The 44071-nt window shown below is 55.6% G+C and carries 20 protein-coding genes; all 20 read right to left on the reverse strand.

Annotated features, from left to right (window positions below):
- Positions 1-7063: amino acid adenylation domain-containing protein (locus LAO76_27345; GenBank protein ID MBZ5494659.1), on the reverse strand; the 7063-nt coding region annotated here is incomplete at its 3' end.
- A gap of 97 nt (positions 7064-7160) precedes the next feature.
- Positions 7161-8228 carry an LLM class flavin-dependent oxidoreductase gene (locus LAO76_27350; protein MBZ5494660.1) on the reverse strand — a complete coding sequence of 356 codons (1068 nt, stop codon included), beginning with the start codon at positions 8226-8228 and terminating at the stop codon, positions 7161-7163.
- A 27-nt stretch (positions 8229-8255) separates the two neighbouring features.
- A complete protein-coding gene (locus LAO76_27355; protein ID MBZ5494661.1) occupies positions 8256-9188 on the reverse strand; it encodes a hypothetical protein in 933 nt (310 codons plus the stop codon).
- A 311-nt stretch (positions 9189-9499) separates the two neighbouring features.
- A complete protein-coding gene (locus tag LAO76_27360) occupies positions 9500-10435 on the reverse strand; it encodes a hypothetical protein (protein MBZ5494662.1) in 936 nt (311 codons plus the stop codon).
- A 545-nt stretch (positions 10436-10980) separates the two neighbouring features.
- A complete protein-coding gene (locus LAO76_27365; protein MBZ5494663.1) occupies positions 10981-11130 on the reverse strand; it encodes a hypothetical protein in 150 nt (49 codons plus the stop codon).
- Between the two features lie 533 nt (positions 11131-11663).
- Positions 11664-15911 (reverse strand): hypothetical protein, encoded by a 4248-nt coding sequence (locus tag LAO76_27370; protein MBZ5494664.1) that lies wholly within the window; start codon positions 15909-15911, stop codon positions 11664-11666.
- Positions 15895-22410 (reverse strand): hypothetical protein, encoded by a 6516-nt coding sequence (locus LAO76_27375; GenBank protein MBZ5494665.1) that lies wholly within the window; start codon positions 22408-22410, stop codon positions 15895-15897. Before LAO76_27375 ends, LAO76_27370 begins: the two co-directional genes overlap by 17 nt.
- Positions 22411-22484: 74 nt before the next feature.
- The gene (locus LAO76_27380) at positions 22485-22856 is read right to left on the reverse strand and encodes a hypothetical protein (GenBank protein ID MBZ5494666.1); all 372 of its coding nucleotides are present in this window, start codon (positions 22854-22856) and stop codon (positions 22485-22487) included.
- A gap of 41 nt (positions 22857-22897) precedes the next feature.
- Entirely contained in the window at positions 22898-30745 is a 7848-nt protein-coding gene (locus LAO76_27385; protein MBZ5494667.1) for a toxin, read from the reverse strand.
- A 693-nt stretch (positions 30746-31438) separates the two neighbouring features.
- Complete coding sequence (locus LAO76_27390; protein ID MBZ5494668.1) at positions 31439-32476, reverse strand: hypothetical protein; 1038 nt, start codon at positions 32474-32476, stop codon at positions 31439-31441.
- 395 nt (positions 32477-32871) lie between these two features.
- Positions 32872-34317, reverse strand: a complete 1446-nt coding sequence (locus tag LAO76_27395) for a ThiF family adenylyltransferase (GenBank protein ID MBZ5494669.1) — start codon at positions 34315-34317, stop codon at positions 32872-32874.
- 78 nt (positions 34318-34395) lie between these two features.
- Complete coding sequence (locus tag LAO76_27400; protein MBZ5494670.1) at positions 34396-34836, reverse strand: hypothetical protein; 441 nt, start codon at positions 34834-34836, stop codon at positions 34396-34398.
- On the reverse strand, positions 34833-35291 hold the full coding sequence (locus tag LAO76_27405) for a hypothetical protein (GenBank protein MBZ5494671.1): 459 nt from the start codon (positions 35289-35291) through the stop codon (positions 34833-34835). The genes LAO76_27400 and LAO76_27405 overlap by 4 nt, the downstream gene beginning before the upstream one ends.
- Positions 35288-35617, reverse strand: a complete 330-nt coding sequence (locus LAO76_27410) for a hypothetical protein (GenBank protein ID MBZ5494672.1) — start codon at positions 35615-35617, stop codon at positions 35288-35290. The genes LAO76_27405 and LAO76_27410 overlap by 4 nt, the downstream gene beginning before the upstream one ends.
- Before the next feature lie 132 nt (positions 35618-35749).
- Positions 35750-38497 carry an ATP-dependent helicase gene (locus LAO76_27415; protein MBZ5494673.1) on the reverse strand — a complete coding sequence of 916 codons (2748 nt, stop codon included), beginning with the start codon at positions 38495-38497 and terminating at the stop codon, positions 35750-35752.
- A gap of 24 nt (positions 38498-38521) precedes the next feature.
- Positions 38522-39361, reverse strand: a complete 840-nt coding sequence (locus LAO76_27420; GenBank protein ID MBZ5494674.1) for an aspartyl/asparaginyl beta-hydroxylase domain-containing protein — start codon at positions 39359-39361, stop codon at positions 38522-38524.
- A 314-nt stretch (positions 39362-39675) separates the two neighbouring features.
- On the reverse strand, positions 39676-39846 hold the full coding sequence (locus tag LAO76_27425) for a site-specific DNA-methyltransferase (protein ID MBZ5494675.1): 171 nt from the start codon (positions 39844-39846) through the stop codon (positions 39676-39678).
- A gap of 526 nt (positions 39847-40372) precedes the next feature.
- Entirely contained in the window at positions 40373-41287 is a 915-nt protein-coding gene (locus tag LAO76_27430; GenBank protein ID MBZ5494676.1) for a tetratricopeptide repeat protein, read from the reverse strand.
- A 106-nt stretch (positions 41288-41393) separates the two neighbouring features.
- Positions 41394-42224, reverse strand: coding sequence for a hypothetical protein (locus tag LAO76_27435; protein ID MBZ5494677.1), 831 nt, complete (start codon positions 42222-42224; stop codon positions 41394-41396).
- Between the two features lie 1275 nt (positions 42225-43499).
- Complete coding sequence (locus LAO76_27440) at positions 43500-43763, reverse strand: hypothetical protein (GenBank protein ID MBZ5494678.1); 264 nt, start codon at positions 43761-43763, stop codon at positions 43500-43502.
- Positions 43764-44071: the final 308 nt, after the last annotated feature.

Raw genomic sequence — 44071 nt, forward strand, 5'->3', positions numbered from 1 at the left:
CGCCCAGTTCAATGCGGAAGCCACGTATCTTCACCTGATGATCGCGGCGTCCGATGAACTCCAGATTGCCGTCCTTGCGCCACCACGCCAGATCACCGGTGCGATACATGCGGGTTCCCGGCTCGCCATAAGGATCAGGCAGGAACCGCTCGGCAGTGAGGGCCGGTCGTTTCAGATAACCGCGAGCCAGTCCCACTCCTGCGATATAAAGTTCTCCCACAACTCCGACGGGTACCGGTTGCATTTCGCCATCAAGCACGTAAAGGCGGTAATTCGGCAATGCGGAACCAATAGATACTGCTCCGTCCAAAGAAGTTGCGGTGATTTCACAGGCGGTGGCGTCAATACAAACTTCCGTGGGGCCGTAGAAATTGAAGATTTTGCGCGCTACACGGCTCGACCACAGTTCGTTCGCGAGAGGCACCGGCAGGATATCGCCGCCAATAATCAAGGTGTCCAGACGCAAAGTCCAACTGCTGTGCCGAACCAGATGCCCGGCTAGACCGGGTGTGACATCGAGTACGGAAGGCTTGTGCTCGCGGGCGTAGACGCTGAACCGTTCTGCATCATCCCGGACAGCATCAGGAATGATGATGGATATTCCCCCGGCGCAGAGTGGACAGAATATCTGTTCAAATAACGGATCAAAGATGGTGGAGGTGATCGCCGCATAGCGCGTTGTGCGGGTAAGGCCGAAATAGCTGATGAGCGTGGAGACCTTATTTACAATCGCCGAGTGCTGCACCAGCACGCCCTTGGGAGTGCCCGTGGAGCCGGACGTATAAATGACATACGCCGGATTTTCCCCCGACAAAGATTTTCGACGATCTGCATTTCCCGGATTGCCTGTTAAAAAATGTGCCAGAACGTCCCGCGCTTCCTGCTTGTCAAGAACGAGTTGAGGCAGGTCATCAGCAAGCCGCGAAGCCAGCCCAGACACAGTCAACATGCACGCTGGTTGAGCATCTTCCAGCATGAAGGCCAGCCGCTGTGCAGGATAGCTCGTATCCAACGGCAGGCAGGCTGCTCCGGATTTCAATATGCCGAGCAGCGCAACCATCAACTCTAATGACCGTGGAATGGCCACTGCGACCAGATCTTCCGGCCCAATCCCTTCAGCAATCAACCAGTGAGCGAGACGGTTCGCCTGCTGGTTCAACTCTTCATAATTGAGTTCTTTTCCATCATCAATCACCGCTGTTGCGCGGGGTGTTCTTCTCGCCTGCTCTTCGAATAGTTCCGGCAATGTCGCTCCGGGTACATCGCGCTCAGTCGGGTTAAATTCTTCCAGAATGTGCCGCAGCTCTTTCTCATCGAGCAACTGGGTTTGCCCGATGTGCCGGCTCGGATCGTCCACCGTGGCTTCGAGCACGCGCAGGAAGTGGTGTGCCATCTGTTCCATACGCCAGCGGTCGAACAGATCATGGTTATAGACCCAGTAAATCTCGATGGCCCCTGCGTGCTCCACCGCATATACTTCCAGATCCACAATGACCTGCGGATAATCCCCCCGGACTACCTCAATTTCCAGACCCTTCAATTGATAGACTTCCCAAGGCATGTTCTGGAGCGAAAACATTACCTGGAAAACCGGGGATGTCTGCAGGCTGCGGCGAGGCGCAAGTTCCTCCACCAGCCGCTCGAATGGCACGTCCTGATGCTGGTAGGCTTCCAAGGCCATACGGTGCACTTCGCCCAGTAAATTGCGGAAACTCTTCTCTCCCTGCGTTCCCATCCGCAAGACCAGCGTGTTTACAAAAAATCCGATCAACTCTTCCAACTGCGGGTCCTGCCGGTTCGCAATCGGCGAGGCCACCACAATATCCTGCTGTCCGCTGTAACGCGACAACAGTACCCCAAAGGCAGCCAGCATCGTCATATACAGGGTCGCCTGATGGCTCTGGCTAAACCGCTTCAACTTCCCTGCCGCTTCGGCGTTGAGTCTCACGTGACAGAGTTCACCCTCGAAAGTTTGCAATGCTGGTCGCGGCCTGTCAGTGCATAGCTCCAGGCGCTCGGGAATGCCCGCTAACTGCTGCTTCCAATATGCCAATTCCCCTGTAAGCCAGTCGCCTTGCAACCACTCCCGCTGCCACAACGTGAAATCCGCATATTGCAATCTCAACGGCTTGAGCGGATTTTCCTTTCCCTGCCGGTAGGCGTCGTAAATTTCCGCCAACTCTCTATTGAAAATGCCTTCCGACCAACCGTCCGAAGCAATGTGATGAACGGTCCGCAGTAATATGTGTTCCTGCTCCCCCAGTCTCAGCAGCCTGACCCGCAGGAATGGCCCTTGTGACAGATCAAACGGACGGGCCCCTTCCTGCTTCAGAATCTCGATGACCTGCCTTGACTGTGCCTGCTTATCGAGACCACGCAAGTCATCTTTCGGCATGCTGATGAGAATTTGCGGCGCAATGACCTGTTCAGGCCTGCCATCCATTTCCTTGAAATGCGTCCGCATGCTCTCATGCCGCTCAACAATGGTATTAATCGCCCGTTCCAGCGTCACCGGATCCAACTCTCCACTTATCCGCAGGCGTACCGGGATCGTATATTCCGTGCTTGATCCTTTTAGCTTGTCTATGAACCACAGTCGCTGTTGCCCGTAGGACAAGGGCAAATGTTCCGGCCGAAGCTTTTGTTCCAATGCCACCCGGCTGCTTCGTGCTCCCGACAGTTTTGCCGCCAGCTTCGCAACGCTTGGCGCCTCAAATACGGTACTAACCTGGATGTCGGCCCCCAGCAATGCCCGAATCCGGCTAATCAGGCGAGTGGCCATCAGGGAATGTCCACCTAATGCAAAGAAGTCATCGTCAACTCCCACTCGGTCCATTCCCAGGAGTTGCGCGAAAATTTCGCACAAGATCTCTTCTTCAGGCGTTCGTGGTGCGCGATAGACCGCGGTGCGCAGATTGAAATCAGGGGTCGGCAATTTTTGCCGGTCCAGTTTTCCATTCGGCTTCAATGGCAGGCGAGGCAGGACGACAATGGCCGGCGGCACCATGTAATCGGGAAGCTTTTGTCCCAGATAAGTTTTCAACTCCTGGACCAGTTCTGCGTCTCCCATATTTTTCGCGGGGGTATTGGCAAACCGTTCGTAGTCCGCTGCCGACAACTGATCGGCCCTCGACACTCTGCGCCAGCGCGGATTGAATACCGCATCGTAAATGCCGTCACTTCCAAATCGCTGCCAGCGAATCTCCACGCCAAGTTTGCGCGCCAGCGCCATGACTGCATCAGGATCTTCACCTGTCGCGTGCTGCACCGCGATTTGCAACTCCCCGGCGCGCATCTCCGCTGGGGAATTTGCCAGCAACTCTACGGCCCTTACCGCCTTTGCGGCGCGCGCGTCCGGAATGCCGCGAACCCCGATTGAATTGGGAGGAGTTTCATGCAATCTTTTCTCAAGTTCTGTTTTCCAGCTTCCATCCTGTGTCCAGGAGATCTGCTGTCCGGGATCAATTATTTCCTCCTTGTCTCCTGCTCGAATCACCACGTCATAGCGGAAGCGGCTTAATTCGTTGTCATAGCATCCGGCTTTCAGCGAGCATGTGACCCGGCCCACATCTTCCCAGTTCCGGCCTATCTCTTCAAACAGGCGAGGCGCAACCAGTAATTCCTCCTCATCGCGCATGGCTTGCGCAATCCGGCGCCGCAGCTCAGCCACTGTCATTTCAGCGCCGGCTTTATGCAGATGAACCGACGCATGATAGGCCTCCATCAATGGCAGGCTGCGCACATCGCCGATAAAGATATGACCGCCGCTGCGGGTGACGCGCACCGCCTCACGCAACACGCCGATGAGGTAATGAACTTCCGGAAAGTACTGCACTACGGAATTCACGATCACCAGATCAACGCTTCCATCGGCAAGAAAACTCAAATCGTGGGCGAGCCCATGCCTCAGTTCCACCTGGCGCAAATCAGGCCGCGTGGATAAGGAGGAAGCCAATTGCTTCAGCACGATCGGCGAGAAGTCCACACCGATATAGCTGACGCAGTCTGCCGCAAGCCTGGTCAGCAGAAGCCCTGTTCCGCATCCAACCTCAACTACCCTCTTCGCTCCGAGTGATTTGATTCGGGCCACTGTCTCCTGCACCCAGATTTCCATCTCGTCAGGCGCAATTGGCTGCCCGGTGTAGCTATTCATCCAGCCCACAAAGTTGAACGCCCCTGATGTTTCCTGAGACCGCTCGTAAATGGAGTCATAGAGCTCTTGCCACTGCGATATCTGTGACTTTCGCGCTTCATCCTGCTCGTCAGCAGTCTCCGCGCGAGTGACATATCCCACCAGGCCCTTTTGTGTGCCATCATCGCGGACAATTACGGCAGCATCACGCACGCGCGGATGCTCCAGCAATGTTGCCTGAATTTCACCGAGTTCAATGCGGAATCCCCTGACCTTCACCTGGTCGTCAGAACGCCCAAGAAATTCCAGCGTTCCGTCATAATTCCAGCGGGCCAGATCACCAGTCCGGTACATCCGGCTTCCCGACTCTCCCCACGGATTAGCAACAAATCGCTCAGCCGTCAGACGCGGACGATTCACGTAACCACGTCCCACTCCACGTCCGCCAATGTAAAGATCACCAACTACGCCAATCGGCACCGGCCGCAAGAAACTGTCCAGCAGGTAAATCTGCGTATTCAGGATGGGCCTGCCGATGGTTTCCGGGCCGCCCGGTTCCCGAAACGCAAAGGTCGAATAAGTAGTCGTTTCGGAAGGGCCGTATGCGTCAACGACGCGCGCATTCGTCTCCCTGTAGATGCTGTCTACAAGCGCACTTGATAACGGTTCACCGGCCAAACTCACCACCCGCACCGATGGCGGAATGGCGCCAGTCCTTAGAAGTTCCGTTGCTGCTGATGGAACTGTATTAAGCAGAGTCGGCTGGTGTGTTCGCGATGCGTTCGCAACATCCAACGCATTTTGGGCCAGGACCACTTTGCCTCCCCGGCAAAGTGGAAGGAAGATTTCAAATACTGATAAATCGAAGCTGATGGAAGTAGATGCCAGGACCTCTGCCCGGTCTTCGGGCCCGAATACGCTCTCGGCCCAGAACAGGAAAGCCGTCGTATTGCGGTGCTCAAGGGCCACGCCTTTAGGCTTGCCTGTTGAGCCAGAGGTATAAATCAGATATGCGGCATTTCGCGAGTCGGGGAGTTGCAGTGGAGTGGTAGATTCGATTCCGGCGCGTAAAGCACAATCAGATTCCAAGGTAATGAGGCTTGAGTTGCGGCCAGCCAGGACTGATGCCAGATTGCGTTCACAAAACAAAAACCTTGGCGAAACATCTGCAATCATGAATAACAGCCGCTCGGCTGGATAGGCTGGGTCCAGCGGCAAATAAACGCCTCCCGCCTTTAAAATCCCAAGCAGGGCGATGATCATCTCTAGGGAACGCGGCATTGCCAGACCGACTATGTCCTCCGGCTGTAAACCCTGCTCCTTTAAATAATGTGCCAGTTGATTGGACCTGGCATCCAGTTCCAGATAGGTCAGCTCGCATCGATTGTGCGCAACAGCAATGGCGCCCGGATTTATGGCCGCCTGCTGCTGGAACAATTCAACCAGCGTGGTCTCCGGCACATCTTTTTTTGTATCGTTCAATCCGTGAAGGATATGCTGCTGTTCTTCCTGGCTGAGGACATCAATGTTGCGAAGCGGCTTTTCCGGCTGGGCTATAACCGCATTGAGCACCATAAGGTAATGCTTTGCCATTTGCTCAGTGCGCCAGGGTTCAAAGACGTCCCGGTTGTAGAGCCACCGCACATTCAATCCCGCGCCAGTTTCCCAAATGTGGACTTCAAGGTCCCAGCGTGCCTGGGCCGCATCGCCGATCATCGGTTCCAGTGCGAGAGATGACTCTCCTGCTTCCAGGCCAAATGGCATGCTCTGCAATGCCAGCACCACCTGAAACAGCGGGGTATAGTCAATGCTTCTTTGCGGAGAGATCTCCTCCACAAGCCGGTCCACGGGAACGTCCTTGTGCTGGTAGGCATCCCAGGTCGTCTGCGTCACTTCATTCAGCAGCTCGCGGAAACTCGCTTGCGGAGAGATGCGTACTCGCATCACAAGCGTGTTTACGAAGATGCCAATCAGCTGCTCTAACTGCGGGTCCTGACGGTTCGCGATTGGCGATCCCACCACAATGTCATCCTGGCCGCTGTATCGGGAGAGCAGCAGTGCGAAAGCCGACAGCAGGCTCATATACAACGTCGCCTGGTTCTCACGGCTGAGTTGCTTTAAGGCTGCCATCTGGTCCGCCGGCAGGAGGGCCTCCTGTACTTCGGCCCGGAACGTCTCTACGTGGTGTGGATGGTCCACCGGCAGCTCGAGCCGTTCCGGTATACCCTCCAATTGCTTTTTCCAATATTTGAATCCCTTATTCAGCCGCCCGCTCTCTACCCAATTCCTCTGCCACAATGTGAAATCGGCATACTGGATGGCCAGTGGTTCCAGCGGATTACCGCGTCCCTGCCGGTAAGCGTCATAGATTGTCAGCAACTCTCGATGAAATACTCCCCACGACCAGCCATCGGTTGTAATGTGGTGCATGGTCTCCACGAAGACATGCTCCGTTTCATTCAGCTTCAGCAGCCTGACCCGCAGTAGTGGGCCACGTGATAAATCGAACGGTTCAGCGCCTTCATCTTTCAGCGCCTGCAATACTCGGGCTGCCTGTGTCTGCTCGTCGAGCCAGCTCAAGTCCTCAACCGGCATGGAGATTCGCAAACCCGGCTCAATGACCTGCACTGGCTCGCCATCAATCTCTTCAAAACGAGTCCGCAGGCTCTCATGGCGTTCCACTATGGTATTGATTGCTCGCTCGAGGGATACCCGGTCCAACGCTCCTTTTATCTTTAATCCAAACAGCAGGTTGTATTCGCTGCTTGTCCCTTTCAGCTTGTTGATGAACCACAAGCTTTGCTGGGCATAGGACAGAGGCAACCGTGCAGGCCGGGCCTTCGGCTCAATGGCCGCTTTCATTCGTGGAGCTGCAGCAGGTTGGCTCTGGGTTGTTCTTTCCAGACGATCCGGGTTTTCAAAGATTTCCATCCATTTCCTTCCAGGAGATCAGCGTGTAAGCAGGTGCAGTGACTGCTACCAGTCCGGTGAGCAATTTTTATTTGAGCGATAGCGCCAGGATGTTGAATCAGGCGAAGTGGGGCATGACTTTTTCAGCGAAAGTCTTAATGGATTCCATGACCAACTCATGCGGGGTGGTGCCGGTTTGCATCACGAGCATCAATTCATCCACACCGGCATCTACGAACCGTTGGACCGATTCACGCGCTGCCTGCGGGTCTCCAATCACGGAAGAAAGTTGTGACTGGGGCGCATTGCGGACGCGCGCAAAATCGCGGACATAATCATCCGGCAGGAAGTCCTTGGTTATAGGAAGAGCGCCGACCGGTCTTTCTCCCCGGTAATAATGGAGTAACGCTTCGGTAAAGTAGGTTGACCCGCGCAGGCCATGGCGGCACGCCTCAAAATCATCGTTTAAGACCAGGCACGCTGCAGTACACGCGAAATGATTGGTCACAGTAGACCCAATGGGCGTGCTGACGGCAATGGCCTCCCGATATTCAGAAATACAACTGGCCAGGGCATCGCTCCGGTAAGTGCCGAGATTCAGCGCACCAATTCCCATCTTGCCGACCGAACGCGCGTCTTCCGGCTTGGAGCACGCCGCGAAGATCGGAGGATGCGGCTTTTGCAGCGGAGTGGGCACAATGTGTGTGGGCGGGATGTTGAAGAACCGGCCTTTATAACTGAACGGCTCAGGGTTCCACATTTTGGGAATGATCTCAAGCGCTTCCTGCCACTCGTCGCGCAAGGTGGTCTTGTCCACCTCAAAAGCTTCCTGCTCTACTCTTGATCCTGACCGTGCTGTTCCCCAGTTGACGCGCCCGTTGGACAAAATATCCAGGGTCGCTATGCGCTCGGCAATCCGAATCGGGTGGTTATAACGGTACGGGAGCAGCGTGCAACCGTGGCCAAGCCGGATTCTGCTTGTCTGCGCTGCAACGAACGAAAGAAAAACCTCCGGCGCTGATGAGTGCGAGTATTCATACAATCCGTGATGCTCAACTTCCCATATACAGTGATAGCCGAGTTCGTCAGCGAGCCGGGCCTGTTCTACGCAATCGCGAAACAGCCTTGCTTCCTTTTCAGGAGTCGAATCCGCTGTCTGCATTTCAAAAAAGAGTGAAAATTTCATGCTTTTGAAAGTTCCAGTTCAGGCAAGTTAAAACTTTGGGACTGAGTCTATGAACTCCCGCTCCTCGGTCGTAAGCTGTACGGCCGAGGCCATCATCAGATGCGGGTGGTCTTGGGAACTCAGGGTCATTTTGAAGTGCGGCATCGCGAGAGTTTCTCGTCGTGGAGACAGGCCGAGTGTTTTGGCCAACCGGTCAAAGCAGGGCGGATGAATGAAGACATGACATCGCCTCATCTCTTCTGTGTCCGGACCGCCTTGCACTCGCGGACCGCTTTCAGCTATGCCCGATACTGAGCGAAACCAGCATGCGTTCACCGTGCTCCAGGGTGTGAACATTTTCAGGCAACGGGTTGCAAGGTCAACGCAGTCTCGCTGGTCTTCATAGGGTTCAAAGCGCAATTCCTGATTATCTGACCGGGTGATTGTGATGAATTTGCCGAAGCGCTCAGCCACTTTCCGCATGAGCTGCTGCTTTACTCTCCGGTACTTCTCAGCGCCTGCATATTCTTCCGTGAGCAGCTCATAAGCCTGCTGAACTTCCGGCGTGCTATAACGATGCAAAATCCGGTGCAACCCAACGGCAACATAGAAGGACGACATATTCACAGTCATCTGCACTAAAAACTTGATATACCGCACTCCCATCGCCCGCTCGTCAGGAGTGCCTTCCTGTTCCTGCTGAATTTCATACCTTTCTGATTCGAGGTAAATAAGCCATTGGAGCGCATCCTGTTCATCGCGGGTCATGCGCCGGATCTTCTGTTTCAAAGGCTTGTTGCGCCAATAAGCTCTTTTCCTCTCCCTGGCCTGTTCAGCCGCCAGCCTTTTCTTGGCCGTGGCAACAATCTCAATCGCCGCAGCACGGTCCTGCACGATGAAATAAGCCAGTTGAAATGCCCGTTCCAGCAGATCAGGACATCCTGCAGTTTCCCATCCCTTATGTTGTTGAAGCTGCCCCATTCTCCATCCTCGGTCTTGCAGAACGGCTTTTGTGATTCAGCTACATCGGATTTCTCCCGTGGTTTCTTGAGCAGACCTGTATCAGCATTCATGCGAGCAGGCTCCGCGATCATCGCGACTTCATCGCTCATAAACAGAAAAAAATGGGAGTGCGATTATTATCGGGGTCCCACGGAGAAAAAGTGGCGTTTTTGTCCGTCCGATTCGATTTTGAATCAGACCTGTAGTGGCAGACAGATGTTAACAGGAGTACTGTTATCCGGCAGTTCGATGAACCGAATGATCTCATCATCAAGGCCGCTCACCCCAGCTTACGCAAATGATGCGGCAATTTTCCGCGTGCCCGAACCAGGGGACCAGTTACTGGCGCTGTGGGCCCAGGTCATGTTGTTTTGAATTACAAGATCTCCGGGAGCTAACTTGCGGGTAATTTTGCATTTGAAAAGCTCTGTATAGCGCACGCCGGAATGCCAAATGCGCCGGTCGGCTTCCGGATCCAGTTGGCGGAGTTCAAGGCCTCCGGGCGGCTCCTTGAGTAAACCTGATTGCGCCAGCAGCCGCGCGTATTCCGGCACCGAATCAAGATCTGCGCCATCAATACTGTCCCAATATACGTTTACTTTGCGATTTAAAACGGCAGAGTATGCTGGCTCAGGTTTAGCCAAAACCTCAACGACAGTAAGGCCGGGGATTTTGGTCTCATGCTCCTGCAGAATCTGGTCATCATCCCGGAGCACGTCGTCCGGCAGATTGAGCTGGTACAGTCCTTTGGCCCGCAGAATCTCATGCCGCGCGAGTGGCTTGTTCCCCAGCTTTCCTCTCATCACTCTCTCACGCACACACCGCCACGCATGACTTGAGTCGTCAACATTCATCAGAATGGTTTCACCGCCATCGGTGGTGTTCTCATAGCAGTAAAAGGTCGCTAGCTGCATGCCCACAAAACTGCTGCCTTCGGAATGAGGAGTAATAAACTGGTAGTCAGTGCGCTTGTTGACGCTCATGAAGTACTTGCTGATATTGTGACGATGGCCATGAAATCCGGCCATGCCTGCCTGTAAACTCAACGCGTCACTGAGGCCGAGTTTTTCAGCTATCTGGTGCATGACATGGTCAGCCTGCTCCGCGCTTAAATTCTGCACCAGCACCACCAGGTCTTTTTTGAGAGATTCGACCGCAAGATCCATATCAACAGCACGATCACCGTGTTCGATAATGACTAACCTTGCAGTGTCCTCACGGATCATAGATTTACCTCCAATCCTGCTGCTGTCGGTCCCCGCCAAGGACCTCATTCACACAGGGATGATTGAACAGATGTATAAGGAAGGCTCGGAGAGCACATAACCGAAGACACGGCGCAGCCAAACTGCAACCAATTCTTCTTACCGCTGATTAATGCTGATCAACCACAGATCAACAGCAGGGAGATACAGGACAATAATTGATGTTGTCAGAGCTCACGGTTCAATGGGCAGGCTACCGCCCCGTCAGTCCCATTTCTGGTTCCAATTGAAGATGTCCTGATTGAATCCGCAACCCGGCGCAGTGCTGCGCTGAGCAGTCACGGTTTTTTGGTTATATACCTTTAAGAAAAGATCAGGCGTATCATTATCGGAATCTGAAAGCCGCTCAATCGCGTTTTAGTGAGGGCGAAATTGCGATCTCCGAGGCTCACGAAAGGGTTCACGCAGGATCAGCATGGTCATGGTGAAAGCGCCAACCGAGAAAGGTCATGCTTCCAATCATGCCCATCCAGCCCACCATGCGGACCACATGGGCGATGCGGATTTTAGATGGTGGTGGTCAGGATCGAACCGACGACCTCTTCTATGCCATGGAACGAAGAAAACGGCGATTTGGTGATGGCAAAGGACTTATAGCCGGCTTGGCGTGACAAAACCGGCGTAATCGGCGCTATTTGCGCCCAAATTGCGCCCAAAAACTAACCAGTGGGTTAAGGGCTGATCTGTGGGGAATCAGCCCCCTTTTTTTCGATGATCAATGCTGCAATTTTCGCCTTACGCAGTGAGCAGGTTCCTAGTAGAGGCAAATACAAGATGCGGGGCTTTCCACGCCCCAATTTGGGCGGGTTGCCCCGAAAATACGATTGGAATGATGGCGAAGAAGGGACTCGAGCCTCAGAGTTTCGGCAACTCGTTCGACCTCAACTGATTAGCGACTTCCATTGAGAGTGTGTAAAGCACGCAATGGACGCTGTTATCGCCCCTTTAATGTACCTAGATTTTTGGTCTGTCCGAATCTCTTCAGGACGACTGATTAAGAGCCAGCGATTGAATTGCAGATTTTTCTAGTTTCACCGTGCTAAATCAATGAACTTGCCCGCAACTTCGCGCGCACGGAAGCATTTATATCAAGTACTGAAAAGGCGCGCTTTGGCGCATACTGGCCCTGCACGGCCAGGAATGTGGCCGTGCAGGGCATGTTAGATGCAACGCGCCAAGTAGGCACAACTCAACTCGTGTACGTTTTCACTTTGGACGAGGGAGAATCGCGAGATGACGCCGCAGCACGAGGCGCTCTCGGGCCATCACACACGGGACGGAGTTCATAACGGCAGAAGAGGAACATGCTCCTTATCATGCCAACGCCGGCGAGGAACTCGAGGCGAATGCGGCCACCACGCTGCCGATGCAACGGCCCAACGCTAGCATCAAGTACTCCGTGATACAGTCCTGGCCAGTCACAACTAGCGGAGCAGGCAAATGTCAACTCCTCCAACTCGTCATCGTCTTCATCGTCGCAGCCCATGGTGAACTCCACTAGGTGGCAGGCCGGCTCGTCGCCCGTCGGGCACGGACATTCTCCCGGACTGAGGCAATTCCGGCCGTCTCCATCCACTGTTTCAAAAAACAATGCCAGTTTGGTAATCCACAAATCTTTGTTTCCTGGAACGAAAGGGAACATGTGCCGAAGGAGCTTCAGATCAATTTCTCGTTCGTTCTTACCTCGTTGACATGCCTCGCGGAACAACTCCCACGCATCCGGGAACTCATGACGCACGTCGAAATAGGCCCAGCCGTTTCCCGGCAAATGACATTGCGCGACTTCGCTAGCTTCATGTCGCAACAACTCTCCGCCTTCCCGAGCTGTATAGTTCAGGTGGAGGATCATGTCGCTCAACGTGTCCATGTCAAAGTAGTTGTTTTCTAGCGGAAGCTCGATCCGCCAGCGGCTTACCGCCCCTAGGAATTCAAACGGTAGATACCGCTCGTCGCGGAAGTTGAGTTCGAACATCCCAGAGTCATTCTGCCCACTCGAGGTTGCGATGGCTTCCTTGGCCGCATACTGTCGCACCATCCGCGGATCGTCGGCACAAGCCGCGTAGCCACCCTCCAGTTCTCTGTCTGCGCAGCGATGCTGTTTAGAAGGACAACAACAATGATGCGGAGGCGCACTCAAGCGCGGATCTTTCCGTGTGACACTGCTGATAAGTGTCAGGCGGCAATGCACTCCCGTGTATGGGCCGGTAACGCAGGGAATGGTGAGTGTCACGTTCTTGATACGGCGCATGTAATGGCCGGGGAAATCGAGGTCGAACATCCACTCTGGGAGTTCAATTTCGCAACAACCGGCAATTCGCAGGCGCAGGAACTCCATTGGGAAGTGCAGCCGGAGCGAAAAATGCTTAGTCAATTCGTACTCTCGAACATTTTCATCAAGATATGCTTTTTCCATCAGACGTAGGGCGACTTCCAGGCGCTTCCCCGCCATCAGCCCCTCTTGCAGGCTATTCCAGGCACACTCAGGAATGAATCGCCGAGCAGTATACCCGCGTTCAACATTGAAGGCCCTTTCCGCTTGTCGTGCGGCGTAAACCGTAAGATCATATGTCTTGTAGTAGAGTGCCGCTGTCTCCTTTTGGAGGAAAAGATATAAATCATGAGCGGTGAATTTATCCCGGAAGAAATCGTGGATTTCTTTGGATTGCTCCATCTGACGTTTGAAAGAATTTAACTCTAGCAACATCTGGTCGCGCTTCCTTTGTGCAGCCAGTATCTGCAATTCCATCTGCTCAATCTCAATGGTGAGAATCTGCGCCTGATGAGCCCACTCATCGGAACGGCGCTGCCAGCCTCCTTCCGTCAGTTGTAGGCCGGCAGTCGAGGTGGCTATTTCCGCCAATCCGTTCATGATGCGGGCGGCAGTGGCGAAAATCGACGCCAAGGGCGTCCCCACGGGGAGTTGTGTATAGAACAGAGGAGTCCCGCCAAACCCAGCGATTCCGGTGAACATGTTAGGTATGGCGCCGACGGCGGCGGCAATTCCTTCAGAGACGTCACCTGCTGCACGGAGTACCGTGGATGTAATAGTAAGATCCTGATACTGGATCTCATCGTTAATCAAGCCAGTCTGAATGAGACCGTTGTAATAGGCGAGATTTGCCTGGCTGACCGCCTTCGTCTTTTGCAACGCTTCGACCTGCCAGTCGGACTCCCGCCATTGATCTTTTCTTGACGCAAGCCCCAGTGTCAGCAGTTCGCGTTCGTGACCCGCGCGTACAGAGGCTAGGTACTCGGCATCGCCTTTTTCAAATGCAGCAAGGAGTTCACCTCCCAATTCCTTCAACCTTGCTGCAAAGTCTTGCGCCTTCTGTACGAGGAAGATAAAGCGGTAGGGGCTGTGCAAATAGCACCACTCGGCGTCTTCGGCGCAGGGCTCAACCGTACTGCGCCAACCTTCGCTCAGCGGGTCAATTCCAAAGTATGGCATTTCGCAATCGACGCGCCCGTTGGGCAACCGGCGCGAATTAAGGCACGCATGAATCAAACTCAAGCGATCTTTGAGAATATCGTAAAGATCAAGGAGCCGAGGATTCAGAGGGGCGAAGAACGGCTTGAAATCAGTCACCGTTTGTGGAGTCAGCGACTCCGGCAGCAGGACTGACCAGGGCTGCTGGCCCAGGATTAACGAGGCGGTATCAAAGATAAGACGCGCCCGCTGAAACGCTTCGGGTGAACTTCGGCGCATCGTCGCGTCGCCCCACTCCAGGAGTGTCTCCAGATAATGCAAGACGATGGAGCGAGTTCTTGCATCCGCGCAGGAAATATTCGTGCTATCACAGCACGCACCTTGCGCGGATCCATCCAGATCCTTCGGTACATTGATCTTCGGGGCGACCTCCACCAAGGTTGGAGCATTGTCTCCCTCGGCGGGGGGCGGCGATGAAGGACCTTTGTCGGGACAGTGAACCCAAGTGCAGTCCTGTCGAAGGGGATCAAAGACGAGCTGGTACCACTTCAGCGCAGCTTCAAAGCGGCAGTGCGTCCTCAATGCCGATCCGACCGCAAGGGCAGGGCTGAAGAGCGACAGCGGGAAGAGGTGCGTCCCGGGTCGGTCATAGACGAAATACGGGTACGCCGGCAGACCGCCCGGATAGGTAACGCCGGGGCTCGGTGGGGCTGTTATCAACGGAAGCACCGTGGCATAGTCTGTCGCGAGATCGTAACGGAAGCCGGGATCGGACGTGTCGAGGTAGCCCGGCTGGGGCGACGGGATTGCTGGATTGCTGACAGAGAAAGTCAGCGAATCCCCAACTCTTCCCTGAAAAGTAAGATCAGAGTCGGCGATGGCTGTCACCGCTACGCCCTTGGCGGATCTTCGGGGCTGCTGGAACTCACCATTATGCACGCGACACCACGCAAGCCGAACCATGGGCGCTGTCTGCCATTCCAGCAACTGCGGCAACTGGTTCGGATCCTGCCAGAAGGTCGACTGTTGCTGATTCGGATCGTAGTAATCGTCCTGATAGCCGTACTGATAATCATCTGGAGAGGTTGTCGGAAAACTCCCCGAAGGGGGCGTTGGTGGGTTAAAAAAGCTACCGTCGACTAGCCAAAAATAGTACTCGTCGACCAGGACGGGATGAGAGCATCCGCACTCATCGCAGCATTCTACGCAGCTTTTTTCCCCATGATGCTTCTTGTGAGGTTCGAAGCCCATGCCTGCAGGAGGTACTCCCGCGGCGGCGATGCGATAAAAGCGTGTTCCAAGGCGAATAGCAGCCTCCATCCAAAACGGAAGCTGGTTCGCGGCATTGCCCGTAGCTGCGCGGGGGTCTACATCCCGATCGTTGCTTGCGCTTGCCGCAACCGTTGCAAGCCAGGAGGGTCGGGCATCGCGCTCGGGAGTAGCCAGAAACTTCAAGCCTTCTCGCGCCGGCTCAAGCAATTGCATTCTGGTCGGTTGGCGTTTTTGCAGCGCCTCCAGGCCACTGTGAGCGGGCGGACGCTCATCCGGCCACCACTCGAGTCCTCCCGGCACTGCCACAGTCAGGGCGGAGCTACACAGTTCCGATTCCAGGAAGCGGAACGCTTCAACGCGACGGGCTTTCTCCAAATCGCTCCATTCGATCCAGTTCTCCTTATATAGATCACGGCGTTTGCAAGCTTGCCAGATATGGAATGTCGCAAATTGACGGTCCCACATCCGCGCGAAGGCGCAGTTCACGGACCATCCGGGCTCCAGTCCGAGACGTGCCCGTTGCACGAAGCTCTGGATTGCGCCGATGGCTTCCTCAATCCGGCTGGCTTTCTCGCACAGCCCCGCTTCCACGTCGAGCAACAGCAGATCACTCAGATCCCTGCCTGATCGGGCATTTGCAGGACTAGGCCAGGGTAGCGGTACCCTGTCCTGAGAGCAAAGATAGGCAATCAATGCGCACCTGGCATGCTCGCGCAAGCGGTCATTGAGTCGTTTCACGACCGTCGCAAACAAATTTCGTCAGGTTCTCGTTACCGCTCCGCGTTTCCCCGCTCACTGCCATACCGGGATCGTCAGAAGCCCACAGATAGGGCCTTGCATCGCGAAGATCGTTGACATGGAAGTGCCGCACCAGTCGTCTGACAAACTGGTTCGAATGCCACACTCGGACCGCCCAACGGTCGTCCTTCAAGTCATTACTCGTAACTTCGTAAAGTGGCACCGTTTGGTCGATAAAATAATGCAGCACGGCTTGGGCGTACCGAAAATCGACGTCCATGTGACGCAGTAAATGCCCTGCGTTGTCCGGCTGTTGCTCTGTCGCTTCCTCAAAAAGCAGCCAGAGAGGATGCTGGTGGGCTGACTTGGTTTGTTCCCTCATCTGGACGTAGTCGAACGATCGTTCCCACCAGTCGAACAGCGCCTGTTCTCTCTTGACTGTGGGTTGGACGCGCAGGTCCTGCACAGGAGCCGGAGGCTGGTAGTTGTCCCTCAGGGGGAGAAAATTGAAGTCGAAATTCGCCAGGTGTTTTGAGAACAGGGTTGGATCCCGGTAATAAGAAACCCCGGCGAACAAGTCTGCGTCGTCCAGCATATATCCAAGTTCGGACTGGCCGTAGTGGGGCGCTCGCTTGCCTGACAACTCAAACCCTATCGCGAATAGAAGTGCTTTGAAAGCTCTCTGGTAGGTCCGACGGATATCGCGCAGCGTGCTGGTAAATTGCTGTTGCAGGAAGTCTGCTGCCTTGCCGCTGAGGGTGTCGATGCCTTGCTGGAGTGTGTCGTCTTTGGTCTCGCGGAACAACTGATGCAACGGCAAAGCAATCCAGCGGTCATCGCTGTCCGGTCCGGTATACTTTATCTCGAAGCCGGTATGGAGAGGGCGCACGCCTTCCTCGTGAGTAAAGCGAGGTGCCGGCTCTGTGAACTCGACAGTGATATGGTAAGCCCCGCATTTGAGAGCAACTGCCAGTGTGTGCTGCGGTTCTTCTTCCTCCCAATGGTGCCTGAGCAGAACCCACGTTTTCTGGCCCCGCTTCAACGTAACCTTCCACTGCCGATGTTCAGCGGCTTCGAAATCGGGCTTTTCGCCTTCAGGGGTTGGAGCGCCAGCTCGGAACTCGTAGCGGCCCTCCTTGTCGACTAAGAGCACACCAGTCCAATGCACCGTAAAGCCTTGCGCCCCGCCGAGCGCGGTGCCGTGCTCGTCCTTCATGGCGAACCCATTCCGGGCCGTGATGAAACTAGCTTGCGCGGGAGTAAGAGTCAGATCCATAGTGGGAAGTACCGTGGGAACCGGGCAATTCTTGCGGTTTCTGTCATGTCCGAAAGCGCGCATTGGCCCGGGGACTTCGCGATAGCCAACTCCGCCCTGGATAGGCGTGAACTCGCCCAGTAGCCCGGTGCCTGTGAGTCCCAGCAGGGCGGCGAAGGCACCGCCGTTGGGCTGGGGTGTCCAGGTCACCTGCGGTACTTTGCCTGAATCGTCTTCCCAGGAACTGGCTGCACGGTTCTCGTCGGCAAACAGACGTTTCAGTATGAGCCACGCTGTTTCATTGGCATCTTCCCACTGCCGCTCGCTTTCATTTTGGGCATGGCACGCAAGGTGTTCAGCAATGATTCGGCAGCGCGCGTGGGCAAGGGCGAAATGACCTCGGAACCAAGTCCACCGTTCTTCTTCGTTCTTCTCCTGAATCAGCCGTTCGTCGGCGCTCCTGAAATCCGCAAAGAGAAAGGCAAACGGAACAAGATCCAGCCGGGGCAGGTAATACAGGTCCTGCACAGCTTGTTGCTCGGCAGGGGTTAGCTGTCGCATGCTGCTGAGCTTCTCGATGACAGCCTCATCTTGCAGTGGCAACTTTGTCCAGAGCTGCTGTGCTGAGGCATCGTAGCGGAAAGGGCCGTCCGCTGGTGTATTCCACATCAGCGGAGGGGTTCCCGCCAGATCGACGCGGTACTGCCGCTTCTTCGCATCAACCATCTGGCCATATGATTCGAGAATATGAGGAAAGAAGTGCTCCGCGAGCGAAGTCAGCGCGTCCGGGCTCCCAGCCGGCGGAGCGTAACCAAACTCACTGCGAAGCGAAGCTTCAATTCGGTGCCACGTCCATTCACGGGCTTCCTCTTCGGGAACACGGATGGAAAGGAGCTTCCGTCGCAGCGCCAGAAGTGAATGCTCATGCTCGTCATCGGGTAACCCAAGTGGTGAATCGAGCGCTTCATTTAATTCTTGCAGCGGGAAAGGATCGTCGCCGTCCAGATGTTCGTCTGCCGTGAAAAGGAAGACGATTTCGCCGACGCTAAAGTGTGATGCAGAGATCTTGGCCAGCACCTCTGCGAAGCGTAGCGTGTTCGCCGGGCGTGCGTGCCAGGTGTCACTGGGCCGATCAGGATCGAATCCCGCCAGCCTTGACAACGGATCGAGGTTCTCAGCAAGCAACTTGATGAATTCCGGCAGGCGGCGGGCGGCCTTGTGATGCAATTGTGCGTGGTGCTGAACCCTGGCCAGAAGGTGTTCCACGGCCCAATTCCATTTGGGTGCGGCCGGACCAACCCACAGTGCAAGCAGATGACTGCGTTCGGCGTCCGTTGCGCCGGCCTGCTGGTCCGTCCTGTCTGCCAGCGGCATAGTGAATTGGTCACGCAGGATCTGGAATGCTGCAAGCTGACGGATGAAATTCGGGTTGATACCGGTGTTTGTGAATAAGCCAAGGACTTCGCAGATGTCCCGCAACTCCGCAAAGCAATACCTTGCGCCGCACACTTCTTTCAGCTTGCGCCACACTCGAATGAAAATTGCCAAGCGTCGCAGCGCCTGTGGTGTGTCTTGTGGAGAAGCAAAAGTGATTTCGTACTCTCCCAGGCAACATGGCTCGCAATCAGGAAAAAATCCTTTTTCATCGCCGCTCACAAATTCTACGATTTGAGATCCCTGCAGCGCCCGCTGTAACTCCACGAATTCGCAGTACGTGAGGCATGTGCGCTTGAGGAACTCAGGCAGTTGAACCACCGTTTCCGTCCAGCCTTCATCATTCGCGCCAAAACCGTAGAGTGTAGCGGTAGCAACATCGCCTGGGTTGAAGAGCGCCGCGTATTCCTCCGGCGTGAGGCCAAGGTATTCAATCGCGATTTCAATGCGCACGGGATAGCGCCACAGATGGGCCTGGAACACTGGCGGCGCAAGAGACGAATCAAGCGCGAACTCAGTGATGTTCTTCCTGAATGTTCGCATATCTTCATGCCGGCACGTCCGCATGTGGGCCAGATAGGAACGCGCGAGATCCAGCGGTTGGGAATATGGCAGGCAACAGGAGGAGAAGTCTGACTTGAGCCTGTCATATGCGCCCGGCTGAGCCACCGGGGTCGCCGGCGATGAATGCTCAGGCAGTGTGGCAAGCAGCGATGCCGGTTTGTGACAGTGCTCATCTTTGTTGTGTTCTTCTGAACAGCAGTCGTCCTTGAGCTCGTCTGTGCAGTGGTTTTCCTTACAGAGGTCGTGACCTGCAACAGTGGTCGCACTCGTGTTATAGGCGACGGGAGCCGTGGAAGGCGTTTCCACGGCGAGGTTCTCCAAGCACTCATTGACGATGTCGATAAGAGGAATGGGTGTTTCCAGATTGGCGCAGGTAGCCTCAAGACCGCCAAGATTGCGCCGGCCGGCAATGGCTCCTCCCAGCGTGGTGTGTTCTTCGTCAGGCGACGCAAAAGGATCGTCGCAGGTGGAATTCTCTGAAGCCCGCAGCATGTCGCTCAAATAGGCCACCGGCCCAAGCGGCGAAAGGCAGGCAGGCGGAATACAGTTGGTGAGCGACCCGTCGGGATTTACCGGCTGAAAACCGTCTCCCGGCGGCGGGGGTGTGGGTTCCGGAGGAGCGATCTTTGCAGCAGAATCGTAGATGTCGCCGGCAAGGTCATACGCCACCGTGCCGGTGAGCGCCTGCTGGAAGTCCGCACTGGATAGTTCTGTTATGTCCTCGGCAGAAGTGAAGCCGCGCGCGTAAAGCGCTTCTGCGAGCGAGAACTCGAAATTCTTGGGATTTGTCGGCGGGAGCGGAACGGAGTTCAGTATCTGGTAGAGGCTGTCGATTGTCACCAGTGCGTCCACCAGCCAATCCTGCGCTTCTTGATCATCGGCAAACACCTGGGCCGCCGCGGCCGTCAGCTTGTCAACGTCGAAGCCGGACCCTAAGGTGTAGGCTCCGTAAAAGCCGAGGCATACTGAAAGCCAGTCGGTGGAGGGAGCTTGCAAAAGAGGCAGCGTGCGCGAAGTCCCGCTCAAAAAGTTTGGGGTGAAGGTAATGTTGGCGCCACTCGGAACGGTTCCGGCTAGCGGCTGACTCAATGTCACCGACGTAGCTGTTACCCCTGTGACGGTGGTACCCCCAGGAATTGTGCCCGAAGGAAGATTTGTTGCAGCTACTGACATCTTGGCCGCAATTCCTGCCGTTGATGTAAAGTGCAGGACATTGCCAAGTAAGGTCGCGGCGCTAGTCGCGACATTGATTGAACTAGGTGGGCCCGCCGCGACCACTGCAAAAAACTTCTGCGCATAACGAATGAATGCCGCTGTTCGCGCGGCGGTATTGCCCGGCTTGGTAAATGGCGGAAGCCAGGTCGGATTCTTCTGGAAAAACCCATTCCACTGCTCGTCGGTTACCGAAGCCAAAGTAGCTATTGTGGGAAGTGCAGCCAGAGGTGCAAGCAAGCCGGATACTATTTTGTCACCCAGAGATGCATTCACTGGGGCAGGAATGAAATAGCCTTTGGTCAGTGCGCAGAGCACCAGGTTAAGGAAGGCACTGGCATGCGCAGTGGCTGCGCCGGGCCAGAATTGGGCTGCGTCATCGTCCGGCTGATAGGTTTGACTGCTCGGCGGAGCGGGCGGCGCGGCCGATGGTGGGTAGGCCAGCCATGCTTGCACCAGTTGCCTGAGGTCGGCTGAAAATGCCGGCGTAAAGATGATACTTGCACCTTTCGGCACGTCGCCTGAAACAGGCTGGCTCATGGTGACAGAAGTTGTTGTGACCCCTAAGACAGTTGTATCGGCGGGGATATTTGCACCGGTTATGGACATGCCGGCGCTGACTCCAGTCGTCGAACTGAAAGGCAGCGTGCTTCCGGCAGGCGTATCCCCGCTGGTTTGAAGCGTAATTGTGTCCAGCGGCGCAAGCGGCGTTGTCGACCCAACTGGAACCCCCAGTGCAATGATCCGGCGCGCCGCTTGGGCCGCGTTGATGGATGGCGCAGCAGGCAGAGTCGCGAACTTTTCTGCATCGGAAACGGTCCGGGCATTGATGGCGGCGGTCAACTGCGCTAGTACGTGCTGCGGCTTGTCCCCGGAGGCCATTCGAAAACGCTGCGTCGGGGTAATTTGTGGCGGCATCGAGGCCCCGAGGGCATAAAAATACGCTGCGGGCACGCCAAAATTTACAGGCGGGTTAACGCCGCCAAACGCAGTGAGGATGATTTCTGTTGAACTCGTTGGAGTTGGGCCGGCCTGACTGGGATTCGCCGGAAAGTCCAGTATCGCTTGCCGTGCTTTCAGACACTGCTCCTCGCAAGCGACTGCGGCCGCAAGCGAATAAACGTAATTCGTCAAACGGTCGGCGGTGGCATCGGCAGTTGTGTAGTAGCTCTTGAGATTGGCCTCAAATTGCTGGCGGTCAGCTTCAAGTTGGTTAGGGGTGCTACCGGAAAGAAAGACTCCTTTATTCGGGGGATTTGTATACAAATCTTCGATGCGGTCGGGCGCTGCCGGTACCGGCTTCTGCTGTCCCCACACGATTTCATAGGCGATGTTACGGCATTGGTCCGGCGTTAGCTTTCCAATATCTGGAGTTCCTCCTGGGTCCAGGTTCAGTACGCCCTTCACGGCACTCAGGAGTGAATCGAATGGAGGTGGTGTACCATCACTCGGCAGCGAGACCGAGACCGCGTTGGCGCTTGCGGGAGGCGCAGGAAGTGACAGGTACAGGCTCGGTGGAAGCGCAGCCCAAAAATTGGGATTAGGGCTGGGCCCGGGCGCAAGCGCCACGTCGTAATAATCAGTGGTGACGGGAATAGATTGTGAACCTGCCCCGCTACCCCATTGGACCTCAAGCCGAAGATTTTCGAATGCGGTTGGCGCGGATACTTGAATGACTGCTGTGGCTACCGACTTGAGTTCAAAAAAGCTGGACTCCGTTATTGGCCCCAGACTCTGGCCCGGTACCTGGTCGTACTGTTGCACGATGCCGTTGGTAGTGCCGGCCGGGTACTTCGGAGGTTTGATCGTCGGACCAGGCGCGGGGAGAGTGAATAATACCGGACTGGTTGGACTGGGCGGAGTGGTCGGTGCTATGTAGGTGGCCGTTCCGACATTCTGGCCCGTAGTTGGGCTGTTGAACGATAAGTCAAAAGCCCTGATCCGCAGACCGCCCAGGGCAGTCAGGTAATTGGTGAAAGTGCCCGCATCCACTGCCGTCTCAGGAACAATCCGGATTACGATCAAGCTAGACATGGGGCCAGTCCTTTCCGTCAAAGATTTTCAGTGTTCACCGAACTGCGCTCTCACGGATAGCCGGGAACGTCACTTCATTTCCGGCGTTTCGTTCGGGGTTCATCATCGTCCGCGTCATGGGATTCTCTCTTGTCTCTTGGCCGCGTTATCCGGCCTCCGGACGGTTCCTCATCCTGCCCTTCCGGCAACACTGGAGGTACCGCAGGGCTTGTGGCAACGATCACACCGGCAATCTGGGAAAAGGGAATGAATACCGCCGATGCCGCGGAAGCGTAGGCCTTCTTGTGGTCGGGAAGGAGTCGCTTGGTCAATTCATCAGATTCCAGCCAAAGTCCGTGCAGTTCGGCGCCAACAAGTTTGTATGGCCGGCATTTTGCGTCCTCGAAGAGCACGGGGATCGAGACTAGGATTGTTTTCTCAAGATGTCGAGTCAGTTGTAGCGTCATGGTAACCTCCTGCAATCCATGTTCCTCCTCATAATCCGCAACTAATGTTTAAGCCAATTCCATGCTCGAGTCGCCAACTCGGCTGCCTTGTGCTCTGCGGCCTCTTGAATTGCGAGGGGCGTAGACACCACCGTGACAACGGCGCCGGCGACAAATGCAGTCGTTTCGCCTGCGCCAAGCCGTTTCGCGAATTCCTGTGCCTGAATCCCATGCTCAGAAGCGTAATCGCTGACATTCAGACTCTTTTCAATCCCTGTTCCAATAGCTACTCCGATACCGAACGCTGCCACAACAGGAGCCGCAACGCTGGCGGCCGCGGCTGCGCCTCCGCCACCGGCACTGAGGGCGACCCCCGCGGTAGCCGTTGCTCCTACGCTTGCCGTCGCGGTGCCCCCTGCCCCTAGGGCTGTTGAGGCCAGTGCGAATGTCTCGAGGCCACCGGCGACGGTGAAAGCAGTGTCGCTTACCGCCGCTGCGTAGTCTTTCTTGGCGAGGTCTTCGCCGAGAGCGTGCGCGGATAAAGCTGCTCCTACGGGCGCCAGGGCTTTGAGCGCTATGCCACCAATGCCGGGAAGCCCGGTTGTAACCTTTGGGGAGGCAACGGCTCCGGAGATCGGTTTTGCCAGACGAGACAGAGCGTTTTCCGCTGACTGAACGACAGTTCCCGGTGTGCCCGTAGGCAGAATAATTCTGGCTTGGGCAGCGCGCCCTGCGTAGCTGGCATCGTTTGCGATAAATCGCGCAGCATCTCTAGTTGCATTACGGGTGATCTGAGCAACCCTTGCAAAGCTAGACGTGGACTTTATCTGCTGAACCACGGTGGCTGTGGCCCGGTCTGCATCCTTAGCAAAGCGCCCTAATCCGCCAGTAATACGGCCCAATCCGCCGACCGTCACATTTCCGGCAAACTTTTCTAAGATCACCCCACGACGGAAATCAATCGCCATTCGGGCATTCCGGCTGAGGTCCCCCCACACAGTGGGATTCCAGATTGCACCCTCGGTTATGGCATGAGCTCCGGCGGACACAGAGTTCAACAACTGCCTGGCAAGTCCTCCTTTCGGATCGGGCTCCTCGGCCGATTCGCCCTTTGGATCGATCAGTTTGAGCGGATTGTTTGCGACATAATTGTAAGGACACAAACTCACATCGGTCCTGGCAGGGTCGCAGCCAGTCCACCGCCCCAACCAGGATATGTAGTATCGTGCCCCGTGATAGTTGAACCCAGTCTCTTCGTCGCGCTCTTTTCCTGTGTAGCGGTAGCGTTTCAGGCTTACCTCGGTGAGGGTGCGTCCGGCCTGATAGGACGTTCCTCCAAACGGGTAGTACTCTTCGTAAGAGATTACTTCCGCGTTTTCGTCCAGTTCTAAGCAGGCGGTGCCGAGGTGATTGTCGAACTGGTAACGCGTCGCGGTACTAGGCAAAGAAGTTAGTGATACTTTTATGTCGACAGTTTTGGTTTCAACCAAGGCGACACGCGTCTTGTCGTCCATGATGTGCAGCGATTCGCGGACCAGAGTCACATTGCCGGCAGCGTCGAATTCGCGGTAGACTTCAAAACCGCCGAGGTACAGCCGTTCCTTGATTGGGATTCCAACCGATGATTCGGTGGTTTTACGCATGCGGTGACCGGTGGCATCGTAGACGTAGTACGTCCGTTCGCCCTGGTGTTGAATGCCATCTTGATCCGAGTTATTCACGGCCTGTCGGCGCGTCATATGCAATTCATCTTTGAAGTTCCACTGCATGGCCTGCAACTGGGGCATGCTGGTCATGTTGCCGTGCAGGTCGGACGTGTAAGGTTCGTTTAGAGGCTGATTGCCGCTGATGGCGGTGCTCGTTAGACGGTTGCTTACTTTCCCTGATTCGAGCAAACTGCTTTCGTTATAGCTATAAGTGCGGATCCAGCCGGGTTTGGCAGGATTCGCACCTTGATGGATAATTTTCAGGAAGTTGCCGACGGCATCGTATTGATATTGCTCGGTGTAGGTCCCCACCCCGTTGCCGTCGCCAGGGCTCAGCAAGGTAACGCGAGGCACATCATTATAAGAAGTCGGCCACGGCGGCAAACGTCTGCTTCCGTTCAGTCCCAATTGCTCGCGGCCACTAGATCGGATTAGTTGGTAAATGGCGTCGTAGTTGTAGTCGCTGCTGGGCTCTACGCGCCGGTTGCGGAAGAACACGATGTTCTGAATGTCGGCGTTGTCCTTAATATGTGTGACATTACCAATGGGATCGTACGTGTAAAGGAGGTCTTGGACCACTTGCTGATTTGGCGGAAAACTGGTTCGGGTGGTAGTGCGTTGAACTAGACGAAAGGTCTTCGGGTCATAGATAAAGGCCGTGGCCGTGTGATTCCCGTACTCGATGAGCACGCGCTGGCCTTTGGCATCGTAGTCGATGTTGGCGACGAAAACGGTAGCTGCTTGGGCGCCTCGAAGATTAACATCAACGGTCTCCAGCAGGTTCGCTTCGTTGTATGTGGCCCGGAATACGCTCTCGTCAGGCGTAGTCGCGGCAATGGGTCGGTTAAGCGCATCATATTGCGTGCTGCTGGCATAGGTATCTGACTGGAACGCAGGCAGCTCGAACCAGTTCGGCGGGGCCTTGCAATCCCGGACAAACTGCCGACTGCTGCGCAACAAGTTACCCTTGAAGTCGTAAGCTTCATCACGATTCGTAACGGGATTGTGCCCCATGTTGAGCACGACTCCTGCCGCATCGTAGTGTTGGAAAATGCGGGTGCGCAGGTTGAGGAGCTCGGGGTCCGGTCGTCCTTCGCCGTAGTTGGTCTTCTCATAAAGGATTTCAGAATTGAGCGTGCGCGGATCAGAGATCCCTGGGTAAGTGCCCAGAACGAGCAGGTTCGCGGGCCGGCGCAGCGCATCGTACTCGGAGCGAAAGTTGTGACCCCGGCTGTCCCACATGCGGATGGCCTTGCCGGTCACGTCGTTCAGCATCCAGCGCTCGCCCGCATCCATGCTGGCTCGGTGGATGCAGTTCTTGAGAAGGTCGTATTCGTACCGCATCACGATGCGTCCCTGCCCATCTCCCTCCTGAGCGGTAGCATCCCGAACGGCACGCTGGTTGTCTTCGATATCGAGTTCGACTCGGGTAGGATATTTGCCTGCGTTGCCATTGTCGGCAATGGTGAGGAAACTCCGGGCGAGAGTGTCAAAATGTGCAATCGTAGGGGTACCAGCGTGGTTTCTAGATTTGAGTGCAGCGTCCTGCTCGTGGATACCTAGAGTGCCGCCGATGCGTTGCGCGTACCAAGTGGGGGAGTAATCACCTCTGGGTAGCCGTAGAAAAAAATCACTTACATCAGGATCGGTTGCCGGGTCGGTTTGCAGAACGGTATCGTTTATGTCCCATATCTCCTGCCGCCAAGGATCGAAGACGACCTTAGCGTAAGTGTGATTGGGATACAGCGTGGCTATGACGCGCTCCACCGGATCATAGAAAAGTATGGGACTGACGCCGACTATTGTGGCGAATTCGTAATGCTGCGTGGGACTGAAGAACGGCTCATACTGCCGGACAGTCTTGCCTTTGTTATTGAAGATGGTCCAGCCACTGCCCACCCATCGCGGCTTCTTGTCCGCTCCATGTTCCGCCTGGATTTTCTTCTGTATCTCGCGAGCAAAGCCGTCAGAATATGAGAAAGCATGCTGGATCTTCGTCTGGGATCCTTCACCGAGATCCGCCACATGCGTCTCGCGGGCCAGCGTGTACACTACCGCCGGCTGGGGTTGCTCATCATGGCGCGTGCGAGCAAAAGCAAACAGGTCATAGACCAGCCGCGTAGTTGCGCTTTGCAGAATCTGGTGAGGGTTCCGCAACGGATCGCGCACGTGCTCGAGTATCGAGCTCTCGTCAAGATCTTCTACAAATCCTTCCAGAGAATCGCCCTGCTTCTCTTCCTCTTTCCCCATGACCGCCGTGCCTACAACCATGCCAAGGGCGTCGAATGCAACATGAGAGCGATTGCCGTTTGGATCAGTGAGAAAAGTGAGCGCGAGCACACGATAGTCGTTCCGCGCCTGCACTGTGTTGTCTACTGGATCGCGCACTTCGATCAAAGCCAGATTGTGTAGATCGTATCTTACGGCTTTGATGTTCCCATAGGGGTCCGTGAAGCGATACGGCAAGAAGAAGTGTGCAGCCGCAAAAGACAGCTCTTGTAACGAACCATCGCCTGAAGCTGGCGAGTAGAACAGCCGCCCTGAAGGGATCCACCAGTGGCCATCGCCATCCAGATCAACGTACCCTGCCTCGCTGCCCAGGACAGAAGACGGATCAGGTAGCAGATTCTCCAAGGTATGGTTCGCCTTTGGACGCTGATAGACCTGCTCCAGCAGGCCCGGCGTGAAAGCCAGCTTGTATGACTCGCCGGGCAGCGCCAAGCTTTGCAAGGCGCCTAGCGGCAGCAACTGATCGAGGTGGTTGCTGCGGTAAAGACTTCGGCTGCCCTTCAGCAATCGTCGATATGGCTCGTTTAGTGTTGCGCCGCGTGCATGCACATCTTCATAGGGCAGATCGTGCGCACCCTCACTCGCCCGCTCGACTTGCTCTGCGAGTTCGCCAAAGCGAAAGAGGTTCGTGACGCCAATGCGCCGTGCGGCGGGTTTGAGCTTGATCAATTCGTAGACTTTTGTTTCCGCAAGCAGCGGAATCCGGTAGGCGTCTGCCGCGAGAACCGGATTGGTATACCGATTTTCTGTTAGGGTGAGAAGAAGGCGTATCTGCTTGTCGCGATCAGCATCGCTCAGAGTGTCTGACGAGTCAGGAAAACGGCGGCCATAACCGATACTTGCAGACTGCAGAATGTTTCCGAAGTCATCGACTCGCAACGTCACGCCGTGCGTGACGCGCGGATCAGCGCGCCTGCAATTTTCGTGTGTGTAGAGTTTACGTTCGTAATTGAAGCTGATGCTCTCCCTGGGATGGATGAAGAAGACCGCGTGCCGGTTTCTTCCCCGAGGCTGCAGGGGGCGGATCGTGTAGTTGCTCTCCACCACGGTGTAGGGCCGCCTCGATTCTTCTTTTCCGTCGAGAGCGTAGACTTCCTGCCGCAACGCCGATCCCTTCAGGGAACGGCAGGCTTCGCGGGCTTCCTCGGGCGACAGCCGGTGGGGAAGAACCGTGTCTTCGAGTTCCATCGCTTCGATCTCTTCCTGGCCGAGCTCAGCCTCGCCGCAACGTGGCAAACCTTCACGGTAGTATTCGTGTTCGAAGTGTCGTGAGATGCGCCGGCCTTCCAGGAAGGCGCCGGTATGGAACCAAGTCTTAGTGAGCACCGGGGGAACGTGCGAGGCGGCATCTACATTGTCCCCTGTTGGAAAGTTGCCGCTCTGGGACAATGCGGCGAATTCTTCCGTATCGAGCTGATCCACGCGGCCAAAGCCACGGAATTCACGCTCTGGCCCATCGAAATAACCATGATGATAGGAGTAGCGCGTCACGAAGCGGTTGCGGCTGACATGGTCGAAGGTTTCTATGCGCTTCACCACGTGGACGGGGAACGTAAGCCGCGTGATCCAGGGCGTGCCCGCGGCTTTGTCAGCCAAATAAAACTCCGTGGAAGAATCGTATTCAATTATCGTTTCCGCTCCGAGGTTGTTTTGCACGCGCGTGAGCAAATGCGGCTTGCGGCCCTCCATGAGGTCCACATAGCGCAACGGGCGTTGTGAGTCTCGCAGCAGTGGCGACGACCATACTAGGCAGGCGGTGCCTCGGCCCAGGAAGTCGGTCACGGAGACTGCAATGAGGTCATTAGTGGACGGGAGCTTCCGCAGGACCCGCGCGCTGGACCAGCCATTGCCCACTTCATTCAGGAATACTCGAACACCATCGCGGCCGAGATAGAGGATGTCCGTGGTACCGGATCCATCTGTATCGGCCAAACGGATTCGTCGCTGGTCAAACAGGTCTGTTTCATCAAACCAGGGAGAATTATCCATGGTGACTTTCGGCCCGAAGCGGCCATAGCCGAGGTTGGGCCAATAACAGACTTCTCCGTTGCGAATGCGCACGAGGTCCGCCTGGCCGTCGCCGGACATGTCCGCGGTATAGATGGACTGTGTTCCGTCCGCGAATACAACGTGAGCGCCCTTTTCCTCTTCCAGAGGCACATGGATGCGTACCGCGGAGCCGAAGCCTCGTTTACCCAGTGAAGGATGCCAGATGAAAGCCTCGTCCTCCGTGATGAGGACGTCGGCGATGCCGTCGCCGGTGATATCGATGAACCTGAGGTTGGGATCGCTCCAGTCGCGGATCGGCAGCGAACGAAATCTGCGGAATGCTTTCCAGCCTTCTGCCGTGGTTCGTTCGTAGAATCCGGGCGCCCCAGGAGTGAATTCGGCCAGATCCAGTTTTCCTTCTCCACCCAGGTCTAGCAATTGTTGGCGGCCACTGTTTAACGCGGCGAGAGAAGGTTTAGGCGCGACTGCTTCCACCGGCCCAAAACGACTGTTTCCCAGATTCGGCTTGTAGAACCAGGCATTTGCCTGTTCTGAGAGCACGCCGGAGATGCCCTCGCCGTTGAGATCCACCCAGCGATAGCTGGTACCGTCAATGCCCGCCGGGAGGTTGGCCAGACTCGCCGGATCGACGTCTTTGACTTCATAAGCGCAATCACCAGGAGCTTCCAAAGGGCTGGAGGTATAGCTCAAGTCGAGAGCCGGCAACGATTTCTTCAGATAGGCGCCTGTGGCTTGACGCTTGAATCCAGACTGGATCACCCGGCTGATGAAAGATCCGATCGGCTTTTCACGATATTCGAACTCAGTGCCCTTGACCAGGTAATCGCGAACCCCCAATTCATCCGCGAAGTTGTGCAACACGAGCACCCGCCGGCACAAGCGATACATTCGGACCTCAAAACCTGCGCGATAAGTAGAGAAGGGGTCCTTCCGGGCTGGCCAGGGAGGCCGCGTCTGGTCTGAGGTGGCCTCGAATAACGCTTCGGTGCTGCCTTGTGCTTCTTTTCTTTCACGGTAAATCTCGTCGCCGTAGTCGAGAACTACCTCGAACATCCAATCAGCCGCATCAAGCGCGTGTGGGGAAAGGTGAGACTTTCGGAAACTCGGAAAGGTTACATCAACCAGCAGAGGTTTGCGATTGCCGTACTTGATTCTCTTCAAATAGCGGTTGGCAGTACGGACACGGTTGCGCTCATTTGCGTGCCGAAAGTCGATGCCGTCGTGATTCTCTGCTGCATATTCGTACAGGATCGCATTGCCCGTGTCGTCATAGCTTTGACAGATCAGCCAGCTGAAGGTGTGGCGGGCGTTGGCAGGATCGGAAATGCGCGATTCCGCGCTGCCGCCGTAGACACTCAGGATGTTGTCTTTCGAGATGGAACGCCAATGGGTATCGCCGTCGCACAAACGCGTCCAACACTCGATTCGGGCAAACAGCCCTTCGATGCGCGGACGATACCGCTTAACCATGTAGCCTGCGCGCTCGAACTCGTCGTGAACCAACTCGCCGTCGCAATCCCGCTCAAATGCGGGCACGAGATCTTCTGCTCCGGAGAGAATAAACACATCCGATTCGTCACCATCCTGGTATCGTGGAAGGCCCTTATCGGTCTTGCGCGTGATAGACGGGAGCGCTAGATTCCAGCCAAGGCCAAAAGGCCCGTTACCGGTGCCGGAGTCGTAGGACAAACTGAGTTGCGGCCCGAACCCGGAGCGTCCCGGGCTAACCGCAATCGGAACCGTCAGCGAACCAGTGCCCGTTACCGGATTCGCAGCAAACTTTTCGCCGATGCCATGGATCGCCCCGCCGCCTTTAGGCAGTGATATTTGGGGTGCACTGAAAGGCGTCGTTTCCTGGCGAGAACCGTTCTCATCTCCCGCTGCCGGTATTGTGTCTTGCGCCATACCTGTTCGTTCTTATGTATGCAGTCTTAAAAAGGGTTAGACTTCTTGTCGTCCCAGGCAACAGGGCCAAGCGGTTTAATTGTGGTGGAGTTCTGTCGGTCAACAAGAAATCCGGCGGGGCCACAGTGAAAGACACCAGAAACAAGTTCTCCAAATTTTCATAAGAGGGGTCTCCAGTGACTAAAAGACTAATCCGAACACCCTAGATTCGCAAGGAAATCTGTGTTGGTCTTTCTTCTTTCTACATTAATAACTTCTAATGCTTATTCCACACATTTTTTATTTGCTAGGTTGCGAGGAGGGGAGAAGGCCTACCTATGGAATGAGCGAATTGGACGATTGCGGCCCTCAACTTTCGCGGGCGAGGCTGTTATCGAGCAGGCGAAGCCAATGCCCCCTTCCTTCCGGGTCCAACTCTCCGCTCGCATATGCGTCGAGGCCTCCATCCCAGTTGCGCTCGCACGCCACGAGTTGGGGCCACTTTTGCTTGGCGTGAACGACTGCGAGGCCCTGAAACTTCTTCCCCGTTTCGCCGTCGAGGGCCCGGTCGATTTCGGTGCGATATGCCTACCCTCCTCTCGCCTGGGGCTACTTCGGAGCGTTCACAGACAGCCGAGGCAGTGCCAGAGAGTATCTTCTACCCAAATCCCAAGGCCACACAGCAACGGCGCAACAAATAAAGGGGGCCCACGATTACTCCCCGACCAGCGAATCCGCTTCCGCTCGACTCCACCACGGGGATGCCCCTCGATGGATGCGCAAAGCCTCTACCACACTATCGGTGTGCGGGCCGCGGACGTAAATGTGGTAGCCCGGCGCTATTTCCGGGGGCAACTGAATGACCGATGCAAAAGTGCTCATTAAGCCGTTGCAAGCGTCAATTGTCCTCAAAACGATGTTTCCGACCCAGGGCATTATTGACGCTATGTTTTCGTTGTAGTAGTGCTCGGGCCGCCACCCACCGAAGGAAGAGAATGGCTGGGACTTCGGGTTCGCGCAGAATCCTCGCTCAGTCTCAAAGATGAAGCCCACACCGCTCCCGCCATGTACTATATTGTCCCGTGCATTTCGGAGCTCCAAGAAGAACGAGGCTATATTGGCATACTGTTGGGCCAATGGTGGGGGCAGCACAAACCTCTCCTCTATATCCGCGGCACTCTGGGGCTGATTGTCGCGAAGCACCACGTCTGCAAAAGACTTGGGCAGTGATCTAGCACGGCGGTGCCGTTCCTCGAGAGCAGCATCGTGCAATTGCACTGTTCTCCAGATTGTCCGGATTATCTCCTGTAACGAATCGAAGACAGTGCGTCCGAGAATGACCAAGTACTCCAGCTCTGTTGACGCGAATCGTCCAGCTCCACGTGGAGGAAGCTTTTCGGCGTAGTCAAAAAAGACTCGGAGCTTCGCCATGGATGTGCCCATGTTGTGAAAATCGTCAGATATCGCCTCTATGAGCGGACATACGTCCGGCCAACTTGCACGCTGCCACATTAACTCAATAAATGGAATCCAGAGGTCAGTTTCTCGCGCAGCACCGACGCCAACATAGTCGCCTTCTACCGTCTCGACAACTTTACCCTCGATGAAACCAATGGGCGTGTTCACCCACAAATGCCAATTCATCCCGTCCCACAGCGGCATTAGCTTTACAATGCGCCCACCGACTAAGTGTTCAAATTTTAAATAAGGAATTGCCTTGAAGTTCTCAATTGGGATCGCCCCAGAATTCACTTTTCCTCCTGTGGCTTGGGAAGTTTGGACTTGGAACTTCGGATGGGAAGACCAGTGCTCTCAAAATCACGGAAAGGCCGCCTCGAAAGCGGGTGGAAAACTCCAACGCTAACAAAAATAAACAACTTACGTCGCCGATTATAGCCCAAAATAACGTATATGCGGCGAATTTTGCACCCTTCCTGCACCCTTTTTGAAAACGATTTTCAATTTCCAACCGCGACAAAACGCTGAGCTCCGTATGCAGAAGCGCTTCCTGCGCGAGAGCAGGCGATCTATCTGCTTCATGTCGGGGCTGAAGTCGAACATCCAATGAACAGACCAATGATAACGGGTGTCTCGAATACGGGGTGTGCTGGTCGATGATACTTTGAACTTATGGGTAAACCCTGCCTTCAGGGATCAGCAACTCTGCCAAGGGAGAACATGCTTGCGAAGCGGCTTCGGCCACCCCGTTCTAACCAAAGTGATAGCTGTGCCATCTGGCAGCCACGACAGCTGGCCGTCGGACCGAGGAGAGCCGTTACGACGGCAGGCAATCCGATTCTCAGATCCGCCTGCACCGCGTTCGGCAAGGAAGAAGCATTGGGAAACGGTAGCTTCAACAGCTCGGTCGCGATCAAGGCGGCAGCAATGGTTGATAAGAATGGGAGTGATGCGCGAACGGGTTCTTTTGCGTCTAGAAAAATCTCGCCCTCCGAGCACGGTCCCCGAAACTCCACATGAGGCCGCGGTAGCCGGCAAGCCGTGCAGTCTTCAACGCGTGGAATGTGGCGTCCAAACCCAACTCCCCATCCACTGGTTGTCGTGCCGTGCAGCACTATCGGCGGCAGTTGAAAAGGCACCTCGCTCCACGCACCATCCTCATTCGTCAGGCTCACCCAAACATCAAACGGCTCCCGAACAAACTGGCCACTCTGCTCGCGCCAGGTTCCCATTACCGTCGAACACTTGACTCCCATCGTGGTTAACAGTGCCTTGCCAACGTCGATCTTCCGCCGCATGCCAACGACGTCCATCGCGGTGAAAAGGGGGCTGCGATTTAGGTTGGATGTCTCGACTCGATCCCGATCGAGAAGGGTGATGCGTCCAGTCACCGGCATAAGGCCAAGAATATAGAGGAGTGCCGATCCAATCGCGCCCACACCGGCTACCAGTAGATCGCCGACATCGGCCTGATTGGGAACGGGCGGGGCGTCACAGCCGGGTGCGCAAGTTCCTAGATGATGGGTCCAGGTGCACCATCGAATTTTTCCCAGCCATTCCGTGCGGGGCTGTCCTACCGCTCGCTTAAAAAGATCGCCCGCCCCGAGCGCCCCTGCTAGAGCGGCGGCCGAAGCGGCGGCCGGCTCGATCCCGCCGTGTGTGACAGAGGAGCCACGCACGCCGTACGCAACCCAGCCCGATGCCATGACTGTATAATCACTCTCCCGTTTGTGGGGCGTCGTGCAGGGACCGATAAACAGCCGAAGCGTTTCCGGGTGATCGACACCGCTTTCTGAAACCTCAAAGTCTCCGAAGGGATCTGCCTCACGCATCTCGCGCAAGATTCGCGCGCCTAAAGCCGCATCGCCAAACAGCTGCAGGGGTGAGGCAAGAGCGGTTTCCGGTAATACCACGCGGATTTTTCTGGCCCAGCGTGCGGTCAGATTCGCAGCGACCAACGCAATCCGCTGCACGCTCACATCGCCTGCCAGGTCCCGATCGAGGTGAATCTCAACTGGCTGGTACACGTAGCGATGCAGTTCGTTCACTCCTAACTGGGTGCGATGATCACGATCCCGATAGAAAGTTTCGGCGCTGGGCCATCGCTCGTGAATTTTCTTCCCATCGTTCGGCATAGATCTCATCCTCTGTTCGCGCAACTGTCCTGTCGCAAGTCCCTCACGCCGGGCAGGATCCGGAGGTGCATGGCGACGTCATCCACTTCTCGGAACCGCCCCCCCCAGGTGTCGGTAGAGGCCGCAGGAGTCGAGGTCGATACCATATCGGCCAAACCAGGGAACGACCAGCGACAAGGCTCCTTCGAACCTCGCGAAAGTTTCATGATTATCAACATCGGAGTGCCTGACATTTGGCCCCGGATGTGAATGCGCCTGCCCGACGTAGACCAAGGGCGTGTTCGTGATCACGCCGACGGCCGCTGCGTTAGCCTGCACCGAGGTCCGAATCGAACCGTCGCTGGTGTCGGCCTCGGGCACCACTAAGGTCGTTACCACCGCGCATTCCGCACTCTCAATCCCGAACCAATACACCACTCCCTCCGACGGCATTTGTACGGCAAAGGAATCAAGCAGAGCCGCTGTCTGCTCGGACAGATCCTCGCTGATGTAGATTAGTTTTGGGCGTTCGAACTTCATGCCATCCTTCCCGATGATTGCAAGATTTTGGAATGCAGATCACTGATCATCAGCGCGAGGGTGTCGATGGCAACCCCATGACTTGTGGGAAGCCGCCAATCGAGCAGACGCCAGTCTGCATGCGGCCCCCCGCGCTCGCTATACGCCTTGCGGTTGTATCGCATGCAGACGCAGGGCGTCGTATGAAAGCCATTCGGATACAGGCGATGGGTACCTCGTTCGCGCCGATCCTCGCTTACGAATTCAATGGTTGGCGGGTGTAGCGGATATTCGAGGCAAAGAAACTCGGCATAGAACCGTTCCGAGTTTTGGTTCTTGAACTCGACGTACAACCGCAGGTTGTCTTCCCGCAGGTCCCCGGCATCGAACTCCAGTCCGGCGGCCGCAGCATATTGTGCTGCGGCCATCAGCTCAGCTCGTACACCTTCCAGGGATACGTCGGCTGGCACGCTCATGCATTGCCGCCCTGGACGGAGAGGACCAGCAGTGTGTCGTCCTCGATCTTGTAGCTCACCAAGGTCCGCTGCGGGTCGAGAACTTCTCCGCCACGAAGCAAGGTGTACTTACTGTCTTGCTCGACGAACTTGAACACGGAACGGGCGTCTTGAATGACCTGCTCAATCTTGGTAGAGATTGCATAGACAGGCCGCTTGGTAGCGTCCGCGGGTTGGTCCATGCTCCACAACCCGCGTGGGGTTTGGACACGGATGTGAATGGTCGGCGGACCGGGTACGTGGTCCCCCTTGGACTCAGGTGTTTTTGCGGCTTCATCGATCTTCATGTTCGTTCTCCGCGAGGCTGACCATGTGGATTCGTGTCAGGGCCTCTACTGATATAAACGGACAATCGTCTCGCTTGTGTGCGCAGGAATTTACGTTTCTCGGCGCAGCCGAGAGGTGATGAGGTCAGTAGGTCAACTCTTGGTGGGGGCTTCTGGAGGGATGGCGCCGAGCCAGCCGGGGCAGATGGTACGGCACGCGCATCGGTCGCAGGCCCAATCGTCCATGGTGCCGTCAAAGACGCCTGAGGCAAGATCGTGAAACCTGGTCCGCGCTTGCGCGGCCCGCTCGTAGTTGGTTGCGGCCGCATTGCGTGCACTCCAACGGAAACGACGGATGACGCCTTGGTCACCAAATAACAATCGCGGCTGCACTCTGCCGTTGCGTTCCTGAAGCAGGACAAAGGGAAGCTTTTCGTATTCCTTTAACTTCGACCACTGCACATCGTCGTGAGAGTCGTCGGGGGACTTCACTTGGAGCGCGATCGCATAGTGTTCTCCCCGACGATCCTCAAACTCGGCGATGAATTGCAACTTGAGAGTTCGAAGGGTTCCGCTGGTATCTGTCCATTGGAAGGGCTCCTCCCGTAGTTTCGCACCGGGGAATTCGTCTGGATCAAATCCCGCTGCCAAGGTACAGGCCCACTGCAAGGCTCTTGGCCGATAGAGTGCCAAATGCGGGTGCGGACGTTTTCCCGACTCCACGGCGGGCCACTTCTCCTCTAAAATCTGGGTGGCTTCTGCCCGGGTAACAACCCGTCCCTCCTGGATGGCGAGGTGGAGAATGCGACGAAGGATCTTGCGGACGCGCTGAATGAACTCTGGGTACAAGGGACGGGTGCGACCACGAAATCGAGCACCAAGATGTTCTTCTAGGTAAGTTCGAATGCGGCAGGTGTCCGGGTCGAGCGAATACATGGAGATATCTTCCGGCGTAGCCCCTCCCCACACGCGACGCATAGTGAACTTCTCTTCTTCCTGAACCGGCAGCGACCAGTCCGTCCTTGGCAGCACGGCAGATTTTTGAAGCCGAGTGAGCAATCCGGGAAACTGACGGGGTCTGCTGTGAGCGCGACCGCTCGCTGAGTTAGCGTAGGACACCAGTACCGCCCGTTCCGCGCGCGACACCCCCACGAATAACAACGACTCTGCTTGTAGGCTGTCGAGCTGGGGATCGGGACGAAGCTCGGGAGGCAGGCAAGGCTTCGGCTGACGGATGTCCGCTAAGGATTGTCCCGCTACCGCGACCGCTGGGAATTCCAGTCCCTTCGATGCGTGGCAGGTCATCACGCGAACTGCACCCGGAGAGGGGCGAGGGGCGACCAGCCCCGGCGCGCTGTGCGTAACTAAGTCGCGCATCCGTTCCGCAAGTCCAAGTCTTGAGCGGCGCGGCGAGACATGGGGATGGCTGAAGCGGTAGTTGGCCGCCAAGGACAAGGCAGAGAGAATCTCTTCCAATTGAACCGAGGATTCAGCTTGATCCTCCTGGTCCAGCAATTCTCGAAGGTAGCTGCCTTGAAAGAACAAGAAATCGCATAGGATTGACCAGCCGTCACCGCTGTGGAGATAGGTCCGAAGCTTTTGAAAGAGGCGCCACATGTCGGCCGCGATTTGTTTTGTGCTGTCATCGCCTGACCAGGCCGGTTTAACCGCAGACTCCAGATCAGCTGTGAGTAATTGGCGGATGACATCATTTAATACCAATGATTGAACACGATTTCGATAAAGGGCATAGGTAACACGTGCGACTGCCTGGTGGGTGTCGACGACGGATAGCACAGCCGTGAGATCGCCACCTGCGCCCTCGGCCGTCAGAAGGCCGCTGGTGACGGCACGGATGCCTTGCTTCTTTAACGCAAGGGCGATATTGCGGACGTCGATGTTTCTTCGCGCGAGAACTGCGATCTCATCTGCGGCTAGTCCATCGGCTATCCATCGGCGAATCACGCTGACGATGCCGTCCCGCTCTGCTAGGTCACTATTGGCGGACCCAAGCGATGCGGGTGTCACTCCAAAGCTCGCTACCGTACGTCCCGACCGCCAGCGCGGTGGAGGCTCGATTGTGCCGTTTGGATTTTCGAGCCACTCGGCGAGACGATTGATAAGGGCAATGATTTCTGAAGAGGATCGATAGTTTTCCGACAGAGGGAGAGTCCGAGCGCCCGGGAAATCCTCCCCGAATCGATGTACGTTTTCCGGCTCCGCGCCGCGAAAACGGTAAATAGCCTGTCGAGCATCGCCCACCCCCCAAGGTGGATTCTCCGGGCCGCAAATCTGCTGTAACAGAAGTGCGGTGGCTCGGGAAACGTCCTGGTACTCATCGACCAGGACCCAGGGAAAGTCCGAGCGAATCCCATCGCGCAAGTCCGAGCGGCTTTCGAACAGCTGGTATGGCATCCTGATCAGGTCCGCGAAATCGACGGCATGATTTGCGCTCTTAGTGTGCTCGTATTGTTCAAAGATACGCAACAGGGCCTGGGAGCGAGCGACTGCTTCATGATCGGTCTCGCCCGGCTCCCATCGGGCGATCGCGGCTGCGAGCTCGGTGGGGCCGACCATTCGGTCCTTCAAGAAGTTGATCTGCTCTACAATGTTCGTCACGGTTTGATCCGGGTCCTTGATGTCGAGGAGCGCCTCACAGTCCGTCGATCCGAGCATCTCGCTTGCCAGCTCTTGCTGACAGATTTCGTCCAGAATCGAAAAATCAGCATCAATGCCCGCGTGATGTCCTAATGCCTGCAGTAGTGTCACGCCAAAGCCATGAAAGGTTGCAATCCGGATTCGCGACGCAACCTCTCGACCAAGGCTACGTTCGATTCTCTCTTGAAGCTCGCCGGCCGCTTCATCCCTCGCCAATTGCGCGCGCTGGGTAAGCACTCGCATTGGCTCACCCAGTTTTCGCTCGCGTTATTCAGAGGAATTTCTAGATGCACCAATTGCGGCAAGCAGCTCTGGGCAGGAAACAACATCCATGACCAAATGCAGTCTGTCCGTTTCTCCCTGGTTATCTACTTTGTGAGGCTTACGAGTGTCGACATACCAGAGCTCACCCTCTTTCATGTGCACAGATTTTCGCTTTCCGAAAACATCCCAACTCGTAAATCGCACCTTAGCATTTGTGGCGATCGGAAGATGAATTCGGAGGGTCTTACCGTCGACCGTCCCCGTTTCCCGATCGATTACGTCTGAATGACGGCCAATGGAACCACCGGCGGCAAGTCGCATGATTCGGATTCGCTGCTTTTCCCCCGGAACAACATCGATGAGAGGTTCGAATTGCGGAAGAATCCTCCTGTTGCTCGTGTCCTCCAATTCCCACAATAGCTTCTCAGGGTTTCGCATCTTCCATCCTTTGGGCATTTCCGTGGGTTTCATGATGAAGTCTGCAGCCCCTCCATAACTGCGTAAGGAAAAGGCGGACCAGGAATTTGAGATGTTGTATTTCGATGAATAGTGGGTTGCGAAGGCGGAGTATTTGTCGAGCACCGCAGCCCGGGCCTTCTCAACCTCGACCGGCCCAATCGACAAACGGCGCAGCGTCCATGTCTCCGATCGAGGGATAGCGCAAATGTCGGCACTCCTGCCCACGCACCAAATACCTACCAGTTCACTTCCCGATAGAATCTTTGTACAGACCCATTGGCCGCCCAATGCATCTAGAATCCGCCGGTCCGAGCGATGCTCCTGCCAAATGCGAAACCAGAGTCTCTGACTTGAGGAGCCCACTTTTCGGAGCGCGTCGACCATCCGGTGCTCGTCTCCGGGGCGACAAGCCAGACGATTAACAAACAAATCGCCTCTCTCAGTTTCCGTACGAATCGCACCCGAGAAATCTCGGATCGCCTGTCGGGAGACAACCCTCGCTATCACAAGCGCACCGGCCAATCGACCGCCTCGCCAGATTGCATGGAGCATATTTCTGTTTTGCCATCGCTCCACTTTGCGTCGCGTCACCCGAATAAACGCGCCCCGGATCAAGCCAAGTTCGTGTTGGCGAAACAACTCCACAACGTCCGACGTTGCCGGTAATGCTCTTCGTCTCACGGACCACCATCAAACCGCTATTGAAATGACCTCAAGGGCTTCCAGAATCGTTCGAGCCTGCGGTTAGTCTCGAAGCCAAGCGCTTCGCGCCCGGTTCCCAAAGCTACGCGTTGAGTCGTGCCACAACCACAAAAAGGGTCAACCACCAGATCTTTCGGCCAACTAAATGCTTCGATAAGCAGCTTCACTGCTTCCGCAGGAAAGCTGTTCCGAGTGCCCCGTACGCCCTGCGTAGGTGCAAAGGGGCCCCAAACGTCCTGCCGAAACAACGGAGAGGCATGCATGGAACCGCTCTTGCCTGCGCGCTCTCGGTCTTTCCGGCGAAAACAAAGAACGTGGGAGAAGCCTAGGCGATAAACATCGATTCCCTTGTTCCGAACCAAGATTTTGTGGAGGAAGAGCTCCATTCCGAGCTCCTTGAGAATGGCGGTGAGTAGCTGATGCTTCGCAAGGATCGTGGCCTTCCACTTTCGGTCAGTCACGATGACGGAGACAACTCCGTCGTTGCGCAGAGCTTGAACGCAACGTTGCATGCTTGCGCTGTACAACTCAAAAAGCGGCTCCCACCGCGTAAACACTGTCTCGGAAAGATCGGGTGGACTCGTAACTACGAGTTGGATGGATTCAGAGGGCACAAGCAGAAATTCGGCGCTTTGTATACGGATGGTGCCGCGAATGTCCCCAGGAAAGACCCAGGGACACGGAGGCTGAGGGCTAAAACGTGCTGTCGCCCTGATTCGTTCTTTCAACTTGTTTCGCAATCGTCTTGTCGCTGACGTTCCGGTTTTTCTCAGGAATCATCTTGGCTTTGTCGAACCAGCGCCGTGCCTCGTTAAATTCACTTTCTACCCGATAGATCCGCCCCATCTCATACAATGCAAAACCGTAATTGGGCCGGATTCGATCGATTACATCACGGATGTAACGTTTCGCGACATCGAATTCCTCTTTTGCGTTCCCCGCAGAGCCCTCGACCTTATATGTATAGCCCATTCGCATGCGAACCGAACCAAGGTTGCAGACGATCTCCCAGTTGTCGCGACTCCTCCGATCAGCTTCTCGAAAGTCTCTTAGAGATTCATTGAGCTCCCGCCGTCTGCTCTTGGGATCTTTCTGCAAATCCGACGCGAACATAAACCCGACACCACGCCCGTTCAACACACGCCAAGTAATCTCATTCTTCGTTCTGTGGTCAACCGACGTATCCGTCGCCAGTTCCTGCAACAAGGCTCCGCTTTCCGTCTTTGCCCTGTCGAAGAATTCGGCCGCACCCGATTCATCGCTTACTCCGATGCTGTGAAGCACCATCATCGAGAACGAACGGACGAGTCCCGCACGCGCCATGTACTTGAGCACAATGTCCGGTGACTCTCCTATCACTTTCTGAAAAAGCTGGAGGGCTGCCACAATATGTTCGCGATAATAGCGATGGTAGTAGCTCACTGCCAGGTTATATTCTGCTTCGTCTTTGAACGCGGGATTCTTCGCCAATAATTCTTCAAGCTCACGCACGGCTTCCGTCGAATTTCCAAGCATGTCATCGACGACCGCCGCATAGTATCGGGCCCGATTGAACTCCGGGTCCTGTTTGACAGCGCCCTGGAGTTTTTCTCGCGCTTCCTCCAACACTCGCAGATCCTTCGCGGACGAGGAAACAAATCGATCGATATCTCGGAGCGCTTCCGTTGCCAGGTGGAATGCTCCCCAACTTTTCGTGTCCGACTTCAGAAGGCTTTTATTCTGCATTAGCCTCAACGACCCCCTTCAAATACAGCACAACAGCAAGCGCCAAATCACCTTGGGTCCGGTGAAGGTTTGCGCTTGCGACCGTCACATCCCAGACCTGTATCGTAACATCTCTTCGCAAGAGCCTGACTAGCAACCGGTGCTGGAGCCCCGCCTCCTGCACCAGGCCCTTGATCAAATAGTGTGGCTTGCGATAGCCCTTGGTGAGGAACGTTAGGATCTTGTTTGACTCTCCCGGGATCACGTCGGCAACCACTGCCATTAGCTCAGAAGACCCTGGTGATTCTACAAGGATGAGAGAGCTAAACGACCCAAATCGAAAACGATCCCGCGGTCGGTAATATTCTTGAACTTCTTCCACGACGTCCTTGAGAGTCTCTGCGATCGCAAGACCCGCATGTCCCGAAGTTGCATCGGTGAACTCTCCGATTTGCAACCGGTTTTTCCCCCAGGACTGTCCAAGGGAACTTACCAAGCGTTTCAAAAGCCAAAACGCCAGAAGCGCCAACAACGCTGCGATGATTCCGAACACGATATCCGATAGGCTGTTTTGAAACTTCTCGACTTCGGGCTCGACGTACTTAACCCACGTACCGTGCTTTTTCTTCAGCACTCTGTCCAGGCGACTCCTGGCTTCGTCTCGCTCTGTGCCGACCGCCGTCTCCAGAGCCTTGGAGTACGCCCTCTCCGCATCGTCAAGGCGATCCTGTTCTTCAAATATTTTTCCGATTTCGATTTCGTTGGCGGCAGCAGTAGCGGGCTTGCTACCATTAGACGCAGGTCCACCGAGCTTGATACCAGCAGAATCTCTTGAGGACAACTGTGGCACCGAGTCGAGTCTGCACCCAATTAATCCAAGCAGGCACAGGAGCCAGCACCAAACCGATGCGATCGCAGTGCCCCGCCGCAGGACCATACCACGCCTCCAGAAAGCCTTTGATTGAAACCCAAGAATCCTATTTCCTAAAAACCGCGATGATCTCCCACTTGCCTTCCCCGTTCCGAGGATATAGGTAAGGGACTTTCGACAGCCTAAGTTTGTACGTCTGATACCGCGTGAAGCCCGCCGTCCTTGCAGCGTCTCGCACATCTTCAAGAATCGAGAGTCGGCTGCTCCCATTCGGCGTATTGATCGCAAGGTACCCGCCATTCGCTAGAATCCGATGACTCTCGCTCACTACTGGACGCAAGAAGCTTTCGACCCACTTCGAATAGGTCTTGTATCGAACAAAGCTCTGCGTATCCTGCTGTGAATATTTCTCCCAATCGAAATACGGAGGGCTTGAAAACACCAAGCCGGCCGACCCGGGTCGTATTTTTGGCAATAGGTCTTCCGCGCACGCCTCGTGAATATCAGCCGTTCCAGGCACTACCCCTAATGACCGAACGGCCTTGACGCACCTTCTCAGTCCACGGACCTGCGCGCGACACGGCTCCAGTCCAACATAGTGTCTTGGGAGGCTTAAGGACCCCAACAATCTTCCACCATACCCGGCAGCAAAATCCACAACGGTATCGCCATCTTGAGAGAACTTCTGTACCAAAGCGCGGGACACAGCTGGCCTAAAATTGGACACCGCCGCACAATTCGAAAACGATTTCAGCATCCTCCTCAGGCAGCTTGCGTTTGCCCCATGCCTATCCGGCCAAACGCGAAACGCACGTTGGATGGCAGCCTTTAGACAGGAATCATCGTTGAAACAATCCATTGGACTCTTATAGCGGCTGACATGGACTTCCCACATCTGCGGATGAAAGCAATTGGCTAGTCGTATCGCAGCGTGCGATCCATGAATCGACGTGCCACGAATGACGCGTCGCCAATCAATCGCGGCCAGAGCCTTTAGCTCAGCCTGCATTTCCTCCATCGAGAGCTCGTAGTAAGGGAAACCACGTCGCCGCCAATAGCGAAATGCCTTCTCGATCCACACCTGTTTCTGCCGACAACCGAGCATGGCCCACTGCGCACCCGTTAGGTCAAAGGGGCTTTCCGTTTTATTGTGGGGCCCGAGAGATTCATTCACGGCAGGCTACATAATAAGATGGGCGTTCCAGCCTGATCGGTATTTCATACGAGGGAGTATCGAACTGCTTACTAACGTAGCAGCTTGGCGACTGAAATCTTCACCTTCACAGAGCCAAACTTCGCTCTCTGCAGCGCGTAGCTGACTTCGATGTATTCCTTTGCAATCGCGGTCAATGCCTCATAAGAAAGTTCCTGTCCCTCAAAGGGCGTTCGATTCAGATACGCGATCTTGGCCGCATATACTTTGTTTTCCAGGCGATCCAGTCGTGTCTTCAATTCGTCGATCCCCGACGGTTCGGGTGATGGCTTTTTTTTCTCTGATGGCTGACTCATAGAGCTCAATGTTCAATCATAGCAGGACTCATTCCCGAGTTACTTGGTCGAACGAAATGCATACAGCCGTTGGTATTCGATTAAAGCAAGGCGAACAGGAGGTGAGATGCAGCTGATGTGCTGAGAGCCGCCTTGATGTGCTGAGAGCCGCCTTGATGTGCTGAGAGCCGCCTTGATTTCATAACAACGACGGCTCCTAACGAGTGCCGAGTAAACTTGAGTTGACGAAAACCAAGACTCGGAACGAAAGGAGCCGCCAATGAAGATTATAGGCTGTGATTTTCATCCGAGTTTCCAGCAAATTGCCA

This window comes from Terriglobia bacterium (genome assembly GCA_020072645.1).
In the GTDB taxonomy this organism is placed as follows: Bacteria; Acidobacteriota; Terriglobia; order Terriglobales; family Acidobacteriaceae; genus Angelobacter.

What these genes read in the sequence shown, in the direction of transcription:
- LAO76_27350 (MBZ5494660.1), bottom strand. Translation starts at nt 8,228, where the DNA reads ATGAAATTTTCACTCTTTTTTGAAATGCAGACAGCGGATTCGACTCCT.
- LAO76_27355 (MBZ5494661.1), bottom strand. Translation starts at nt 9,188, where the DNA reads ATGGGGCAGCTTCAACAACATAAGGGATGGGAAACTGCAGGATGTCCT.
- LAO76_27360 (MBZ5494662.1), bottom strand. Translation starts at nt 10,435, where the DNA reads ATGATCCGTGAGGACACTGCAAGGTTAGTCATTATCGAACACGGTGAT.
- LAO76_27375 (MBZ5494665.1), bottom strand. Translation starts at nt 22,410, where the DNA reads ATGTCTAGCTTGATCGTAATCCGGATTGTTCCTGAGACGGCAGTGGAT.
- LAO76_27380 (MBZ5494666.1), bottom strand. Translation starts at nt 22,856, where the DNA reads ATGACGCTACAACTGACTCGACATCTTGAGAAAACAATCCTAGTCTCG.
- LAO76_27385 (MBZ5494667.1), bottom strand. Translation starts at nt 30,745, where the DNA reads ATGGCGCAAGACACAATACCGGCAGCGGGAGATGAGAACGGTTCTCGC.
- LAO76_27395 (MBZ5494669.1), bottom strand. Translation starts at nt 34,317, where the DNA reads ATGCCGAACGATGGGAAGAAAATTCACGAGCGATGGCCCAGCGCCGAA.
- LAO76_27400 (MBZ5494670.1), bottom strand. Translation starts at nt 34,836, where the DNA reads ATGAAGTTCGAACGCCCAAAACTAATCTACATCAGCGAGGATCTGTCC.
- LAO76_27405 (MBZ5494671.1), bottom strand. Translation starts at nt 35,291, where the DNA reads ATGAGCGTGCCAGCCGACGTATCCCTGGAAGGTGTACGAGCTGAGCTG.
- LAO76_27410 (MBZ5494672.1), bottom strand. Translation starts at nt 35,617, where the DNA reads ATGAAGATCGATGAAGCCGCAAAAACACCTGAGTCCAAGGGGGACCAC.
- LAO76_27415 (MBZ5494673.1), bottom strand. Translation starts at nt 38,497, where the DNA reads ATGCGAGTGCTTACCCAGCGCGCGCAATTGGCGAGGGATGAAGCGGCC.
- LAO76_27420 (MBZ5494674.1), bottom strand. Translation starts at nt 39,361, where the DNA reads ATGGTCGACGCGCTCCGAAAAGTGGGCTCCTCAAGTCAGAGACTCTGG.
- LAO76_27440 (MBZ5494678.1), bottom strand. Translation starts at nt 43,763, where the DNA reads ATGAGTCAGCCATCAGAGAAAAAAAAGCCATCACCCGAACCGTCGGGG.